At 64.9% G+C, this 54,842-nt stretch carries 56 protein-coding genes and 4 pseudogenes (1 of these 60 running past the window's edge); 32 read left to right on the top strand and 28 right to left on the bottom strand.

The window, feature by feature from the left end:
* The 9 genes from rplW to B7X30_RS07735 all read left to right on the top strand — a co-directional run.
* A protein-coding gene (gene rplW / locus B7X30_RS07775) for a 50S ribosomal protein L23 (protein WP_013124320.1) crosses the window boundary here: on the top strand, positions 1–114 show its end. The gene continues 201 nt to the left of window position 1, outside the view; only the last 114 of its 315 coding nucleotides appear in the window; its start codon lies off the left edge, out of view; the stop codon is at positions 112–114.
* Positions 115–939 carry a 50S ribosomal protein L2 gene (rplB, locus tag B7X30_RS07770; protein ID WP_013107276.1) on the top strand — a complete coding sequence of 275 codons (825 nt, stop codon included), beginning with the start codon at positions 115–117 and terminating at the stop codon, positions 937–939.
* A 10-nt stretch (positions 940–949) separates the two neighbouring features.
* The gene (gene rpsS / locus B7X30_RS07765) at positions 950–1,225 is read left to right on the top strand and encodes a 30S ribosomal protein S19 (protein ID WP_013107275.1); all 276 of its coding nucleotides are present in this window, start codon (positions 950–952) and stop codon (positions 1,223–1,225) included.
* Positions 1,226–1,234: 9 nt separating this feature from the next.
* The gene (gene rplV / locus B7X30_RS07760) at positions 1,235–1,564 is read left to right on the top strand and encodes a 50S ribosomal protein L22 (protein ID WP_013107274.1); all 330 of its coding nucleotides are present in this window, start codon (positions 1,235–1,237) and stop codon (positions 1,562–1,564) included.
* A 9-nt stretch (positions 1,565–1,573) separates the two neighbouring features.
* Positions 1,574–2,386, top strand: a complete 813-nt coding sequence (gene rpsC / locus B7X30_RS07755; protein WP_276729681.1) for a 30S ribosomal protein S3 — start codon at positions 1,574–1,576, stop codon at positions 2,384–2,386.
* Positions 2,387–2,410: 24 nt separating this feature from the next.
* The gene (gene rplP, locus B7X30_RS07750; RefSeq protein WP_013107272.1) at positions 2,411–2,827 is read left to right on the top strand and encodes a 50S ribosomal protein L16; all 417 of its coding nucleotides are present in this window, start codon (positions 2,411–2,413) and stop codon (positions 2,825–2,827) included.
* A 10-nt stretch (positions 2,828–2,837) separates the two neighbouring features.
* A complete protein-coding gene (gene rpmC / locus B7X30_RS07745) occupies positions 2,838–3,044 on the top strand; it encodes a 50S ribosomal protein L29 (RefSeq protein ID WP_013107271.1) in 207 nt (68 codons plus the stop codon).
* A 3-nt stretch (positions 3,045–3,047) separates the two neighbouring features.
* Complete coding sequence (gene rpsQ / locus B7X30_RS07740; RefSeq protein ID WP_013107270.1) at positions 3,048–3,314, top strand: 30S ribosomal protein S17; 267 nt, start codon at positions 3,048–3,050, stop codon at positions 3,312–3,314.
* Between the two features lie 333 nt (positions 3,315–3,647).
* Positions 3,648–4,961, top strand: coding sequence for a Glu/Leu/Phe/Val family dehydrogenase (locus tag B7X30_RS07735; protein WP_286730122.1), 1,314 nt, complete (start codon positions 3,648–3,650; stop codon positions 4,959–4,961).
* A gap of 30 nt (positions 4,962–4,991) precedes the next feature.
* On the opposite strand, the gene rarD is transcribed toward B7X30_RS07735, so the two are convergent.
* The 6 genes from rarD to B7X30_RS07705 form a co-directional block, all read right to left on the bottom strand.
* Positions 4,992–5,915, bottom strand: a complete 924-nt coding sequence (rarD, locus tag B7X30_RS07730) for an EamA family transporter RarD (protein WP_286730121.1) — start codon at positions 5,913–5,915, stop codon at positions 4,992–4,994.
* Between the two features lie 116 nt (positions 5,916–6,031).
* Positions 6,032–7,123 (bottom strand): redox-regulated ATPase YchF, encoded by a 1,092-nt coding sequence (gene ychF / locus B7X30_RS07725; protein WP_013107267.1) that lies wholly within the window; start codon positions 7,121–7,123, stop codon positions 6,032–6,034.
* 61 nt (positions 7,124–7,184) lie between these two features.
* Positions 7,185–8,324, bottom strand: a complete 1,140-nt coding sequence (locus B7X30_RS07720; protein ID WP_286730120.1) for a carbohydrate porin — start codon at positions 8,322–8,324, stop codon at positions 7,185–7,187.
* Between the two features lie 38 nt (positions 8,325–8,362).
* Entirely contained in the window at positions 8,363–9,091 is a 729-nt protein-coding gene (locus B7X30_RS07715; RefSeq protein ID WP_286730119.1) for an ABC transporter ATP-binding protein, read from the bottom strand.
* Positions 9,092–9,099: 8 nt separating this feature from the next.
* Positions 9,100–10,302: an ABC transporter permease gene (locus B7X30_RS07710; RefSeq protein ID WP_286730118.1), complete on the bottom strand. Its 1,203-nt coding sequence runs from the start codon at positions 10,300–10,302 to the stop codon at positions 9,100–9,102.
* Positions 10,303–10,322: 20 nt separating this feature from the next.
* Positions 10,323–11,561 (bottom strand): efflux RND transporter periplasmic adaptor subunit, encoded by a 1,239-nt coding sequence (locus B7X30_RS07705; RefSeq protein WP_286730117.1) that lies wholly within the window; start codon positions 11,559–11,561, stop codon positions 10,323–10,325.
* Positions 11,562–12,046: 485 nt separating this feature from the next.
* Here B7X30_RS07705 and B7X30_RS07700 point away from each other — a divergent pair, with 485 nt between their 5' ends.
* The 7 genes and pseudogenes from B7X30_RS07700 (at position 12,047) to B7X30_RS07670 (ending at position 18,506) form a co-directional block, all read left to right on the top strand.
* Positions 12,047–13,177, top strand: a complete 1,131-nt coding sequence (locus B7X30_RS07700; protein WP_276729671.1) for a 3-deoxy-7-phosphoheptulonate synthase — start codon at positions 12,047–12,049, stop codon at positions 13,175–13,177.
* A gap of 33 nt (positions 13,178–13,210) precedes the next feature.
* The gene (locus B7X30_RS07695) at positions 13,211–13,402 is read left to right on the top strand and encodes a 4-oxalocrotonate tautomerase (protein WP_276705827.1); all 192 of its coding nucleotides are present in this window, start codon (positions 13,211–13,213) and stop codon (positions 13,400–13,402) included.
* 27 nt (positions 13,403–13,429) lie between these two features.
* Entirely contained in the window at positions 13,430–13,879 is a 450-nt protein-coding gene (locus B7X30_RS07690) for a phosphate-starvation-inducible PsiE family protein (RefSeq protein WP_286730116.1), read from the top strand.
* Between the two features lie 127 nt (positions 13,880–14,006).
* Positions 14,007–15,761: a glyoxylate carboligase gene (gcl, locus tag B7X30_RS07685; RefSeq protein WP_156053629.1), complete on the top strand. Its 1,755-nt coding sequence runs from the start codon at positions 14,007–14,009 to the stop codon at positions 15,759–15,761.
* Between the two features lie 3 nt (positions 15,762–15,764).
* Positions 15,765–16,538, top strand: coding sequence for a hydroxypyruvate isomerase (gene hyi / locus B7X30_RS07680; RefSeq protein ID WP_286730115.1), 774 nt, complete (start codon positions 15,765–15,767; stop codon positions 16,536–16,538).
* 36 nt (positions 16,539–16,574) lie between these two features.
* A pseudogene (locus B7X30_RS07675) lies at positions 16,575–17,377 on the top strand (NAD(P)-binding domain-containing protein).
* A gap of 21 nt (positions 17,378–17,398) precedes the next feature.
* Positions 17,399–18,506, top strand: a pseudogene (locus tag B7X30_RS07670) (glycerate kinase type-2 family protein).
* A 346-nt stretch (positions 18,507–18,852) separates the two neighbouring features.
* On the opposite strand, the gene B7X30_RS07665 reads toward B7X30_RS07670, so the two are convergent.
* Complete coding sequence (locus tag B7X30_RS07665; RefSeq protein WP_286730114.1) at positions 18,853–19,020, bottom strand: hypothetical protein; 168 nt, start codon at positions 19,018–19,020, stop codon at positions 18,853–18,855.
* Here B7X30_RS07665 and B7X30_RS07660 point away from each other — a divergent pair.
* On the top strand, positions 18,998–19,444 hold the full coding sequence (locus B7X30_RS07660) for a DUF3014 domain-containing protein (protein ID WP_286730113.1): 447 nt from the start codon (positions 18,998–19,000) through the stop codon (positions 19,442–19,444). The two genes, B7X30_RS07665 and B7X30_RS07660, sit on opposite strands and share 23 nt — an antisense overlap.
* Here B7X30_RS07660 and B7X30_RS07655 read toward each other — a convergent pair.
* Positions 19,362–20,199: pseudogene (locus B7X30_RS07655) on the bottom strand (LysR family transcriptional regulator). The gene B7X30_RS07660 and the pseudogene B7X30_RS07655 overlap by 83 nt on opposite strands.
* Before the next feature lie 117 nt (positions 20,200–20,316).
* Between B7X30_RS07655 and B7X30_RS07650 the strand changes: the two are divergent.
* Positions 20,317–21,594, top strand: a complete 1,278-nt coding sequence (locus tag B7X30_RS07650; protein WP_286730112.1) for an MFS transporter — start codon at positions 20,317–20,319, stop codon at positions 21,592–21,594.
* On the opposite strand, the gene B7X30_RS07645 is transcribed toward B7X30_RS07650, so the two are convergent.
* Both B7X30_RS07645 and B7X30_RS07640 read right to left on the bottom strand, forming a co-directional pair.
* A complete protein-coding gene (locus B7X30_RS07645; protein WP_286730111.1) occupies positions 21,506–21,697 on the bottom strand; it encodes a DUF2905 domain-containing protein in 192 nt (63 codons plus the stop codon). The genes B7X30_RS07650 and B7X30_RS07645 overlap by 89 nt on opposite strands.
* Positions 21,698–21,705: 8 nt before the next feature.
* Positions 21,706–22,938 (bottom strand): class I SAM-dependent methyltransferase, encoded by a 1,233-nt coding sequence (locus tag B7X30_RS07640; RefSeq protein ID WP_286730110.1) that lies wholly within the window; start codon positions 22,936–22,938, stop codon positions 21,706–21,708.
* A gap of 18 nt (positions 22,939–22,956) precedes the next feature.
* Here B7X30_RS07640 and B7X30_RS07635 point away from each other — a divergent pair, with 18 nt between their 5' ends.
* The 5 genes from B7X30_RS07635 to B7X30_RS07615 all read left to right on the top strand — a co-directional run bounded on the left by B7X30_RS07635 (position 22,957) and on the right by B7X30_RS07615 (position 27,933).
* Positions 22,957–23,760 (top strand): SDR family oxidoreductase, encoded by an 804-nt coding sequence (locus tag B7X30_RS07635; protein ID WP_286730109.1) that lies wholly within the window; start codon positions 22,957–22,959, stop codon positions 23,758–23,760.
* A gap of 16 nt (positions 23,761–23,776) precedes the next feature.
* Entirely contained in the window at positions 23,777–24,178 is a 402-nt protein-coding gene (locus B7X30_RS07630; RefSeq protein ID WP_013107245.1) for a dihydroneopterin aldolase, read from the top strand.
* Positions 24,175–25,179 (top strand): tRNA 2-thiocytidine(32) synthetase TtcA, encoded by a 1,005-nt coding sequence (gene ttcA / locus B7X30_RS07625; RefSeq protein ID WP_286730108.1) that lies wholly within the window; start codon positions 24,175–24,177, stop codon positions 25,177–25,179. The genes B7X30_RS07630 and ttcA overlap by 4 nt, the downstream gene beginning before the upstream one ends.
* Positions 25,180–25,197: 18 nt before the next feature.
* Complete coding sequence (locus B7X30_RS07620) at positions 25,198–25,824, top strand: DUF4136 domain-containing protein (RefSeq protein WP_286730107.1); 627 nt, start codon at positions 25,198–25,200, stop codon at positions 25,822–25,824.
* An 81-nt stretch (positions 25,825–25,905) separates the two neighbouring features.
* Positions 25,906–27,933, top strand: coding sequence for an esterase-like activity of phytase family protein (locus tag B7X30_RS07615; RefSeq protein WP_286730106.1), 2,028 nt, complete (start codon positions 25,906–25,908; stop codon positions 27,931–27,933).
* A gap of 53 nt (positions 27,934–27,986) precedes the next feature.
* Here the strand turns inward: B7X30_RS07615 and ilvA are convergent, their stop codons facing one another.
* Positions 27,987–29,537 carry a threonine ammonia-lyase, biosynthetic gene (ilvA, locus tag B7X30_RS07610; RefSeq protein ID WP_286730105.1) on the bottom strand — a complete coding sequence of 517 codons (1,551 nt, stop codon included), beginning with the start codon at positions 29,535–29,537 and terminating at the stop codon, positions 27,987–27,989.
* A gap of 61 nt (positions 29,538–29,598) precedes the next feature.
* On the opposite strand from ilvA, the gene B7X30_RS07605 reads away from it, so the two are divergent.
* The gene (locus B7X30_RS07605; RefSeq protein WP_286730104.1) at positions 29,599–30,078 is read left to right on the top strand and encodes a YqaA family protein; all 480 of its coding nucleotides are present in this window, start codon (positions 29,599–29,601) and stop codon (positions 30,076–30,078) included.
* Positions 30,079–30,378: 300 nt separating this feature from the next.
* On the opposite strand, the gene B7X30_RS07600 is transcribed toward B7X30_RS07605, so the two are convergent.
* Positions 30,379–30,609: a CCDC90 family protein gene (locus tag B7X30_RS07600; RefSeq protein WP_013124295.1), complete on the bottom strand. Its 231-nt coding sequence runs from the start codon at positions 30,607–30,609 to the stop codon at positions 30,379–30,381.
* 41 nt (positions 30,610–30,650) lie between these two features.
* On the opposite strand from B7X30_RS07600, the gene B7X30_RS07595 reads away from it, so the two are divergent.
* The 4 genes from B7X30_RS07595 to B7X30_RS07580 all read left to right on the top strand — a co-directional run bounded on the left by B7X30_RS07595 (position 30,651) and on the right by B7X30_RS07580 (position 34,529).
* On the top strand, positions 30,651–31,103 hold the full coding sequence (locus tag B7X30_RS07595; RefSeq protein ID WP_286730103.1) for an OsmC family protein: 453 nt from the start codon (positions 30,651–30,653) through the stop codon (positions 31,101–31,103).
* Between the two features lie 212 nt (positions 31,104–31,315).
* A complete protein-coding gene (locus tag B7X30_RS07590; RefSeq protein ID WP_286730102.1) occupies positions 31,316–32,560 on the top strand; it encodes a porin in 1,245 nt (414 codons plus the stop codon).
* Positions 32,561–32,848: 288 nt separating this feature from the next.
* On the top strand, positions 32,849–33,970 hold the full coding sequence (locus tag B7X30_RS07585; RefSeq protein ID WP_286730101.1) for a porin: 1,122 nt from the start codon (positions 32,849–32,851) through the stop codon (positions 33,968–33,970).
* A gap of 133 nt (positions 33,971–34,103) precedes the next feature.
* Positions 34,104–34,529 (top strand): universal stress protein, encoded by a 426-nt coding sequence (locus B7X30_RS07580; RefSeq protein ID WP_013124291.1) that lies wholly within the window; start codon positions 34,104–34,106, stop codon positions 34,527–34,529.
* Positions 34,530–34,556: 27 nt separating this feature from the next.
* Here the strand turns inward: B7X30_RS07580 and hrcA are convergent, their stop codons facing one another.
* Positions 34,557–35,576, bottom strand: a complete 1,020-nt coding sequence (hrcA, locus tag B7X30_RS07575) for a heat-inducible transcriptional repressor HrcA (RefSeq protein WP_286730100.1) — start codon at positions 35,574–35,576, stop codon at positions 34,557–34,559.
* A 116-nt stretch (positions 35,577–35,692) separates the two neighbouring features.
* Between hrcA and B7X30_RS07570 the strand changes: the two genes are divergently transcribed.
* The 3 genes from B7X30_RS07570 to rapZ are packed head-to-tail and all read left to right on the top strand — an operon-like array spanning position 35,693 to position 39,253.
* Positions 35,693–36,586: an NAD kinase gene (locus B7X30_RS07570; RefSeq protein WP_286730099.1), complete on the top strand. Its 894-nt coding sequence runs from the start codon at positions 35,693–35,695 to the stop codon at positions 36,584–36,586.
* Positions 36,587–36,620: 34 nt separating this feature from the next.
* A complete protein-coding gene (gene recN / locus B7X30_RS07565) occupies positions 36,621–38,297 on the top strand; it encodes a DNA repair protein RecN (protein ID WP_286730098.1) in 1,677 nt (558 codons plus the stop codon).
* Positions 38,294–39,253 carry an RNase adapter RapZ gene (gene rapZ / locus B7X30_RS07560; protein WP_286730097.1) on the top strand — a complete coding sequence of 320 codons (960 nt, stop codon included), beginning with the start codon at positions 38,294–38,296 and terminating at the stop codon, positions 39,251–39,253. Before recN ends, rapZ begins: the two co-directional genes overlap by 4 nt.
* On the opposite strand, the gene B7X30_RS07555 is transcribed toward rapZ, so the two are convergent.
* From B7X30_RS07555 to B7X30_RS07545, 3 genes are all read right to left on the bottom strand, one after another.
* On the bottom strand, positions 39,214–39,402 hold the full coding sequence (locus B7X30_RS07555; RefSeq protein ID WP_286730096.1) for a hypothetical protein: 189 nt from the start codon (positions 39,400–39,402) through the stop codon (positions 39,214–39,216). The two genes, rapZ and B7X30_RS07555, sit on opposite strands and share 40 nt — an antisense overlap.
* 91 nt (positions 39,403–39,493) lie before the next feature.
* Positions 39,494–40,648 carry a YeeE/YedE family protein gene (locus B7X30_RS07550; protein WP_286730095.1) on the bottom strand — a complete coding sequence of 385 codons (1,155 nt, stop codon included), beginning with the start codon at positions 40,646–40,648 and terminating at the stop codon, positions 39,494–39,496.
* Positions 40,633–41,676, bottom strand: a complete 1,044-nt coding sequence (locus B7X30_RS07545; RefSeq protein ID WP_286730094.1) for a sulfurtransferase — start codon at positions 41,674–41,676, stop codon at positions 40,633–40,635. The genes B7X30_RS07550 and B7X30_RS07545 overlap by 16 nt, the downstream gene beginning before the upstream one ends.
* 206 nt (positions 41,677–41,882) lie before the next feature.
* Here B7X30_RS07545 and B7X30_RS07540 point away from each other — a divergent pair, with 206 nt between their 5' ends.
* Positions 41,883–43,145, top strand: a complete 1,263-nt coding sequence (locus B7X30_RS07540) for a sensor domain-containing diguanylate cyclase (RefSeq protein ID WP_286730093.1) — start codon at positions 41,883–41,885, stop codon at positions 43,143–43,145.
* Positions 43,146–43,223: 78 nt separating this feature from the next.
* Here B7X30_RS07540 and clsB read toward each other — a convergent pair whose 3' ends face one another.
* From clsB to B7X30_RS07480, 12 genes and pseudogenes are all read right to left on the bottom strand, one after another.
* Complete coding sequence (gene clsB / locus B7X30_RS07535) at positions 43,224–44,588, bottom strand: cardiolipin synthase ClsB (protein WP_286730092.1); 1,365 nt, start codon at positions 44,586–44,588, stop codon at positions 43,224–43,226.
* A gap of 23 nt (positions 44,589–44,611) precedes the next feature.
* A complete protein-coding gene (locus B7X30_RS07530) occupies positions 44,612–45,448 on the bottom strand; it encodes an endonuclease/exonuclease/phosphatase family protein (protein ID WP_286730091.1) in 837 nt (278 codons plus the stop codon).
* Between the two features lie 12 nt (positions 45,449–45,460).
* Positions 45,461–45,964, bottom strand: a complete 504-nt coding sequence (gene nudB / locus B7X30_RS07525; protein WP_286730090.1) for a dihydroneopterin triphosphate diphosphatase — start codon at positions 45,962–45,964, stop codon at positions 45,461–45,463.
* A gap of 141 nt (positions 45,965–46,105) precedes the next feature.
* Positions 46,106–46,765, bottom strand: coding sequence for a peroxiredoxin (locus B7X30_RS07520; protein WP_013124279.1), 660 nt, complete (start codon positions 46,763–46,765; stop codon positions 46,106–46,108).
* 196 nt (positions 46,766–46,961) lie between these two features.
* Positions 46,962–49,217 (bottom strand): sensor histidine kinase, encoded by a 2,256-nt coding sequence (locus B7X30_RS07515; RefSeq protein WP_286730089.1) that lies wholly within the window; start codon positions 49,215–49,217, stop codon positions 46,962–46,964.
* Between the two features lie 36 nt (positions 49,218–49,253).
* Positions 49,254–50,282, bottom strand: a complete 1,029-nt coding sequence (gshB, locus tag B7X30_RS07510) for a glutathione synthase (RefSeq protein WP_286730088.1) — start codon at positions 50,280–50,282, stop codon at positions 49,254–49,256.
* Between the two features lie 19 nt (positions 50,283–50,301).
* Entirely contained in the window at positions 50,302–51,594 is a 1,293-nt protein-coding gene (gshA, locus tag B7X30_RS07505) for a glutamate--cysteine ligase (RefSeq protein WP_286730087.1), read from the bottom strand.
* An 81-nt stretch (positions 51,595–51,675) separates the two neighbouring features.
* Positions 51,676–52,446, bottom strand: a complete 771-nt coding sequence (locus B7X30_RS07500) for an extracellular solute-binding protein (protein ID WP_286730126.1) — start codon at positions 52,444–52,446, stop codon at positions 51,676–51,678.
* A 157-nt stretch (positions 52,447–52,603) separates the two neighbouring features.
* Positions 52,604–53,476: an anti-sigma factor family protein gene (locus tag B7X30_RS07495; RefSeq protein ID WP_286730086.1), complete on the bottom strand. Its 873-nt coding sequence runs from the start codon at positions 53,474–53,476 to the stop codon at positions 52,604–52,606.
* Positions 53,473–54,012: an RNA polymerase sigma factor gene (locus B7X30_RS07490; protein ID WP_286730085.1), complete on the bottom strand. Its 540-nt coding sequence runs from the start codon at positions 54,010–54,012 to the stop codon at positions 53,473–53,475. The genes B7X30_RS07495 and B7X30_RS07490 overlap by 4 nt, the downstream gene beginning before the upstream one ends.
* 39 nt (positions 54,013–54,051) lie before the next feature.
* Positions 54,052–54,510, bottom strand: a complete 459-nt coding sequence (locus B7X30_RS07485; protein ID WP_286730084.1) for a nuclear transport factor 2 family protein — start codon at positions 54,508–54,510, stop codon at positions 54,052–54,054.
* Between the two features lie 167 nt (positions 54,511–54,677).
* A pseudogene (locus B7X30_RS07480) lies at positions 54,678–54,842 on the bottom strand (ammonia channel protein); the annotation flags it as partial.

Raw genomic sequence — 54,842 nt, 5'->3', positions numbered from 1 at the left:
AAGGGCAAGGTCAAGCGCACTGCGCGTGGCACGGGCCGTCGCAATCATGTTAAGAAAGCCTATGTCTGCCTGAAGGCGGGCCAAGAGCTGAATTTCGCGCAGGAGGGTATCTAAATGCCCGTCGTCAAAGTCAAACCGACCTCGGCTGGCCGCCGCGCCGTCGTCAAGGTCTCGCACCCGCATCTGTACAAGGGTGAGCCCGAGCGTTCGCTGCTCGAGCCCCAGTTCCAGAAGGCTGGCCGCAACAACAATGGTCATATCACCACGCGCCATCGCGGCGGTGGTCACAAGCACCATTACCGTGTGGTCGATTTCCGTCGCGACAAGGACGGCATTCCGGCTAAGGTCGAACGTATCGAATACGACCCGAACCGTACCGCGCACATTGCCCTGGTGTGCTACGCCGATGGCGAGCGCCGCTACATCATTGCGCCGCGCAACCTCGAAGTGGGCGCTACGTTGATGAGCGGCTCCGAGGCGCCGATTCGTGCGGGCAACACGCTGCCTATCCGCAATATTCCGGTGGGTTCAACCATTCATTGCATCGAAATGCAGCCTGGCAAGGGTGCCCAGATCGCGCGTTCCGCCGGCGCTTCTGCGGTGCTGCTGGCGCGCGAAGGCATTCACGCTCAAGTGCGTATGCGTTCTGGCGAGGTTCGCCGCATTCACATCGAGTGTCGCGCCACGCTGGGTGAGGTGAGCAACGAAGAGCACAACCTGCGCCAGTATGGCAAGGCAGGCGCCAAGCGTTGGCAAGGCATTCGTCCGACTGTGCGTGGGGTGGCCATGAACCCGGTCGATCACCCGCATGGCGGCGGTGAAGGCAAGACAGGCGAAGGCCGCGTGGCGGTCAGCCCGTGGGGTACGCCGACCAAGGGTTATCGCACCCGCAACAACAAGCGCACGCAGAGCATGATCGTGTCGCGTCGTAAGAAGTAAGGGATAGCACATGGCTCGCTCACTCAAAAAAGGTCCATTCTGCGACCAGCATCTGCTGAAGAAAGTTGAAGCTGCTGTCAGCACCAAAGACAAGCGCCCGGTGAAGACCTGGTCGCGTCGTTCCACCATCCTGCCCGAATTCATCGGCGTGACGATTGCCGTGCACAACGGCAAGCAGCATGTTCCGGTCTATGTGTCCGACCAGATGGTGGGCCACAAGCTTGGCGAATTCGCGCTGACGCGGACATTCAAAGGACATCCCGCCGATAAAAAGGCGAAGAAGTAAGGCAGACACATGGAAACTCGTGCAACCCTACGCGGCGTTCGCCTCTCGGCCCAAAAAGGCCGTCTGGTGGCGGATCTGATTCGCGGTAAAAAAGTGGACTCCGCTTTGAACATCCTGGAGTTCTCGCCCAAGAAGGCATCGGGCATCATCAAGAAAGTTCTGGAGTCGGCTATCGCCAACGCCGAGCACAACGATGGCGCCGATGTGGACGAACTGAAGGTGACTCAGATCATGGTGGAAGAGGGTGCAACCCTCAAGCGCTTCAGTGCGCGCGCCAAAGGTCGTGGCAATCGCATCAGCAAGCCCACCTGCCATATTTACATTCAAGTCGGGAACTGAGGACGTCATATGGGACAGAAAATTCATCCGACCGGTTTCCGTCTGGCCGTCACCCGCGGCTGGGCTTCGCGCTGGTATGCGCCGAGCACCCAGTACGCCAAGATGCTCAGCGAAGACATCATGGTGCGCGAATACCTGGCGAAGCGTTTGAAAAATGCCTCGGTGTCGCGCGTGCTCATCGAGCGCCCGGCCAAGAACGCCCGCATCACCATTTACAGCGCCCGCCCGGGTGTGGTGATCGGCAAAAAAGGCGAAGACATTGAAAATCTGAAGGCCGAACTGGCCAAGCGCTTGGGCGTGCCGGTCGCTGTGGATATCGAAGAAGTGCGCAAGCCCGAGATCGATGCCCAACTGATTGCCGACTCCATCACCCAGCAGCTCGAAAAGCGCATTCAGTTCCGCCGCGCCATGAAACGTGCCATGCAGAATGCCATGCGTATGGGCGCTCAGGGTATCAAGATCATGTCCTCTGGCCGACTGAATGGCATCGAAATTGCTCGGCGTGAGTGGTACCGTGAAGGCCGCGTGCCTCTGCAGACCCTGCGTGCGAATATCGACTACGCGACTTCTGAAGCCAAGACGACCTACGGTGTCATCGGCGTAAAGGTGTGGGTTTACAAGGGCGATACGCCGGCCAAGGGCGCTATCGTCCCGGCCAAGGCCGAGCCCGCGGCCCCCGAGGAAGATCGTCGCAATCGCCGTCCTGGCGCAGCCCGTCCTTCCGGTGCTCGTCGTGCCGCACCGGCTGCCGATGGCGAAAAATCCGTTGCTGTCAAGCGCGTGCGCAAACCGGCTCAGTCCGGTGGTGCAACTGGCGCCTAACGACAGCGCTTAAGGAGAAATTTCATGCTACAACCCGCTCGTCGCAAATACCGCAAAGAGCAAAAAGGCCGCAACACGGGCCTGGCTACACGCGGCGCCACGGTGGCCTTTGGTGAGTTCGGCCTGAAGGCGACCACCCGCGGCCGCATTACCGCTCGCCAGATCGAATCGGCTCGTCGCGCGATTTCCCGTCACGTCAAGCGTGGCGGCCGGATCTGGATCCGTGTGTTCCCGGACAAACCGATTTCCATCAAGCCCGCCGAGGTGCGGATGGGTAACGGCAAGGGCAACCCGGAGTACTACGTTTCGGAAGTCCAGCCCGGTCGCGTGCTGTACGAAATCGAAGGTGTGCCCGAGGCTATCGCGCGCGAAGCGTTTGAGCTGGCTGCCGCCAAGCTGCCGTTCCGCACCATTTTTGTCACGCGCCAGATCGGCGCCTAAGGAGAGCGATTTGAAAACTTCCGCTCAACTCACCGAACTGCGCGCCAAGGATATTCCGGCGCTGCAGACCGAACTCGACAGTCTGCTCAAGGCCCACTTCAATCTGCGTATGCAGAAGGGCACGCAGCAGCTTCAGAATACGTGCCAGCTGGGTAACACCAAGCGCGCCATTGCGCGGGTCCGTACCCTGATTCAAGAAAAGAAGGCCAAGGGTTAAGCCATGACTGAACAAAAGAAAGTGCAGCGCACGCTGGTCGGCCGTGTGGTCAGCGACAAGCGGCAGAAGACGGTCACCGTTCTGGTCGAGCGCCGTATTCAGCACCCGATCTATGGCAAGTTGATTGCGCGCTCCAAGAAGTACAGCGCGCACGACGAGTCGGGCCAGTACCACCTGAACGATGTGGTCGAGATCGCGGAATCGCGTCCGATCTCCAAGACCAAGGCGTGGGTGGTCAGTCGTCTGATCACCAAAGGTCAGGTGATCTGATCGCAGTTATCTTCTGCTGATTTGCGTTTTTCAGCCCCTTTTGCGTTTGTTGCGCAGAGGGTGGCTGTATAAATAGATCAGGGCCCGTCGCCCGTTTGTTCCGCCAGATGCGGAGCAGGCGGGCGACGGGCTTTTTGCACTGTTCTTTTTTCCGATCGTCTCACGCCGTCAGAATTGCTTGCACGTCTTGCCTCTGCATACCCGCACAGGATGTACGGTACGCGCGCAACGGACTACAGTGTGTTGAGGGCCCTGACGGCCCCGGCTGATGCCGCCAAGGCTCACAAGGACAAGGCGGTCTCGGCTGAACAACAACACAGCACAGGAGACACAATGAAAACGCCCAAGGCCAAAGAACAGGTAACCGCACCGCCGGTCTGCACGCTGTCGTATATCCATCCCGAGCCGGACAGCCCCTGGCTGACCTATCTGGCCCAGGTCGATCGGGTACTGCCTCATCTGGGGCATTTGGCCCGTTGGGGAGAAACCTTGAAGCGCCCGAAGCGCGCGCTCATCGTCGATGTGCCAATCGAGATGGACGATGGCTCGGTGCGGCACTTCGAGGGCTACCGCGTGCAGCACAACCTGTCGCGCGGACCGGGCAAAGGCGGCGTGCGCTATCACCCCAATGTCACGCTGGAGGAGGTGATGGCGTTGTCGGCCTGGATGACCATCAAGAACGCCGCCGTTGGCCTGCCTTACGGCGGAGCGAAAGGGGGCATTCGGGTGACCCCTTCAGAGCTGTCGCGCAAGGAGCTTGAGCGGCTGACCCGCCGCTATACCAGCGAAATCGGCATCATCATCGGGCCGCAGCAGGATATTCCCGCGCCCGACGTCAACACCAACGGTCAGATCATGGCCTGGATGATGGACACCTATTCCATGAACGTGGGCGCCACCGCCACCGGGGTGGTGACGGGCAAGCCGATTCAGCTCGGAGGTTCTCTCGGTCGGGTCAAGGCCACGGGGCGCGGCGTGTTCGTGACCGGCAGTGAGGCCATCAGGCGCCTGGGCCTTGACGTGAAAAGTTTGAGGATCGCTGTACAGGGCTTCGGCAACGTGGGCGGCACAGCGGCGGAGTTGTTCGCGCAAGCGGGTGCGAAGATCGTGGCAGTGCAGGATCACACCGGCACGATCATTCATGAACAAGGATTGGATGTGGCGGCATTGCTGCGTCATGTCAGCAGTCATGGCGGCGTCGCCGGATTCTCGGGCGCACAAAAAGCCGACGATGAAGCGTTCTGGGATGTGCGCTGTGATGTGTTGATTCCCGCCGCCCTCGAAGGGCAGGTGACGGCCGAGCGCGCCCGCAAAACCACCGCCAAGCTCATACTCGAAGGCGCGAACGGCCCGACCTTGCCCGGCGCAGACGATGTCTGTGCAAGCCGGGGCATTCTTGTCGTCCCCGACGTGATTTGCAATGCGGGTGGCGTGACGGTTTCGTACTTCGAATGGGTGCAAGACTTTTCGAGCTTCTTCTGGGATGAAGACGACATCAACGCCCGCCTCGACAAAATTCTGGGCAATGCCTTGGCCCGGATTTGGGATACCGCAGACCAACTAAAAATCAGCCTGAGAACGGCCGCATTCGTGGTGGCTTGCGAGCGAGTGCTGCAAGCGCGCGAAGAACGCGGCCTTTATCCCTGAAGTCGACTGTCAGCGCCCGGCCCTGGGCGCTCAGAGCTTGGGGCGCGCCACGACGCCGTCATCCAATGACGGCAGCGTCGTGGCCGGGCGGCCCCAGGCTGCGCGTAAACCGTCCAGCAGAAACACGGCAAGGCCCACCCAGACCAGGCCGAATCCGATCATCTTTGCGGCTGCAAAGGGTTCGTGATAAAGCCAGACGCCTAGTGCCAGCTGCAGAGTGGGGGTGATGTACTGCAAAACCCCCAGCAAGGTCATCGACATGCGGCGAGCGCCCGCAGCGAACAGCAGCAGGGGGATGGTGGTGACCGGGCCTGCGGCCACCAGCAGCCAGCGCGTAGAGAGGTCGGCGGAGGCGAACGCGTTCATGCCCTGGGTACTCAACCAGAACAGATAGGCCACAGCCAGCGGGAATAGCACCGCGGTCTCCACGGCGAGGCCTTCAAGCGCGCCCAGCGGCGCGGTCTTTCTGAGCAGCGCGTAGCTGCCGAAGGTGAGCGCCAGGCTGAGACTGATCCAAGGCACATGGCCGACCTCGATCGCCATGACCGTCACGCCCGCCGCAGCAATGGCCAGAGCGACCCACTGCAGACCGCGCAGACGCTCATGCAGAAGAACCGATCCGAGGGCCACGTTGACCAAGGGATTGATGTAGTAGCCCAGGCTTGCGTCCACCACATGGTTGCTGTTCACCGCCCAGATATAGATGCCCCAATTGCTCGAAAGGAGTACGGCACTGAGCGCAAAGCGGGCGAGCAGGGCGGGCTGTTCACGCAGCAGCCGCATCCACGACCAGCGCTTGAGAACCGCCAGCAGCAAAGCGACAAAAAGCAGCGACCACGCCATGCGGTGCGCGAGGATCTGCAGGGAGGGAACCTGTTCGAGCGCCTTGAAGTAAAGCGGAAACAGGCCCCAGATGACGTACGCCGTCAGGGCGTAAACAACGCCGGAATTCATGTGAACGGATGGTTTATTTTGGGCTTGCCGATCACAGATATCGGTAAGCCGGGCTGCACACTGTAGCTGCAGCCGTGAGGATTTGCAGCGCGCGCGGCGCGGCAGCAAAGGAAGGCTCAGACGTTGAACAGAAAATGCAGCACGTCGCCGTCCTTGACGATGTAGTCCTTGCCTTCGGCCCGCATCTTGCCCGCGTCTTTGGCGCCCTGCTCGCCGCCGTACCGGATGAAATCGTCAAACGCGATGGTCTGGGCGCGGATGAAGCCCCGCTCGAAATCGGTGTGAATCACTGCGGCGGCCTGCGGCGCGGTCGCGCCGACATGCACGGTCCAAGCCCGCACTTCCTTCACCCCGGCGGTGAAATAAGTCTGCAACCCAAGAAGTTTGTAGGCAGAGCGAATGAGGCGGTTCAGTCCGGGTTCTTCCTGTCCGAGGTCGGCGAGAAACGCTTGTTTTTCTTCGGCATCAAGCCCGGCGAGTTCGCTCTCCAGCTTGGCGCAGATGGCCACGACTGGGGCGTTTTCCTGGGCCGCATACTCGCGCAGCCGGTCCAGGTGGGGGTTGTTGTCGAAGCCATCCTCCATCACGTTGCCGACGAACATGGCCGGCTTGGCGGTGATGAGGCATAGCGGAGCGATCAGGGCCAGCTCTTCGGCGCTGAGCCCCAGGGCGCGCACCGGGCGGGCTTCGTTGAGCGCGGGGATGATGCGCTCGAGCAGATCGGCAACGCGCTTGGCATCTTTGTCGCCGGAGCGCCCCTGTTTGTTCATACGGTGCAGACTTTTCTCGGCCGTGCCCAGATCGGCCAGGCAGAGTTCGGTCTGGATCACGGCGATGTCCGAGATCGGGTCCACCCGGCCGGCGACGTGAATCACATTCGGGTCTTCAAAGCAGCGCACCACGTTGATGATGGCGTCGGTCTCGCGGATGTGCGCCAAAAACTGGTTGCCCAGCCCCTCGCCCTGGCTCGCGCCAGCCACGAGTCCGGCGATATCGACGAACTCGACCACTGCGGGCAGGACGCGCTGCGGCTTGACGATAGCGGCGAGCTGATCGAGCCGCGGATCGGGCAATTCGACAATGCCGGTGTTGGGCTCGATGGTGCAGAAGGGATAGTTTTCCGCCGGTATGGCGCTTTGGGTCAGCGCATTGAAGAGGGTGGACTTGCCCACGTTGGGCAAGCCCACGATGCCGCATTTCAGGCTCATGGTGTGGGGATGGATGAGCGCGCGCAGGTCGCGCGCGAAGCCAAGGATTGTAGGGGGCCGCCTAATGTTCGATGTGCACCCGCAGCCCCGCAACCCATTGATGACCGGATTTGCCACCGGGGTTCTGAATGTGCTGGATGTCGGGCTGCAGGTAGAGATGGCGGGCGAGTTGCAGCGAGTAAACCGCCTCGACCACGGTTTCGCTGGGCAGCGCCTGCAAACGCGCCTGTGCTACGCCCAAGGTGAGCACGTCGGCAGGGCGGGCGGCGTTCAGCCCCTGAATCCGCACGCCCGCACCGAGATAGCCTTGTACCGGGTTGGACGCAGCCGGGCTCCAGCCGCCTTGCAGGAAAGCGGCCCAATCGCGTCGGTCGGCGTCTTTCCAGCGCCATTCATTCACCGCATACAAGCCGCTGCTATCGGGGCCGTAGGCTGAAGTGCTTTGCTGCAGATGCCAAGCGCCCAGTTTCAGCGTGCCCTGCGTGTGTTCGGCCTCGCCCCAGGAGCGATCAGCCTCGGCGATCCACAGCGCGCCGCGATGGAGGGCGCCCGTCATGCCCGGAGGGTCGCCCTGCCACACGCCCGCTTGCGCCGACCAGCCGTTGCCCAAGGCGAGCCCGCCCATCAGCCCCAGGCCGGGATTGGGGTAGGTGGCGATATTGGCATTGGAGGTCAGCGTCGGGGCGATGCCGAATGAGGCATTGTGCAAATGGCCGGCCACGCCTGTGGTGTCGAACGTATTGTTCACGTCCATGATGCCGCCCTGCACAAAGCCCGGGCCGAACTGCTGGCGGTAGCTGAGCTGATAGACACGAAGGAAATTGGGCGCCCAGAGGTTGCTCGGCAACTGCACCGTGTTGGTCACCGTTTGCAGATTGCCATGGCTGCGCAGGCCCATGAGCATGAGGTCGAACTGGCCGCCCTGCCACCAGCCGGCCTGCGCTGTGTCCAGAGTGAGTGCAGCTTGAAAGGCGGCCACCGAGACGGCCTGGCGCGCGCCCTTGCCGCCGATGACCCCCAGCGTTTCTGCGTCGAGGTGCAAAGACGTGCTCAAACCCTGGTTCCAGGTTTGGCTCGGGGGCGTGATAGGGGCGGTATAGGGCGCAAGCTGCAGACCACTGTCGGTGGTCTGCGCCCAAACGGGAGCGAGTGCAGCGGCGGCGACGACCCCGGCAACTGGAAAAAAGCGCAAACAGTTCATCGGCAAGATTCGCAAATAATAACAACTCTTATTTGCGATTATGCCTGAGCCGTCTGGACACGATCCGCCACCAATCGGCCATCGAGCATTTCCAGCACCCGGTCGCAGCGTGCGGCGATGCGCGGGTCGTGCGTCACCAGCAGCACCGCGCAGCCGAAAGACTGGTTGAAGCGGCGGAACAGCGCGAACACCTCGTCGGCGGCGCGTGAGTCGAGGTTGCCGGTGGGCTCGTCGGCCAGCAGGATGGGCGGGCGGATCATCAGCGCCCGGGCGATGGCCACCCGCTGCTGCTGGCCGCCGGAGAGTTCGGTCGGGCGTTTGTGAGCGTGCATCGCCAGCCCGACGGCGTCGAGCAGTTCGAGGGCGCGCTCGCGCGTGGCGGCATCGGGCTTTGCACCGCCGAGCAGCGCGGGCATCATCACGTTGTCGATCACGCTGAAGGCGTTGATGAGGTGGTGGAACTGGAACACGAAGCCCAGCGAGCGGCCGCGCAGGGCGGTACGTTCGGTATCGTTCAAATCCACGGTGGGGCGGCCCTGCACATGAATTTCGCCGCGGGTGGGCGTATCGAGCAGGCCGATGAGGTTGAGCAGGGTGCTCTTGCCCGAACCGGACGGGCCGATGAGTGCGGCAAACTCTCCGCCCTGCAGCGTGAGGTCGATGCCGTGCAACACCTCCACTTCGAGCGGCGTGCCCACGCCATAGGCCTTGCGCAGGCCGTCAAGGCGCAGCACAGGGGGCGGGGATGGGGTGACGGCGCTGTTCATCGCAGGGGTCAGACGGTGCGAATGGCCTCGACCGGATCGAGGTGCGACGCCCTCCGCGCCGGTGCGAATGCGGCGACGATGCCCGCCAGCGTGGCGATCAGCATGGCCTGCGGCACCAGCCAGGGGCTGATGGTGACCGGAAACAATCGCGGCCCCGAGGTGTTGAACACATACACCAGACTCACCCCGAGCAGCGCGCCGATGGTGGAGCCGATCAGCCCGAGCACCCCGCCCTGGATGAGAAACACCGACATCATGCGCAGCCGGGTGGCGCCCATGGCGCGCAGGATGCCGATTTCGCGTGTGCGCTGCACCACGCTGACCGCCAGCACGCTGGCGATGCCCAGCGCCACCGACAGGGCGATGGAAAGGCGGATGATGTTGGTGGACAGCGACTGTGAGCGCAGCGCGTTGAGCAACTGGCTGTTGGTCGTCATCCAGCTTTCGGCCTTGACGTCGAAGGTACGGGCGATGCGTGCGGCAATCGCCTGCGCGCTGAACAGATCGTGCACGCTCAGGTCGATTTCAGTGGTCGAGCCTGGCAAGCCCAACAGCGTTTGCGCCTGCTGCAGGCCGAGATAAACCTGGCGCTCGTCCACGTCCCGCACGCCGATGGTGAAAATGCCCGCCACGCGGAACGCCTGCGCCTGGCCCGAGGGGCCGGTCAGGCGCAGCGTGTCGCCGATGCTCAGGCCGAGATCGGAGGCCAGCCGCGAGCCGATGAGGATTTTTTCCGCGCCCACGGCAAACTGTCCGGCAACGATGTCGGTATTGATGGGAATGATGTGCACATAGCTCGATGGCTCGATGCCAAGAATGGCCACTGCGCGCACCGCATTGCCGCGCTGGGCAAATGCCGGGCCCGATACCACGGGGGTGGCCGCCTTCACGTCGGGCATGCCGCGGATGGCATGCAGCACAGCGGCGGCATTGTCGATGCCGCGAAGGCGCTGCGGTCGCGGGTCGATGCGCGACAAATACGTGGTGTCGGGCGCGGACGGCGGGGTCAGCGGCACCAGATCGGGCGCCTTCACCACGATCTGCGGCTGGCTGCCCAGGGTGCGGTTGACGATATTGCCTTGCAGCCCGGTGACCAGCGCGGTGATGAACACGATCACCGCCGAGCCCACGGCAATGCCGATGAGAATGAGCAGCGACTGCGCGCGGCCATCGCGCAAAAACTGCAGGGCGATATTCCAGGACAGGCGCATGGGCGAAGCGGCTCGCGGTCTCAGCGGCTCGGCATGGGCAGATCGTTGCCCGAAGCCGCCGAACTGGCAGCGGCGCTGGGCAGCGGCAGCGTCTGCAACCGTACGCGCTCTCCCGGCGCCACACTATTGCCCGCCAGGACCGACTCGCCAGAGGACAGGCCGGAGACCACCTGCGTCAGCGTCAGCCCTTGCAGCCCCAGCTTGACCTGCTGCGCCTGCGCCCGGCCGCCCCGCAGCACCAGCACCGTGGCCTGATCGCCGTTCACGCTGCGCAGCGCGTCGTTGGGCACGACCAGGGTATTGCGCCGCTGCGCGGTGACGATGTCCGCCGACACCGTCATGTCCTGCTTGAGCCAGGCAGGCGGGGAGGGCACGCGCAGGCGCACTTCCAGAGTGCCCGTGGTGCGGTCGACCTGCGGCGCGAGAAAACTCACCTGCGCGGCGAAGCTGCGGTCGGGGTAAGCATCCGCCACACACTGCGCCTGCTGCCCGATCTGCAGATTGCCAATGCTTTGTTCGTTGACCGGCAGCAGGATTTCCGTCGCCCCGTCCATCGCCAGAGTAAAAAGCGTCTGCCCGGGCGTGACCGTATCGCCCACTTCCACATTGCGCGCCAGCACCACGCCCGACACCCCGGCGCGCACCTCATTGCGCGCATTCACCGCGCTGGCGGCATTGAGCGCGGCTTCAAGCACGCGCTGTTGTGCGCCGCCGGGCGCTACGGCGTTGTAAGCCGCCTGGGCGCTGTCGCGCTGCTGGCGGGCGTTTCGCAGGGCGGTCTGCGCCTGTTCGAGTTGCTGCGCCGAGCCGCCTCCCGCGTCGAACACCCCCTGAGCGCGTTTCAGGTCGCGCTCAGCCTGCTCGACCTGCACTTTGGCCTGCGCCAGCGCGGCGGCGGCCTGCGGACGTGATTGTTCAACCAGCTGGCGCAGCGCCGCCCGCGCCTGGTCGAGCTGGGCCGAGGTCTGGTCGGCTCGCAGTTCCAGCAACACTTGCCCGGCCTTGACATGCGCGCCGCGATCGACCAGCCGTTTCACCACGGTGCCGGTGATTTCGCTCGCCACCTGCACCCTGGACGGGGTGATCACATAGCCGGTGGCCACCACGTTTTGCACCAGATTGCGGGTTTCGATTTTGTAGCCGGGCACGACGGGCGGACGGCTGCGCCACCACAGCACGGCGGCCGCAATGGCCAGTGCGAGCAGCACCCAAAGCAGGCGCTGCCAGGGAAATCGGGAGGTTTTGGACGGGGCGGGCATGAGTTGAACGGCGGAGATTTTCGACGCCCGGAGTGGCGTCCGGGCGAAAATTGAACATCATAGAGAGGAGATAAGTGCTGCGCTGCGGGGTTTGCTCGCTGCCGCAGGCGCTGTTGCGCTGCGACAAAGTGCGCAACCATTTTGAGGTCAGAAAACGCCCGCGCTTGCCAGCAAGTGCCCGTTCTGCTTCAATCAAAGCCTCCAGAAGCAGAACGCTATCACCTCACCATGACCGCAAACCGCTTGTTTTTTGGTTTTTGGTATTTCTCGCACCGCACCGGCGGAGGGAGAGGCTGAAGCGCGACCCACAAACGCAGCTCACAAATCCTCAAAAACCGCCGGCCCAGCCCGGCGGTTTTTTTTCGGGCTGGTGTGGCGAAAAGCACGCGGTGCAAACCCCCATGTACGAAGCCCATACCCCAAGTGATCTTGCCGTTGCCTCGGCGGCGGCCTCCCTGTCCTCAATGCTTGCTGGAGAAATTCCGATGCCGTCCAAATCCGCCGCAGAAACCTTGCACAAACCGCAGGAGGACAAGACCTCCCGCACCGACAACGCCCGCATCAAGCACATCGTGCCCCTGCCGCCGCCTGAGCATCTGATCCGCTTCTTTCCCATCGCCGATACCCCGGTGGAAGCGCTGGTGGCAGATACCCGCCACGCTCTGCATCGCATCATCCACGGCGAGGACGACCGGCTGTTGCTCATCATCGGCCCGTGCTCGATCCACGACCCCAAGGCTGCGCTCGACTACGCCCAGCGGCTGGCCGTGTTGCGAAAACAACACGCGGGCGAGCTGGAAATCGTCATGCGGGTGTATTTCGAAAAACCGCGCACCACGGTGGGCTGGAAGGGGCTGATCAACGATCCGTATCTGGACGAGAGTTTCCGCATCGATGAAGGGCTGCGCATCGCCCGCGAGGTGCTGATCGACATCAACCGCTTGGGCGTGCCTGCGGGCAGCGAATTTCTCGACGTGATTTCGCCGCAGTACATCGCCGATCTCATCTCCTGGGGCGCCATTGGCGCGCGCACCACCGAAAGCCAGGTGCACCGCGAGCTGGCTTCGGGGCTGTCGGCGCCGATCGGTTTCAAGAACGGTACCGATGGCAGTCTGCGCATCGCCATCGACGCGATTCATGCTGCGCGTCGGCCGCACTCGTTTCTGTCGGTACACAAGAACGGCCAAGTAGCCATCGTGCAGACCCGCGGCAATAAGGACACCCACGTCATTCTGCGCGGCGGCAAGACGCCGAACTACGACGCCGCCAGCGTGCGCGAGGCCTGCGCCGCACTCGAGGAGGCCAAGCTCGACTGCCGCCTGATGATCGACTGTTCGCATGCCAACAGCGCCAAGCAGCACATGCGTCAGCTCGACGTGGCGCGCGACATCGCCGCGCAACTGGCTGCTGGTGAGCGCTGCATTTTCGGCGTCATGGCCGAGAGCCATCTGCACGGCGGGGCGCAAAAGTTCACCGCAGGCAAGGACGATCCGTCCAAGCTGCAGTACGGCCAAAGCATCACCGACGCCTGCCTGCCGTGGGACGATTCGGTCGAGCTGATGCAGGTGTTGGCCGACGGCGTGAAGGCGCGTCGCAAACACAAGTCAGCGAAGTAAGCTTTTGCTTTTCATGCAACCGTAGGAGACCCCATGCCCGCCATCCGTATCGACCTTTTTGAGGGCCGCAGCCCCGAGGTGAAAAAACAGCTGATTGAAGCCATCACGCAGGCCGTGGTGGACACGCTCAAGTGTTCGCCCGACGCGGTGGACATCATTCTCAACGAGGTGCCCAAGTCGCACTGGGCCACCGGCGGCAAGCTGTGGAGCGAGCCGCGCGAGTGAACGTCCAGTTTCAGACGGGAGCGCCACATGGTGGGCTATAAGTGGTTCGAATCGCTGATGGAGCAGGCCAACAAGCTGCTTCATGTGTTCATGGCCGTCGTGCTGCTCGTGGCCAGCCTGCTGCTGATCTGGCAGTTCGGGCAGGACGTGGTGCAGACCGTGCGCTCCGGCGCGGTGGCGCAGGGGTTTTTGCATGCGCTGGGCAATCTGTTCATCCTCTGGGTGCTGTCTTCGCTGATTTCCGCCGAAATCCGTTACATGCGCACCGGCAATTTTTCGGTGCTGGTGTTCATCGAGGCAGCGCTCATCACTTTGTTGCGACAGCTCATCATCATTCCGGTCGAGAGCCAGGGGCAGTTGCAGAACTGGGCCTGGACTTACGGCCTGATCACCGCGGCGGTCGTGGCGGTGGGCATCACTTACTTTCTGGTGCGCCGGGTGATGCCGGTTGAGCAGGAAGCAGACTCCGGAAGTTGATTGACTACCGAAAAGTACTGAATCTTTCGCTTTCTTATTCCATTCACTTCCTGCTATCTCATCAATAGACTCATGGCCTGAAATGCCCCGCATCGTTCGCCGGGCGCCCCAACGAGGAGAGGGAATCATGGCCAGAATGCGCGCGGTGGATGCCGCGGTTTTAGTGCTCGAAAAAGAAGGTGTGCATCAGGCCTTCGGCGTGCCGGGTGCTGCGATCAATCCGCTGTATTCCGCGCTGCGCAAGAACGGCCACATCGCGCATGTGCTGGCGCGCCACGTCGAGGCTGCGTCGCATATGGCCGAGGGCTACACCCGCACCGCGCCGGGCCATATCGGCGTATGCATCGGCACTTCCGGCCCGGCGGGTACCGACATGATCACCGGGTTGTATTCGGCCATTGCCGACTCCATTCCCATTCTGTGCATCACCGGCCAGGCCCCGCGCGCGCGGCTGTACAAGGAAGACTTTCAGGCGGTGGACATCGAGTCCATCGCCAAGCCGGTGTGCAAGTGGGCGGTCACCGTGCGCGAGCCCGCGCTGGTGCCGCAAGTGTTTCAGCAGGCGTTCCATGTGATGCGCTCGGGCCGTCCGGGGCCGGTGCTGATCGATCTGCCGCTGGACGTTCAGCTCGCCGAAATCGAATTCGATCCCGACACCTACGCGCCGCTGGCGGTGTACAAGCCCACGGCGACCAAGGCGCAGATTGAAAAGGCGCTGGACATGCTCGAAGCGTCCGAGCGCCCGCTGATCGTCGCGGGCGGCGGCGTGATCAATGCCGATGCCACCGATCTGCTGGTGCAGTTCGCCGAGTTGACCGGCGTGCCGGTGATTCCTACGCTGATGGGCTGGGGCGCGATTGGCGACAGCCACCCGCTCATGGCGGGCATGGTCGGTCTGCAAACCTCGCACCGTGGCGGCAACGCCAACTTGCTGGCTTCCGACCTGGTGCTGGGCATCGGCAACCGCTGGGCCAACCGCCACACCGGCTCGCCCGAGGTGTATGCCAAGGGCCGCAAGATTCTGCATGTGGACATCGAGCCCACGCAGATCGGCCGGGTGTTCATGCCCGATTACGGCATCACCTCCGATGCCAAGGCGGCGCTCGAACTGTTCATTGCCGTGGCGCGCGAGCGCAAGGCGGCGGGCAAGCTCAAAGACCGCAGCGCCTGGGCGAACGCCTGCCGCGAGCGCGTGCAGACCCTGTTGCGCAAGTGGGACTACGACCAGATTCCCATCAAGCCCCACCGCGTTTACAAGGAGATGGTCGAGTTTTTCGACGCCAACACGCGCTATGTCACCACCATCGGGCTGTCGCAAATCGCCGCGGCGCAGTTGCTCAAGGTGGAAAAACCGCGCCACTGGATCAACGCCGGCCAGGCGGGCCCGCTGGGCTGGACCATGCCCGCCGCGCTCGGCGTGCGTGTGGCCGATCCGACCGCGGACGTGGTGGCCATTTCCGGCGACTACGACTTCCAGTTTCTCATCGAGGAACTGGCGGTGGGCGCGCAGTTCAAGCTGCCCTACATCCACATCGTGGTCAATAACTCCTACCTCGGCCTCATTCGCCAGGGCCAGCGCCAGTTCGACATGGACTTTTGCGTGCAACTCTCGTTCGACAACGTCAACTCGCCCGAAGTCAGCGGTTACGGTATCGACTTCGTCAAGGTGACCGAAGGGCTGGGCTGCAAGGCCATACGCGTGTTCGACCCCAACCAGATTCAGCCCGCGCTGGCGCAGGCGCGGCAGTTGATGAAGGAGTTTGCCGTGCCCGTGGTGGTTGAAATCATTCTGGAGCGCGTGACCAATATCTCCATGGGTGGTGAAATCGACGCCATCACCGAATTCGATCCTGTGATTGATCTCGTTCCTGCAGAGGCCTGAACCATGCCCAAATTTGCTGCCAACCTCACCATGCTCTTCACTGAAGAGCCTTTCATCGACCGTTTTGAAGCTGCCGCCAAAGCCGGTTTCAAGGCGGTGGAATTTCTCTTTCCCTACGCCCACACCGCGCAGCAGGTGCGCAACGCCGCGCAGCAAGCCGGTGTGCAGATCGTGCTGCACAACCTGCCCGCGGGCGACTGGGATGCGGGCGAGCGCGGCATCGCCTGCCTGCCCGACCGGGTGGATGAATTCCGCGAGGGCGTGGCCCGCGCCATCGACTACGCCACTGCGCTGGGCGTCACCCAACTCAACTGTCTGGCGGGCAAGGCCCCGGCGGGCGCCGATCCTGCCGTGCTGCGCGCCACCTTGGTCGGCAACCTGCGTTACGCCGCAGCGCAACTCGGCGCCCACGGCATCCGTCTGCTGATCGAGCCGATCAACACCTTCGACATTCCCGGTTTTTACCTGCACGGCACGGCGCAGGCGCTGGCCCTCATGGACGAGGTGGGCAGCGACAATCTGTTCCTGCAGTACGACATCTATCACATGCAGCGCATGGAAGGCGAGCTGGCGGCGACGATGCAAAAGCACCTGCCGCGCATCGCCCACATTCAGCTGGCCGACAACCCCGGGCGCAACGAGCCGGGCACCGGCGAGATCAACTACGCCTTCCTGTTCCAGCACCTCGACCGTATCGGCTACACCGGCCACATCGGCTGCGAATACAAGCCCAAGACCACCACGACCGCTGGGCTGGGCTGGCTGGCCGGGCTGTAAACCCAACCCCACGTTCACAATAAAACGGAGATCGACATGGCAACACTGGGATTCATCGGACTGGGCATCATGGGCACGCCTATGGCGGGCCATTTGCTGGCGGGCGGGCATACGCTGTACGTCCACACCCGCAGCAAAGTGCCGCAAGCCCTGCTCGACGCAGGCGCCAAGCCTTGCGCCAGCAATGCCGAAGTGGCGCAGAAGGCCGACATCATTTTCACCATGGTGCCCGACACGCCCGATGTGCAGCAGGTGCTGTTCGCCGACGATGGCGTGGCCCAGGGACTGACGCCGGGCAAGATCGTGGTGGACATGAGCTCCATCGGCCCGGTGGAAACCAAGGACTTTGCCCGCAGAATCAACGCGCTAGGCTGCGAGTATCTCGATGCGCCGGTTTCCGGCGGCGAAGTGGGCGCCAAGGCCGCGAGCCTGACCATCATGGTCGGCGGCAAGCAAAGGTGGCCAACCAGATCATCGTCGCGCTCAACATCCAGGCCGTGGCCGAGGCGCTGCTGTTCGCCAGCAAGGCCGGGGCCGATCCGGCCAAGGTGCGTCAGGCGCTGATGGGCGGCTTTGCGGCGTCGCGCATTCTCGAAGTGCACGGCGAGCGCATGGTCAAGCGCACTTTCCAGCCGGGCTTTCGCATCAACCTGCACCAGAAAGATCTGAACCTGGCGCTGTCGGGTGCGAAGCAACTCGGCGTGGCGCTGCCCAGCACGGCCGTGGCGCAGCAACTCATGTCGGCCTGCGCCGCCAACGGCATGGACGGGCTCGATCACTCCGCGCTGTGCCGTGCGGTGGAGCTGATGAGCCACCACACCATTGCGCCGGACGCCTGAGACGACCGCTGCGACTGCCCCATGACCCTGCCCAGCGCCGCCGACCAGCCCGTCGCGTTGCCCAAGGGCCGCACCCTGGTGATCGGCGCGGGCAAGGCCAGCGGCGCCATGGTCGAGGCGCTGGATGCGCTGTGGCCGCAGGACGCGCCGATTTCCGGGCTCGTCGCGACGCGCTACGGGTATGTGCCGCCGGCGCTGCGCGGCAAGCCGGGCCGCATCGAACTGGTCGAAACGGCGCACCCCGTGCCCGACGCCGCAGGGGAAGCGGCCGCGCGGCGCATGCTGGCGCTCACCCAGGGTCTCACCGCCGATGATCTCGTCGTCTGCCTCATCTCCGGCGGCGGCTCGGCGCTGCTGCCTCTGCCCGCCGAGGGGCTGACCTTGGCCGACAAACAGCGCATCAACCGCGAACTGCTGATGAGCGGTGCCACCATTGGAGAAATGAACTGCGTGCGCAAGCACCTCTCGGCCATCAAGGGCGGACGGCTTGCCGCCGCCTGCGCCCCCGCACAGGTGCTCACGCTGTTGATTTCCGATGTGCCCGGCGACGATCCCGCCACCATCGCCAGCGGCCCTACCGTGCCCGATCCCACCACCTGCGCGCAGGCGCTGGAAATCATCGAGCGTTACGGCATCGGCATTCCCGCGAGCATCCGCGCCGGGCTGCAGAGCGGCGCGCTGGAGACGCCCAAGCCGGGCGACCCCGTGTTCAGCGGCAACCGCGTCGAACTCATCGCCACCCCCAGGCAGATGTTGCAAGCCGTGGCGGACGCCTGCGCCCAAGCGGGCATTGCCGCGCACATCCTGGCCGACGACATGGAAGGCGAATCGCGCGACATCGCGCTGGCGCATGCGGCGCTGGCCCGCAGCGTTGGCGCTGGCCCTCGACGGCGAGGCGGGCGTCTGGGCGCTGGCCGGAGACACCGACGGCATCGACGGCAGCGAAGACAACGCCGGCGCCTGGATCACGCCCGACACCCTCATCCGCGCCCGCGCCGCCGGGCTGAACCCCCGCACTGTGCTCGACGGCCACGACGCCTACTCCCTGTTCGCCGTCATCGGCGACCTGCTGGTGCCAGGGCCGACCTACACCAACGTCAACGATTTCCGCGCCGTGCTGGTGCTTTGATTCCTTCGTAGAAGCCCCGCGGTAAAACCTGTTTACAGCGCATGCTGGCATACTGAGGCGACATGTTCTCCGGAGGTCGCCATGCCGCATCGCCATGCCGCAGTCTGCCCCATCCAACGATCCCTTGCGTCCGCCGCCGCCACGCCGCGTGGGCTGGTTGGTGGCGGTGTTGTTGATTGTGGCGCTGGTCGTGCTGGGCTATGCCAACCGAGGGCGTCTGCAACAGTGGACGCAGGCCTGGATGGGCCATACGGCCGCTGTACCCACGGCAGCCTCCGCCCCCGCAAAGATAAGCAGCGCGCCCGCCGCGCCCAGCAGTGCGCCCCAGCCTGCGGCCTCGGTGGCATCAGCGCCGCTGCAACTGCCCGCCAGCACGGCCTCGCTGCCCGCCTTGCACCGCAGCGATGCGACGGTGCTGCAAGAGCTCGGCGCCTTGCTCGGCAAGCCTGGGCTGGCCTGGCTGGTGCCGCGCCAACTCATCCTGCACTTCGTTGCCCGGCGCGCTGCGCACCACGGGGCAGGGGGCCGATCTGGCCATCGCGCCGGACAATGCCCGCCGCTATGCGCCTTATGTGCAGATGCTCACCGCCATCTCACCGCAGCGCGCCGCGCAGCTTTATGTGCAGCTCTACCCGCTGTGCGAGCAGGCGTGGCGCGAGCTGGGGCATCCCAAAAGCGCTTTCAACGATCGCCTGCTGGCCGTGATCGCCAATCTGCTGCAGGCGCCCGAGCCGCAGGGGGCGGTGCTGTTGCGCCAGCCCAAGGTGCTCTACACCTATGCCGACCCGGCGCTCGAAGCCGCCCCGGCGGGGCAGAAAATCCTCATGCGCATGGGGCTGGAAAACGAGCGCGCGGTCAAGGACTGGCTGCGTCAGTTCCGTCAGGATTTGCAGGCGCAGATGCAGCCTGCGGCAACAGCGCCTTCGCCTGCGCAATGAAGTTGCGCAGCGGCGGCTGCGGGTCATCGCGCCGCCACACCAAGAGCACCTCGGTGCTGGCCTGCACATCGGCCAGCGGCCGGTAGGCGACCCAGGGCAACTGGGCGCGCTGCATCGACGCGGCGACGATGCCCACGCCCAATCCAGCCGAGATCAGCCCGATGAGGGTGGGCATTTCGTGCACTTCCTGCGCGATGTGCGGGTTGAATCCGGCCTGGGCGCACAGCGCCAGCGTCTGTTGCCGCAGACCGGCGCCCAGGCTGGCGCTGTAGATCACAAAGGGTTGATCGCGCAGATCGTTGTTGCGTGGTGCGGATGAAACCCAGATCGAGGCGGTGCGCGAGCAGGTCGTCGATCTGCGATTGCGAAGGCTGCTCGCGCAGATCGAGCGCGACCTGCGGCCAGGCGGCGCGAAAGTCGCGCAGCAGCCGGGGCATCACATCGGTGAAGGGCATCGAGCCGGCAAAGCCCACGGCCAGCCTGCCGGTCTCGCCGCGGCCGACCTGCCGGGTCTGCGCAACGGCGTGTTCCACCGCGTCGAGAATGCTGCGCGCCAGCGGCAGCAGGGCGTCGCCGGCGGCCGTGCGCTGCACTCCGCCGCGCCCACGGGTGAACAAGGGCACGCCGAGCTCGGCTTCCAGCGCCTGGATCTGCTGGCTCAGCGGCGGTTGCGAGACGTGCAGGCGCTGCGCGGCTCGGGTGAAGTGGCGCTCTTCGGCCACAGCGACGAAGTAGCGCAGATGGCGCAAGTCCATATCGAAAACAGATCAGAGTTTTAGAAAATGATATTTCACCTATCAAACAGGCGGACTTAAGCTGTGATGAGGCGGGGCGAGCTGGCCTAGCCGTATCGCCCCCGAATCATCCCGCCCATGTCCACCACCGCTGTGTCCCCATCGCTTCAGGATGCCGCAGGCCCGCCCGAGTGGCTGCGCCGCGCCGCGGTGACGGCGGCGGGCATGTGCGCGTTTTTCACCATGTACCTCACGCAGGGGCTGCTGCCCAGCCTGCAGTCGGTGTTCCACGCCAGCGTGGCCGAGCTCAGTCTGACCATCACCTTCACCACCCTGGCGGTTGCGGTGGCGGCGCCGTTTTCAGGCATCGCGGCAGACCGCTTCGGCCGCAAGCGGGTGCTGCTGGCCTCGCTCGCGGGGCTAGGGCTGTCCACCCTGCTGGCGGCCACGGCGACCTCGCTGCACGGCCTGCTGGTGTGGCGGGCCATCGAAGGTTTGTGCATTCCCGGCGTGTTCACCGCGACGGTGGCCTATATCAGCGAGGAATGGCCGCCCTCCGAAGTTCCGGCGGTGACCGCGCTCTACATCTCGGGCTCAGTGGCCGGAGGCTTCAGCGGGCGCTTCATCGCGGGCATGGTCACCGCGCACGCGGGCTGGCAGGCGGCCTTCGTGGTGCTGGGGGCGATCAATCTGCTGTTTCTGCTGCTCATCGCTCGCGGCTTGCCGGCCTCGCGCCGGTTTGCGGCAAGCCGCGGCGGGGTGCGCGCTGCGCTGTCCGGCTTCGCTTTGCATCTGCGCAACCCCAAACTGCTCGGCACCTACGCCATCGGCTTTGGCATTCTGTTCTCGCAGGTCTGCACTTTTACCTATGTGAGCTTTCATCTGGCGGCGCCGCCCTATGGCTTTGACCTCAAGGATCTGAGCCTGCTGTTCACCGTGTATCTGGTGGGCATGGTGGCCACGCCGCTGGCGGGCAAGCTAGCGTGGAAATTTGGCAAGCGGCGGGTGTTCGTTGCGGCGGTGGCGCTGGGCAGCGGGGGCATGTTGCTGACCCTGCTCAGTCCGGTGTGGGCCATCGTGCTGGGGCTGACGCTGAGTTCCGGCGGCGTGTTCATCGCGCAGTCGATGGCTACGGCGCAGGTGCCCGCGCTGGCGGGTCAGGCGCGGTCAGCCGCCGTTGGGCTGTATGTGCTGTGCTACTACGTGGGCGGCAGCGTGGGCGCTTTCGGCCCGGCCTGGGTGTGGGCGCACGCGGGTTGGGCCGGGTGTGTGGCGCTGGTGCTGATTGCTCAACTGGCCATCGGTGTGGCGGCTTGGCGGATTTGGGCTACACCAGCCGCGCGATCACGTAGGCGAGGAAAGACAGCAGGATGCTGGAGCCGAAGGGAAATAGCCATTCCCGGCCGAACAGTTTGATAGTGAAGTCCAGCGGCATGCGGCCGATGCCGAAACGGCGCAGATGGGGCAGCAGCGCCGAAAACACGATGGACGCGAGAATGAAAACGATCAGCCAACGCATGGTCGGCTCTACAGCGTATGGGTGCGGTCGCCGCGCGCGAAGCCGCGCAGGGCGTGCGCGTCCACCCCGCGGCCCAGGGCGATGACTTTGAACAGTTCGCCCATTTCGCTCTCGTTCAACAGTTTGTTGACGGCGGCGGTCTGCCGCAGGTAGTGCGAGCCGCCGGGCGCGGTTGTGGCCGCGCATAGGGCGGCGGCGCTGCTCGGAGCGACCGGCGGCGGCCCGGCGGCCAGTTCGGCGGCGACGAGATCGAGCAGGCCGCAGTTCATCAAAAAACTGGCCTGGCTGGTGTAGCCCAGCACATCGAGCCCGGCGTCTTGTGCGGCCAGGGCGATGGCGGTGAAGTCGATGTGCGAGGTGATGTCGGCCAGCCCCGGCCACAGCAGCACGTCGTCGAGCACGCGGTGGCGGTAGTGCGCCTGCAGCGTGCCCATGTGGCGCTGCGGGTGGTAGTACTCGCGTTGCGGAAAGCCGTAGTCGATGAACAGCGCCGCGCCGCGCGCAAGTCGGTCGGCCAGGGTGCGCACGAAGGCCAGCGCCTGCGGGTGGATTTCGGTCACGGTGCCGATGGGCAGGGCGTGCGCTTCGGGGGTGGGGGGCAGCAGGGCGGTGGCGCGGTCGGCAAAGACCAGATCGTCGCCCTCTTGCGCCACGCCGCGTTCCATCCAGCCGCCTTCGTGTCTGTGCAGTATTTTCACGGGCATGGCATCGAGCACTTCGTTGCCGATGACCACGGCCTCGAACGTCTCGGGCAAGGCCGTCCACCACTGCACGCGATCAAACAGATGGGGCACGGCGCTGCGCAGCGTTTGCATCTGCCGGTGCTTGAGCGCGCCGGAGACTTCGACAATGGCGTAGTGCCGCGGCGCGCAGCCCAGATGATCGAGTTCGCCCAGTATCTGCGTGGCGAGTCGGCCCGAGCCCGCGCCGAATTCCACCACGGTGTGCAGATCGCCCTGCTGCAGCACTTGTGCCACCTGAGCGGCCAGGGTGCGGCCGAACAGCGGGGACAGCTCGGGTGCGGTGACAAAGTCGCTGTCGCTGCCGAAGTCGCCAAACTGTCCGGCCTGCCCGGTGTAGTAGCCCAGGCCGGGTGCGTAGAGCGCCTGTTGCATATAGGCATCGAACGGCAACCAGCCGCCTCCCGCATGCAGAGCAGCCCTGATTTGCGCCAGGAGTTGCGCGCTGCGCTCCAGCGCCATCGGGGCGGGCGCCGGTAGACTTGCCGACTGTTCGTTCATCAAGACATTCTAGAAAGCATGCCGCCCGACGCCACAACCCTTCCCGTTACCCGACCCAAGGTGCTGGTGACCGGCGCCGCGCACCGGCTCGGGCGGGAAATCGCCTTGCATCTGGCCGCACAAGGCTGGGATGTAGCGGTGCACTATCACCGCTCGAAGTCGGCGGCCGACGCGGTTTGTGCCGAGGCGCGGGCGCTGGGGGCGCAAGCCGCAGCCGTCGGCGTCGACCTGTTCGACCCCGCCGCCGCGCGAGACCTGTTGCCGCAGGCTGTCGCAGCCTTGGGCCGGGTGGACGCGGTGGTGAACAATGCGGCGTTGTTCGAGTTCGACGACGCGCAGCACTTCAGCGTGGAAGCGGCGCAGCGTCACTACCAAGTCAACACCATCGCCCCGGTGCTGCTGGCGCAGGCGCTGCATGCGCAGTTGAGCGCGCGCGGCGCGCAGGGCTGCGTGGTCAATCTGCTCGATCAGAAGCTCGCCAATCCCGATCCGGACTATCTCTCCTACACCCTGTCGAAAGCGGCGCTGCAGGCAGCCACCGTGGCGCTGGCGCAGGCGCTGGCGCCCGTGCTGCGGGTGGTGGGCGTGGCGCCTGGCCTGATGCTGCCTTCCGGCCCGATGACCGACGATGAATTCACCCGCGTGCACAGCCGCACGCCCTTGCAGCGCGGCAGCACGCCGCAAGACGTGGCGCAGGCTGTGCATTTTGCGCTGCAGGCCCGCGCCATGACCGGCGCCACCCTGCTGGTCGATGGCGGCCAGCATCTCGCGGGCACCGGGCGCGACGTGCTGTTTGCCGCGCGCGATCAGGCGCTCCGTTAATTCAAGGAATCTCACCATGTTCAGTGCCCTGTCGCACCCCGCCCTGCGCGCTTGCCGCCGCCTGTTTCTGCAGAACTACGAAGTCAACATCAATATCGGTGTGCACGAGTTCGAGAAGCGGGGCGAGCAGCGTGTGCTCATCAATGTCGATCTGTTCATACCGCTGGCCATGTCCACCCCGCAGCAGGACAAGCTCGACGAAGTGGTCGATTACGACTTCATGCGCAGCGTGATCGCGGCGCGTATTGCGCGCGGCCACATCCATCTGCAGGAAACCCTGTGCGACGACGTGGCGCGCATCATGCTTGAACATCCGCGGGTGAAGGCCGTGCGGGTGTCGACCGAAAAGCCCGACGTCTATCCTGATTGCGAGAGCGTGGGCGTGGAAGTGTTCCATGTGAAGGATTTGCAGCCATGAGCGCTCCGCACGGCCGTTCCGAAGGGGCGCTCAACTCCCCCGGGGAGTCGAGCGAAGCGAGGAGGGTAGTCTCGTCTGACACCTCAGCCGAGTCGCCGCAGGCCGCCGCCACTTATCGCGCCGCCCATAAGGCCTTGTTCGAGAACAACAAGCTCTCCAAGCGGCTGCACCGCCTGATCGGGCAGGCCGTGGTGGACTTCAACATGATCGAGCAGGGCGACAAGGTGATGGTCTGCATGTCCGGCGGCAAAGACAGCTACGCCCTGCTCGACATTCTGCTGAGCCTGCGCGAACGCGCGCCGATCGACTTCGATCTGGTGGCCGTCAACCTCGACCAGAAGCAGCCCGGCTTTCCGCAAGAGGTGCTGCCCGACTATCTCAAGAGCCGAGGTGTGCCCTTTCACATCGAGGAGCAGGACACCTATTCCATCGTCAAGTCCATCATCCCCGAGGGCAAGACCACCTGCGGATTGTGCTCGCGGCTGCGGCGCGGCATTCTCTACCGCGTGGCGGGCGAACTGGGCGCGACCAAGATCGCGCTCGGCCACCACCGGGACGATATTCTCGAAACCTTTTTCCTCAATCTGTTCTTCGGCGGCAAGCTCAAGGGCATGCCGCCGAAGCTGGTGAGTGATGACGGCAAACACGTGGTCATCCGCCCGCTGGCCTATGTGGAAGAGGCCGATCTGGAGCGCTGGGCCGAGTTGCGCGCCTTTCCGCTCATTCCCTGCACTTTGTGCGGCAGCCAGGAGAATGCGCAGCGCAAACAGGTCAAGGCCATGCTGCGGCAATGGGAGCGCGAGACGCCGGGCCGCACGCAGACCATGTTCAACGCGCTCACGCAGGTAGTGCCTTCGCATCTGGCCGACCGTAGCTTGTTCGACTTCGCGAGCTTGCGCGCCACCGGGCTGCCCGACCCGATGGGCGACATCGCCTTTGATGCGGAACCTTGCAGCGGCGCAGGCGAACTCCCGCGCGCACAATCCGTCCAATGGTTTTGAAGTAGAGGAGAACAGGCCATGCGCTCACCTAACAGCCTAACCCGCCTTTGGCATTCCGCCCGCATCGGCCTGTTGCTGGTGCCCGCGCTGCTGCTCGGCGGCTGCGCTAGCCTGACAGATTTGCGCGCCACCGTCGTCACCCCCAACCCCGCGCCGCAAGCGCTGGTGGGCGCCCAGGTGCAGGTGCAGGCCGCGCCCGGCAATGCCGACAGCGCCGACGCCTACACTCTGCAGTCCGCCGTGCTCGACGCCATGACCCAGGCCGGCATGGTGCCCTTGCTGGGCACACCGGCGCCCTATACCGCGCGCTACGCCTACACCGTGCGTCTCGATCTCGAAGCCACCTACGGCCCTTCGGTCTGGCCTCCGCCCGTGCTGCTGCCCAACGGCGCGGTTTATTTTCCCGGAGGCTGGGGCGGCTGGGGAGGCGGGATGTTCGGCTGGATGCCGCCGCCCAACTATTACGAGCGCAGTCTCTCGCTCGAAATCCGCGACACCGCCACCGGCGCTCTCATCTGGCAGTCGCACGCCAGCACCGGCGGTTACGAACGCGGTCTGGCCTCGGTGGCCCTGCCGCTGGCGCAAGCCGTGCTGCGTGGATTCCCTTCGGAGTACGGCGAGCACAAGGTGCTGTTCCCGCGCTGAGGGCGGAACGGATCGCACATTAAACAAAATGTCACATTTGCAACTTATGGTCTCGACTTTCTCTTTTGAGCGAGTCGAGCCATGCAATTTCCCAAATCTGCTTTAGCCCTGGCGGTTGCCGCGGCACTCTCTTTGTCAGCCTGCGGTGGCGGGGGTACCACCACCGCGTCCAACCCGCCTGACCAGCAGGCCGCAGCGCAAACCGGGGTCTTTCTCGACTCCGCCGTGGCCGGGGTGGACTACACCACCGATAGCGATGCCACCCCGCGCCAGACCAACGCGGCGGGGCAGTTCTTCTACAAATCCGGCGAGACCGTCACCTTCAAGCTCGGCGGTGTCTTGCTGGGTCGCGCCATGGGCGCCGATGTGGTGGCGCTGGCCGACCTCGATGGACAGGGCGAAGACGCCCCCCGCACCCAGAACACCGCGCAACTGCTGCAGGCGCTCGATGACGACGGCGACCCGAACAACGGCATCGTCATTAGCGATGTGGTGCGCCAGCGTTTTGCCAACATCAAGTGCGATCTGTCCGACCGCACCCAACTGACCGCCCTGTTCCAGCAGCAACTCGCCGATCTCAAGCTCAGCCTCACCGATCCGCGTTACGCCAAGGCGCACCTCGAAGACTCGCTCTCGCTGATTGGCCGCACCGTCACCAGCACCTTCACTTACCAGGGCGCGGGCGCGGCGCAGGGCGCGCAGCTCAGCGTGAGCAAGTACGCCATCGGCAGCCAGAGCCGGTTCAACGTGCCCTATCCCGGCAATCAGAACTACATCAAGGCCGAGTTCCCCAAAGGCTTCCCCATCAGCCTGGGCTCGGGTTTGGCTCTTAAGGGCATGGACAAGCAGGGCAATGTGCAGTTCTGGGTGATAACGGATCGCGGCCCTAACGGAGATTCACCCGACCTGCAGAACGCCGACGGCAGCACCACCGCGACCAAGTCGTTTCCCGCGCCCGCATTCAATCCCGAGTTTGGCGTGGTGACTGTGGGCACCGGCAAGGGCAACCGTCGCGCCACGCTGGAAAGCACCACCCCGCTCAAGGACCTCGACGGCGCTGCGATGAGCGGCCGCCCCATTCCTCCGGGCACGGTCGGATCGACGGGTGAAACGCCGGTCAGCGACACCCTGCAGATTCTCAAAAACGCGCAGGACGGCATCGCATTTGACGTGCACGGCATCGATCCCGAAGCCGTGGTGGCCACGCCCGATGGCAAGTCGCTGTGGATGACCGACGAGTACGGCCCCTTCGTGTTCAAGGTGAACGCCGCCAGCGGCCGGATCGAGACCAAGCTGGCGCCCGGCAGCGGCCTGCCCGACATCGTCAAGTATCGCCAGCCCAACCGCGGCATCGAAGCCATTGCCCTTGCACCCAACGGCAATCTGCTGGCCGGCGTGCAGAGCATTCTCAAAATGGATGACGCCAAAGACAGCAACGGCAAAACGCAGAAAACCACCAAAGCGGTGTTCACTCGCCTGGTGCAAATTCAGCCGGGCGGCGGCACCCGCATGTTTGCGTATCCCCTCACCGATGCCAGCGGGGCCGTTCCCTACAGCAAAAACAAGGATGCCAAGATCGGCGACCTCGTGGCGCTCGACGACAACCGCTACCTCATCATCGAGCGCGGCACGCAAGCCGATGGCAAAGATCACAACATGATCTTTATCATCGATCTCAGCGGCGCGACCGACCTCACCGGCAAGACCATCAACGGCCTGGAGCCCGAGTATCAGACTTCGCTCAAGGCGCTGACCGACGGCGGCATCATCCCGGTGAAAAAGACCTTGCTGTTCGATATGGTCGAAGGCAGCGGCTTTGGCTGGGTGTCCGGCAAGACCGAGGGCATGGCCCTGGTGGACGCACAGACGATTGCTGTGGCCAACGACAACGACTTCGGCCTTGCGGCGGAAATCGTCGGCCCGAATGGCGAAATCCTCAAAGGTGACGATTGCGAAATGGACGCCAGCGGCCAGATCCTGGCGGGTACGGGCAAGTGCACCGCTCCGGGCGCTTACACTTATCGCATCATCCGCGGCAAACCGTGGGAGACGCCTTCGCGCCTGTTCCTCATCAAACTGCCCAAGCCGGTGCTCGACTACGCCTCTTGAGCGCGGCTAAACCATGAAACTCCCGCCTGAGCGATTTGCACAGGCGGGAGCTTTCAATTCAAAAACAACCGCGTCACCGGGTTGTCGGTTTCCTCGGTGTAGTGGTAGCCGAGTTGCTGCAAAAACTGGCTGAACGCCTTTTTATCTGCGGGCGGCACCTGAATGCCCACCAGCACATGGCCGCTGTCGCCGCCCTGGTTGCGGTAGTGGAACAGGCTGATGTTCCAGTCCGGGCTGAGCGCGTCGAGAAAGCGCAGCAGCGCGCCGGGGCGTTCGGGAAAGTCGAAGCGCAGCAGGCGCTCGTTTTCCGCCATGCTCTGCCCCTGCGCGCCACGCGGCGCGGGGCCGCCGACGAGGTGGCGCACATGCACTTTGGCCAGTTCGTTGTCGGTCAGGTCGAGCACGCCGTAGCCTGCGCGCTCGAAAGTCTGCGCCATTTTCTGCGCATCCTCGCGGCCGTTGACCGTCAGGCCGACGAATACATGCGCCTCTTCCGGCCGCTTGATGCGATAGGTGAATTCGGTCACATTGCGCGCGCCCACCAGCCGGCACAGGCGGCGAAAGCTGCCCGGCTTTTCAGGAATGGTCACGGCAAACAGCGCCTCGCGCGCCTCGCCCACCTCGGCGCGCTCGGCGACGAAGCGCAGGCGGTCGAAATTCATATTCGCCCCGCAGGTCACGGCCACGAGGGTTTCGCCCTTGAGCTGATGCTGCGCGCAATAGGCCTTGACGGCCGCGACCGACATCGCGCCAGAGGGTTCCAGCACGCTGCGAGTGTCTTCGAACACGTCCTTGATTGCGGCGCTCACCGCGTCGGTATCGACCACCACGAAATCGTCCACCAGATCGCGCACCAGGCGGAAGGTCTCGCGCCCGACCTGCTTCACCGCCGTGCCGTCGCAAAACAGCCCCACTTCAGACAGCGTGACCCGGCGACCCGTCTGCACGCTGCGCAGCATGGCGTCGGAATCGACCGTCTGCACCCCGATTACCTTGATCTCCGGTCGCACCGCCTTGATGTAAGCGGCCACCCCCGAGATCAGCCCGCCGCCGCCGATGGCGCAAAACACCGCATGAATCGGCGCCTGGTGCTGGCGCAGCATTTCCATGCCGATGGTGCCCTGGCCCGCAATCACGTCCGGGTCGTCGAAGGGGTGGACGAAAGTCAGCCCTTGTTTGTCTTGCAGCGTGAGGGCGTGGGCGTAAGCGTCGCTATAGCTGTCGCCCTGCAGCACCACGTCCACGCTGGCGCCGCCAAAGGCGCGCACCGCGTCGATTTTCACCTTCGGCGTGGTGGCGGGCATCACGATCACCGCACGGCACCCCAGCCGGTGCGCCGACAGCGCCACGCCCTGCGCGTGATTGCCTGCCGACGCGCAAATCACCCCTCGCTTGCGTTCGGCCTCGGTCAGCCGCGACATCTTGTTGTACGCCCCGCGCAGCTTGAAGCTGAACACCGGCTGCGTGTCTTCGCGCTTGAACAGCACCTTGTTGTGCAGGCGGCGCGACAGATTGCGCGCAGGCTCCAGCGCCGATTCAATCGCCACGTCATACACCCGTGCGTTCAAAATACGCTGCAGATAGTCGGTATGCTTCGCGGCCATTTGGATCTTCCCAGAGCAAAAAAGCCGATTCTATGAACCCCGCTGATCGCACCTTGCAGGCATGGCCGTGCTGATGCCGCCCGATTGGGCCGGCGCCTCCCTCGGTTTGTGGCATGAATTGCTGCAGTCCGCCTCCGGGCCAGGAGGGCTTTACGTGTTGGCGGCGCTCAGCTTTGCGGCGGCCACCCTCATCCCCTTCAGCTCCGAAGCCGTGCTGCTGGTGGTGATTGCCGCCCAGCCGCAGCACACCCTGCTGGCCGTGCTCGTCGCCACAGCCTCCAACACCCTCGGCGGCATGACCACCTACGCGCTCGGCCGCTGGGTGCGCCATTGGCAGACCCCCGACGCTTGGCGCTGGGCGCCGCAAGTGCGCCACTGGGGCGCGCCCATCACCGTGCTCGCCTGGGTGCCTGGCATTGGAGACGCCCTGGTCGTCGTGGCCGGCTGGCTGCGCATCAACGCCTGGGCCTGCGCCGCGTGGATGCTGCTCGGCCGCAGCCTGCGCTACATCGCCGTCGCAGGTCTGGCTTGGGCGCTATGAAAAACCGGCCAAAAAAATACCCGGGCGGATGATGAACATCGGCCCGGGTAAGAATCCACCAAAGGAGGAGGTGGAGGAGACAATTGGTGCGTCAAACTCGACGCGTGATGCAATATTAGAGGATGCTTATGTATCTTGCATAGCCCATCCGTGCATCATGGTATTGTTAAATAAGCATTCACTTATTCGATACGTAAGTCATTGAAAAATAATTGAAGTTTTCTGAATTTTGGCGGGAATCTGCCTTAGCGCGTCTATGTCACCCACATCGAAATTGACGCGAGTCAAAGAAATTCGGGTTTAAGGCAATTTCAGCACTGCAGCCAGCACGCCGACTGCAATCACCAGCATGCCGCCGATTTTGATCGTCAGCCGCAGTTCGAGCTCGCGTAAATCCGGTTTGGTGGCCAGATCCGCCTCACCTTGCGCTTCGCGAAAAGCATCAGCCACCGCTTCGGCCTGAGCGTCGGGCATGCCCGATTCGCGCAATTTGCGAATGAATTTGTGCGTGTCTAAGGTCACGGTAGCCATGCAAACAATTGTAGGTCCCCTGGGAAACAGGAGAAACATCGATGCAATGCACCGTGCAATGGGAAGGAAAAGACGCGCAAGGCAACGACGGCATGGCCTTCACCGCCCACACCGAAACCGGCCACACGCTACGCATGGACGGCGCCCCGGCCAGCGCGCCGGGCGAGCCCGGCGGCCACAACCTCGCGCCGCGGCCGATGGAAGTCGTGCTCGCCGGCACCGGCGGCTGTACCGCTTACGACGTGGTTTACATCCTCAAGAAGGGGCGGCAGGATGTGCGCGGCTGCACCGTGCGGCTTGAGGCCGAGCGCGCCGCGACCGACCCCAAGGTGTTCACCCGCATTCATCTGCACTTTGTCGTGACAGGGGTGAATCTGCGCGAAGACATGGTGCGCCGCGCTGTCGAGCTCTCGCATACCAAGTATTGCTCGGCCAGCGCCATGCTGGAAAAAACGGCGACGATGACTTTCAGCGTCGAGTTGGCCCAGGAATGACCGCCGCATCAGCGCCTGTCTGCAATGTTGCATTTTGATGACACTTTGGGCCAGAGCCGCAAAAAAGCTTGAGGACAATCATCAAGCGCGATCAAATCTCTAACACGCATGCTATGACATCAATGTTTGCATGTTCATTCCCCCGCCCGCTCAGACATCGCCCTGGAGAGTGTGTCGAGAAGCGGAACACTTCAAACCTAACGGAGCACAGAATGAAAACGCAAAGTTTCACTAAAACCCAAGGTTTCGCAAAAAAATCCCTTATCGCCCTGGCCGTGGTCGGTGCCTTCTCGGGCTCGGCATTCGCGGCTGACAGCGTGCAGCTATACGGCATTATCGATATGGGTGTGACGCATTACTCTGGTCTGGCGCCGACCGTGAACGGCCAACCTGACACCTCAGGCAAAAGTGGTACGGCGTCTTATACCGGCTTGAGCTCTGGCGTGGTCGCTAGCTCGCGCATCGGTCTCAAGGGCACAGAAGACCTGGGCGGCGGCCTGAAGGCTATTTTCCAAGCGGAAACCGGCTTTTGTGCGGCGGGCACCAACCAGACTGGCACAGGCGGCTCTGCTTACTGTACGGGTAGCGGCTTCATGGGCCGTACCACGCTTTTGGGTTTGCAAGGCAACTTCGGTACCGTGCAGATGGGCCGCTACTTCACCAGCATGTTCAACAACGAGGTCAACTACGATCCGTTCCAGGCGGGCTTTACCGGTGCGTACTCGAACTTGAGCCTAGGCATTAATGGCCTTAGCCCGAGCGGCGAAGGTGGAAATGCCTCAGGTGCAGCAGTCAACTATCTACTGCGCAGCAATCAAACCATCACCTACATCTCTCCCAATCTGTCTGGCCTGACTGTGCAGGCGGATTACTCGTTCAACGACGGCTCAGCAACGGCTCCTTTAGTCCAGGGCGGCAACACCACCAAGCTGTGGTCTTTGAACGGCAACTATGCCTTCGGGTCGGCGACCGTGGGCGCTAACTACAGCAAAGTCACCAACGTCACCGTTGCGCCTAGCAGCACAGTGGCCGATGGCGCTTACAAGGTCTGGCAGTTGTTCGGCTCTTACGACCTGAACGTGGTCAAGCTCTCGGGCATTTATGAGCGCGGCACCGCCGACTACTACTCGGGTAACGATTCGTCCTGGTTGCTTGGCGCCACCGTGCCGGTTGGCGCCGGTGCGGTGATGGTGTCGTACAGCCAATACGGCACGTCGCTGGCACCTACGGGCACATCACTCAGCACCTCCAAGGCGAAACAATACGCCATTGGTTACAGCTACAACCTCTCCAAGCGCACCATGCTCTACACCTCCTATGCGCATATGAGCAACGATTCTGCTGGCGCAAATCGCACCGGCACCGCACTGGCCGTCAACGACGCGACCAACTTCAGCGCGGGTGTCACTGGCCAAGGCTCCAACGGCTTCGCTGTGGGCATTCTGCATTCGTTCTGAGACTGACAGCCCGCCAGCTCTGGCGGGCATCACCTAATCTGGCGTGACGGCCAGACTGCACTCAACAGCCCGCCCGCGGGCTGTTTTTTGTTGTTGTGGGGCAACAAAAACCTGAGGTAATTGCTCTTGCCATATGCATCGCCGCTGATGCACTGTTAAATTGTTGAGGTCTCGGAAGCGGAATGCTTTAGGTCTGCGACGAGCTGGGCACAGCAGAGCAAAACTCTGCAGCCCGTCTCTTTACCGGCCATCACGGTCGGCCCTTTACAACCTGGAGATGCAACCATCATGAAAAAATCACTCATCGCGCTGGCTGTGGTTGGCGCTTTTACCAGCAGCGCCTTTGCAGAAGGCAGCAATGTTCAGCTCTATGGCATCATCGACCTGGGCGTCACCCATTTCACCGGGTTGCGGCCTTCGTCGGGCACGGGCACCGTGTCTTCAACGGGCCTGGATTCCGGCGGCCAGTCCTCCTCTCGGATCGGCTTGAAGGGGTCGGAAGACCTGGGCGGCGGTCTGAAGGCGATTTTCCAAGCTGAAACCGGTTTCTGCGCAGCAGGCACCAATCAAAACATCAACGGCACTGGCGGCAATTCGAATGGCTACTGCAGCGGCGGCGGCTTCATGCAGCGCACGTCGATTGTCGGCCTGACCGGCGGTTTCGGTACGGTTGTTGCAGGCCGTATGAACACTCCTTTGTGGAACGATGAAATCGCAGCTGACCCGTTTGGCGCTGGTTTGACGGGCAACATCGACAACATCTCTTATGTGCGCAGTGTGCAACGCGCGAACCAAACAGTCGCTTACGTGTCGCCTGATCTCATGGGCTTTACTGGCACTGCGGTGTACTCTTTCGCTCCTACCTCGGCAACGGTTAATCTGGCACAAGGTGGCAGCACCACCCGGGCCTGGGAACTCAACGGCGCGTACAAAAACGGCCCGATGTTCGCGACGCTCGATTATTTGCGCATCACCAATATCAATGGCTTGACTGCGAATTCGTCTAGCGGCAACGCAGACAAGCATTGGCAAGTAACTGGCGGCTATGATTTCGGTATCGCCAAGGTTACAGGTCTATATCAGGATCTGAAGGTTGATGCTTCCAGCGGCAAGCGGACTGTATGGATGCTAGGCGCTTCCGTCCCGGTGGGCGCAGGTGCGGTGCTGGCTTCTTATGGGCAAGTCAAGGACACGATTTCCAACCCTGACACTGGAAACAATACGGCCAAGCAATACGCTATCGGTTACACCTACTCCCTATCCAAGCGTACCAACCTGTACACCTCATACTCGCACATCAGCAACGACACCAATACGGCACTGGCTGTAGGCGATTCCTCCACTGCGAACCTGGGTGTTGCTGGTCAATCGTCCAGCGGCTTCGCCCTGGGCATCCGTCACAAGTTCTGATCAGCGCAAGCTGCTCTAGCAACTGCCTTGAAAGCCGCCTTCGGGCGGCTTTTTTTCGACTGTATAAATCGCAAAAAGGCCGGGGAGCGGTCGTGTTGCGGCAGGCATAATGCCCGCACAGGAGGGTTGCCCAATGCACATTGTTCTACCGGTTGACGGATCGACTTACACCGCGCGGGCTGCGCAGGTTTTGGTGCAGCAGGTGCGGCAATACAAGGAGCCGCCGCGCATCACCCTGCTCACGGTGGCGCTGCCCATCGGCACGCCGCTGGCGCGCGCGCAGCTCAGCAAGGCCACGCTGGACGAGTATTACTGCGACGTCAGCGCGCAGGCGCTGGCGCCCGCTGAAGGCGTGCTGAAACAGGCCGGGCTGGTGTTCGAGTCTCGTTTTGTGGTGGGCGACCCGGCCGAGCAGATCGCCGCCGAGGTGACGCGTCTGCAGCCCGACCTGCTCATCATGGGCACGCACGGCCACTCGGCGCTCAAGGGCTTCGTTATGGGGTCTGTGGCGAGCAAGGTGGTGGCGTCCACCACGGTGCCGGTGCTGCTGGTGCGGTGAGCCGCCGCGGCGGCGCGTTAACAGGCCCTACCGCTGGCTCAGCGCATTGCCCACCAGCTTGGAGGTGATGTCCACGATCTGAATCATGCGGTCGTAGGCCATGCGGGTGGGGCCGATGACGCCGAGGGTGCCGACCACTTTGCCGTCGGCCGCATAGGGTGCGGTGATGACGGAGAGTTCTTCGAACGGCACAGCCTCGCTTTCGCCGCCGATGTAAATGCGCACGCCATCGGCGCGGGCGGAGGCGTCCATCAGTTTGAGCAACTGGGCTTTTTGTTCGAACAGATCGAAGAGCTGGCGCAGCTTGCCCAGATTGCCCGCAAAGTCGCCGATGCCGAGCAATTGCTGTTGCCCGGAGATGACCACTTGATCTTGTGGCTGCTGCAGCGCCTGGCTGCCGGCCTGCACGCCGGCCTGCATGAGGGCGACGAGTTCACTGCGCAGGTGTTCGACTTCGCTGCCGAGTTTCTGCGCGACCTGCTCGAAACTCAGGCCGGAAAAATGGGCGTTGAGGTAGTTGGTTGCGGTGTTGAGCTCGTTCTGGCTGAGGGCGTGTGGCCAGTGCAGCATGCGGTTTTGCACATCGCCCTCGGGGCTGACGATGATGAGCAGAATGCGATGTTCGCTCAACTGCAGAAATTCGATGTGGCGAAACGCGGCGCTGCGCTGCGGCGCCAGCACCACGCCGACGAATTGCGACAGGCTGGACATGAGCTGTGCCGCCCGCATCATCACTTGTTGCGGCGGGGCGGTGTCGATGTGCTGTTGCAGCGTCTGCGGCAGCAGATCGGTTGGCATCTGCGGCTGGGCGGTGAGCATGGCGCCGACGAACACCCGGTAGCCGCGCGGGGTGGGAATGCGCCCGGCCGAGGTGTGCGGGCTGGCGATCAGGCCCATATCTTCGAGATCGGCCATGACGTTGCGGATGGTGGCCGCAGACAGCTCCAGCCCCGAAGCGCGCGACAGCGTGCGCGAACCCACCGGCTGACCGTCGGCGATGTAGTGTTCGATCAGGGTTTTGAGCAGCAGTCGGGCGCGTTCGTCCATGCGCAAATTTTAGGCCGCAGACGGCGCGCGGGCGCAACGCGCTACGCTGGACTTGCGCCTGTGCTGTAATTTGCCGTCAGGGCGGTGTTCTCCGCCGTGCCTCACCTAAGAACTCCATGCCCCGTACCGTGTTCCAGCAGGTCTTGCTGATCGGCAAATATCAGGCGCCGCAGGCGCAGCGCAAACTTGGCGAGATCGCCGCGCGGCTGAGCCGGGCCGGGGTGGATGTGTGGGTGGGCGAGCTCACCGCGCAGCACACCGAGCTGCCTTATCCGGTGCTGCGCAGCAGCGAGCTGGCCGAGCGCACCGCGCAGGGCGGCTGGGTGGCGGTGGTGCTGGGCGGTGACGGCACCATGCTGGGCGCGGCGCGCAGACTGGCGCCTTTGAGCGTGCCGCTGGTGGGCATCAACGCCGGACGGCTGGGCTTCATGACCGATATCGCCGACAGCGACTGGGAGCCCGCAATCGACGGTCTGATGGCCGGCGACTTCGAGCGCGAGGAGCGCGCCATGCTCAGCGGCGCGGTGGAGCGCGCGGGGCAGACCATTTTCAACGCCATCGCGGTGAATGATGTGGTGGTCAACCGCAACGGCGCGTCGGGGCTGGTGGAGCTGAAGGTGGAGGTGGACGGCCGCTTCATGTATGTGCAGCGGGCGGACGGCCTGATCGTCGCCACGCCCACCGGCTCCACGGCCTATGCGCTATCGGCCTACGGGCCCATTTTGTACCCCAGTGTGGACGGCGTGGTGCTGGTGCCGATTGCGCCGCATACCCTGTCGAACCGACCCATCGTGCTGCCGGGCGGCGCCGATATCGTGATCGAGGTGGTCACGCCGCGCGACGTGAGCGTGAACTTCGACATGCAGAGCTATGCCGAACTGATCGGCGGCGACCGCATCCGCATCGGGCAGGCGCCGCATCGCTGCGTGTTTCTCCACCCGCCGGGCTGGAGCTATTTCTCCACCCTGCGCCGAAAACTTCATTGGCATGAAGTGCCCGATGAATCCTGAACTGAGTCTTGAATCGGCCCCCTCCCACTGAGCCATGCTGCTGCATCTGCATTTGCGCGACTTTGTTATCGTTCCCGAGCTCGATATCGATCTGGCGGGGGGCTTCACCGTGCTCACCGGAGAAACCGGCGCGGGCAAATCCATCCTGATCGACGCGCTCAAGCTGGCGCTGGGCGAGCGCGCCGACAGCAGTGTGGTGCGCGCGGGGGCGCAGCGCGCAGAGATCAGCGCCGAGTTCAGCCTGAGCCCGCCGCTGGCCGCGTGGCTGGACGAGCAGGGATTCGCCGCCGAGGCCGACACGCTGCTGCTGCGCCGCGTGATCGACGCGCAGGGCAAGTCGCGCGGTTTTCTCAACGGCAGTCCGGCCACCGCCGCGCAACTCAAGGCCGCGGGGGAATGGCTGGTGGACATTCATGGGCAACACGCCTATCAGGGGCTGGTGCGGCGCGAAGTCGTCACCCACCTGCTCGACGGCTACGCCGGGGCGCTAGACGAAGCCCGGGCCGTCGCGCTCGCCTGGAGCCAGTGGCGCGATGCGGATGCGGCCTTGCAGCAGGCTAGAGGCGACGTCGGCGCGTTGGCCGAAGAGCGCGAGCGCCTGCAGTGGCAGTGCGAGGAACTCGACCGCCTGCGTCCCGCCGAGGGCGAGTGGGCCACGCTGGAGGGCGAACACAAACGACTGGCGCATGTCAGCAGTCTGCTCGAAGACTTCGCTCTGGCGCAAGGTGCGCTTGACGGCGAGGACGTGAGTGCGCTGTCTTTGCTGGCGCAGGCGCAGCAGGCGCTGGAGCGGGCGGCGCAGGTCGATGCCGGGCTGCAGCCGCTGGTGCAGCAGATCGACGCAGCGCAAACCAGCCTGAGCGATCTCAGCCACGAGCTGCGCCGTCTGGCCGAGCGCACCGAGGCCGACCCGCAGCGCCTGGCCGAACTCGACGCCCGGCTCTCGGGCTGGATGAACCTCGCGCGCAAGCATCGCGTGGCGGCGGCCGACCTGCCGCAAACCCATCACGCCCTGCGCGACAAACTCCAGCAGCTCGACCGCAGTATCGACCTGCCCGCGCTGGAAAGCGCCGAACAGGCCGCGCAGGCCGCGCTGCAGAAGGCGGCGGCCAAGCTGAGCACGAAACGCCGCAAGGCCGCGCAGCAACTGGCCAAGGCGGTGCAGGCGGCCATGCAGGAACTGGGCATGCCCGGCGGGCGCTTCGATGTGGCGCTCACCCCGCTCGACGCCGTGGGCGCGCGCGGAGCGGAGGCGGTGGAACTGCAGGTGGCGGCGCATCCCGGCGCGGAGCTGCGGGCGCTGGGCAAGGTGGCCAGCGGCGGCGAGCTGTCGCGCATCGCCCTGGCCGTCGCCGTGACCACCAGCGCCCTGCAAGACACCGAAACCCTGATCTTCGACGAGGTGGACGCAGGCATCGGCGGCGCCGTGGCGCAAACTGTGGGACGGCTGCTGCGCCGCCTGGGGCTTGACCGGCAGGTGCTGGCCGTCACCCATCTGGCGCAGGTGGCCGCTTGCGCGCAGCAGCATTTCGCGGTGCGCAAGCACAGCACGGACGGGCAGACCGCCAGCCTGCTCGACGCGCTCGATCTGTCACAACGGCGCAGCGAAATCGCCCGTATGCTGGGCGGCAACGCGCAATCGAGCGCCGCGCTGGAACATGCCAGCGAGCTGCTCTCGGCTTGCGAAACCCCGTCCCTGGAAACCCGATGAGCCCGTCTGAAACCGCTGCTGTCCCAACGCCTGCCGATGCGCGAGCGACCCACCAGCTGGTGCTGATTTCCGGGCTGTCCGGCTCGGGCAAGTCGGTGGCGCTGACCGCGCTGGAAGACTCTGGCTATTACTGTGTGGACAACCTGCCGCCGCAGCTCATCACCCCGCTGGTCGAGCAGACCCGCGCCTCGGGGCAAAAGCGCGTGGCCGTCGCGGTGGACGCGCGCAGCGCCGAGTCGCTGGCCGACGTGCCGCGCCTGCTCGAAAACCTGCGGGCCAGCTGCGAGGTGCACGCGATCTACCTCGACTGCGCCACCGACACGCTGGTGCAGCGATTTTCGGAAACCCGCCGCCGCCACCCGCTCACCAGCCGCGTGACCGCGCAGCAGATCGGCAACCCTGCTGCCGCCCGCGGCGAGGGCTACGCCAACGCGCTGATCGAATCCATCGAGATGGAGCGCGAACTGCTGAGCCCGGTGGCCGAGATCGGCCTGCACATCGACACCAGCCAGATGAAGTCGGCTCAGTTGCGCGACTGGATCAAGCAGACCGTGCGGGTGCAGGCCAGCCAGATGGTGGTGCTGTTCGAGTCGTTCGCGTTCAAGCGCGGCGTGCCGCTCGACGCCGACTATGTGTTCGACGTGCGCATGCTGCCCAACCCGCACTACGACCCGGTGCTGCGGCCCCTCACCGGGCGCGACGCCCCCGTGGCCGAGTTTCTGCTGCGCCAGCCCGAGGTGCTGCAGATGCAGGCCGACATCAGCGGGTTTTTGCAGCGCTGGCTACCCAAACTGGCCGCCGATCACCGCAGCTATGTCGGCGTGGCCATCGGCTGTACCGGTGGGCAGCATCGTTCGGTGTACTTGAGCGAACAACTCAGCCGCGCTTTCGCCAGCCAGTACACCGTACTGCTGCGTCACCGCGAGTTGGGCGCGACGGGGTCGAGCGAGCAGTGACCCGCGTCCGCCGCCGGGCCGTTGCCCAGCGCGAGGGGAGGCGGTTCGGTAAACCGGTCGTGCGGCGTGCTCACGCGCCAGTCCAGCACCAGCAGCAAGACCACGGCGGCCCAGAACAGGGCGATCAGCCAGGGTAATTTGCGTTTCATCGAGAGTTCCTCAAGACATTCGCCGGGCCGCCCCAAGAATGTCCGCCCCTTGAGGGGAGAACCGAGCGCAGCGATGGTTTTCGGGGTGGGCTCAATCCGCCATGCCCAGGCGATGGCGCACGCGCACGCCCACCAGGCTGCCCGCGAACGCGCAGGCGAACCATACCCAGCCGTGCAGGCTGCCGGTGGCGATGCCCGAGAAATACGCTCCTACATTGCAGCCGAAGGCCAGCCGCGAGCTATAGCCCAGCAGCAAGCCGGCAACAACGCAAGCCAGCCATTGCCGAGCGGGCAGGCTCACCGCTGGGCTGGCTTTCCCGCGCCAGCTGGCAGCGATGAGCGCGCCCAGCAGCAAACCCAGATCGGTGACGCTGGTGTTGTCGGCCAATACCGTGGCGTGCAACTGCGCCTGCTGGGCCGGCAGGCCCCAGAAGGCGTTGCCGCCCAGATCGAAGCCCAGCGCCTGCACGATCTTGGCGCCCCAAAGACCCAGGCCGTAAACAATGCCCCAGGGTTGCCCGGCAACCACCAGATTGGCGGCCGCCAGCAGCCCCAGGCCGATGGCGGCCCACCACACCGCGGGCCCGCGCCAGCGCGAAGGTTGCGTGCCGCGAAACCTCCACAACAGCGCGGCGAGCAGGGCGAGGGCCGCAAGCTGGACGATCAGCGTTTCGGCGGCCCCGAGGCGGTGCACCAGATTGACCGGCGGCAGTGCGCCCAGCGATAGCCAGGCTGGAAGTTGCGCCGCGCCGAGAAAGCTGCCGAACACGAAGGCGGGCAGCACGGCAAGACTCACCGGATGACCGAGCCCGGCCTTATACAAAGTGCCCGAGCCGCAGCCATCGGCGACCTGCATGGCGGCGCCGAACACGAAGGCGCCTATCAACAGACTGATGGAAAGCGGCCCGTCGGCGCCCTGTAGCGCGGGCTGCGCGGCTAGCAGAGGCACGCTGATGAGCATGGCCACCGCGATGCCGACGAATTGCGCCCAAAGCCCTACGGGGTCGCGCCGAGTGATCCATACCCTCCAGCCGGTGGTGAAGCCGAAGGCGGCCGCCGAAAGCAGCACGCCATAGCCCAGACCGATCAGCCAGAGCAAACCCTGCCGCCAGCCGACCAGCCAGGTAATGGCGGCAAACCCGGCCAGACCGCCGAGCATCAACAGGCTGCGGCCAAGGCGGCGTTGTGCTGGGCGTGTCGTTTGCGCCGCTGTGGTGTGAAGCGTTGAGCTCAGAGTGCTTGCCATGTCTGTTCCAGTTGCTGCCAGAGTTGTTGCCAGCGGGTGGGGACATGGGCCATGGGGGCGTCGGCGCGCGACCAGTCCACCATCGAGCCGGGGTAGAGCGCCACATGCGGGCGGTGCAGCACTTCGGACAGCACGAACCAGTTGGTTGCGGCCCAGTGGCCGGTATTGCAGAACGAGACGGTCTGCACGGCGCCGGGCTGCTGCGGCAACTGAGCAGCGATTCGCTGCAGCGTGGCCACCGCGGGCAGGGCGCCGCTGCCCGGTTCAAACCAGCGCAGATTGTCGAAGTCCAGCGCGCCGGGCAGGGTGCCGGGGCGACTTGCTGCGGGGGCTTTTTCGCGGCCCAGATAAAAGGCACGGGGGCGGGCGTCCAGCAGCAGCGTGCCGGGTTGGCCGAGATCGCGCGCCACTTCGGACCGGGTGGCGAGCAGGGTGTCGTCGAGTTGCGGGGTGAACGCGCTGGGCGTCGGTGCGGGCGTGGGCTGGCGGGTGAGCGGCAGCGCGGCGGCCTGCCAGGCGGTCATGCCGCCGTTGAGAATGGCGAGATGCTTCAGTCCCAGCCATTTGAGCGTCCAGTACACGCGGGCGGGCGCGCCGAAATCGCTGGGGTCATCCCCGTTGGCGACGAGCACCACGGGGGTTTCCGCGTTCAGGCCCAGTCGCCGCACGAGAGCGGTGAACCGAGGCAGCGGCAGGAGCTGGCCCGGATTGCTGGAGGGGCCGCGCCAGTCGGCATAGGGCGCGGCAAGTGCTCCGGGAATATGCGCCACGTTGGCCGCTGCCGCATCGTCGCGAAGGTCGATGATGCGCACCTGCGTAGGTTGAGTGGCCAGGGCTTGCGCCGAGATCAGCGGGCCGAAAGTCTGCGCCGTGCCCGGCGCGGATGGCGCGGATGGCGCTGCGCTGACGCCTTGTTGCAAGGCCCAGGCGGCGAGCAGCCAGCCCAGGGCGCAGATGCGGCACAGACGTGACCAGGCGGAACGGCGAGGGGGGTGGAGAGAAGAAGGGGCGGGGGGCGGTGTGTTCATGCACCGCATTCTGGAAGTCTGGCGGCGAAAACGGAAATACAGAGTTGTCATGCGCATCCAACCGCAGGGCATATGAGATCAGCCCGCCGGACCATGCGCTCTGCGCAGTGCTAACCTGTTTTCTCATACCCATCGCAGAGTGGAACCCATCATGCACGCCCCAAGCCATCCAGACCGGGTTACGCATCCGGCGCCTGAAGTTCGTCATGACTGACCCCGACCAGGCGGGTCGCCCCAGCGCAGAATGGATCGACCAGTTGCCGGCCTGTGTAGCGATGCTGGTGGGCGATACCGTGCGTTACGCCAACCCCGCAGCGCTGCGGCTGTTGCGGGCGCGCCAGCCGTCCGACGTCATCGGGCGTGAGGTCGATGTTTTTATTCACCCGCTCGATCTGCACCGCGCACTGGCGCGGCTGCGTCACGCCGAGGGCGGCGGCATCAACCCGGTCACTGAAATTCGCGCCTACACCTGCGACGGCCAGCCGCTGATGCTGGCCATGAGCAGCGCCATCGTGGTGGTGGACGATGAACGCGCGGTGCTGGCGAGCTTTCTCGACATGACCGAGCGCGCTGCGATGGAGCAGCGCCTGCGTCAGACCGACGAAGACTTCCAGCGCATGATGAACACCATGCAGGATGTGTTCTACCGCACCGACGCGCAGGGCATCACCCGCTACGTCTGCCCGGCGGTGAAAAACGTGCTGGGCTACACCGCCGAGGAAATCATCGGCCTGCCCGCTGCGGCGTTCTATCCCGATCTGTCGGAGCGCGACGCCCTGGTGGCCGAGATCCGCAAGCACGGCGCGGTGCACGATTTTCCGGGCCGCATGCGGCGCAAGGACGGGGTGATCATCGACATCTCCATCAGCACCCAGGCCTTGCGCGACGAGCAGGGCGAATACGCCGGGGTCGAAGGCATCTGGCGCGACATCAGCGAGCGCAAGGCGCTGGAGCGTCGGCTAGAACATCTGGCGACTTTCGACAGCCTGACCGGCATCCACAACCGCTCCAGCATTCTGGGCATTCTCGAGCGGTTGTTGCGGCGCAGGGCGCCGCTGTCGGTGCTGTTGCTCGATCTCGACTATTTCAAGCGCATCAACGATGGCTTCGGCCACGCCGCGGGTGACCGCGTGCTGTGTCGCTTCGTCCAGATCATCGAGGGCGAAAAGCGCAGCCGCGATTTTTTCGGACGGCTGGGCGGCGAGGAGTTTCTGTTGATTCTCGACGGCGCGGATGAGGCCGAGGCGGGGCAGATCGCCGAGCGGCTGCGCGCTGCGGTCAGCGCCGAGGCCATCGCCTTGGCCGAGGGCGAGGCGGTGGCGCTCACCGTGAGCATCGGCATGACGCAGTCGCGCCCGGGCGATCAGCGCACCGCCGATGTGCTGGTGCGCGCCGACCGGGCGCTCTACCGCGCCAAGCAGATGGGGCGCAACTGCGTGTGCGGCGAATCGTCCCAAGGGGGAGCCTAAGAAACACGCCGGGCCGCCCCAAGTGTTTCGTTGCCCCCTGGGGGGAGAGCCGCGTGCAGCGCGGCTTTCGGGGGGGGGCTAATATTCGTTTTTCACCCCGCCGGCCAGGGCGACAAAGGCCCGCGCGGCGACGGCCACGAACGGCCGCAGCCACCACGGCGCCCGCGTGCGCAGACGGTCGGGCGTGTTGATCGGCAGCGACTGCGCGATCTGGCTTTCGATATGCGCGCCCAGTTCCAGCGCGAAGGCGCGGTCGAGCACGGCGAGATTGGCTTCGAGATTGACCAGCAGCGACAGCGGGTCGATGTTGGAACTGCCGACCGTGGCCCAGTCCGCATCGACCACGGCGACCTTGGCGTGCAGATAGGCGGGGGTGTATTCATAGATATGCACCCCGGCGCGCAGCATTTCGCCGTAGAGCGCGCGCGCCGCCCACGCCGCCATGCGGTAATCGATACGGCCTTGCAGCAGCAGCTCGACGCGCACGCCGCGTGCCGCCGCATTTTTCAGCGCCTGGCGAAACTCCAGCCCCGGATAGAAGTAGGGGCTGACGATGAGCACGCGGTTGCACGCGCGGTTGATGGCGCGGATGTAGCTGTGCTCGATGGCGCGGCGTTGCGAGAAGTTGTCGCGCACCACCAGCGCGGCCAGGCTTTGCGCGAGGGTCTGCGGGGTGGGGCGGGGTGCGGGTGTGCGGGGCGCGGTCGCTGTGGCGCTGCTGGGCGGCAGTGGCGCGCCGTCTTCGTCGGCCACGGGCATGTCGCTGCCCCAGTCCAGCAGTTCCTGCCAGTAGGCGCGGCGGTTGGGCGAGGTGTCGAACACGCCAGGGCCGGGCAGTTTGCGCAGACGGCGCTGCAGGCTGCCGGTGAGCACGGTGCGCAGCCATAGTCGCTGCATCACCCACTGCGTCTGGCGCGCGAGATGGCCGTGGTATTGCACCGCATAGTCGAGCCGGGGCTGCGCGCTCCATCCGTGGTGAATATCGAGTCGGTCGTCGATGAGGTTGATGCCGCCGATGAAGGCGGTGTGCGCGTCCACCACGCACAGCTTGCGGTGCAGCCGCCGCCAGCGACCCCGCTGCACGACATCGAGCCATTTGCGCCAGGGACGAAACACCATGAACTCCACCCCGGCTTCGGTGAAGCGGCCGGAGAGCGCCTCGACACTGCGGCTCGAACCCAGCCCGTCCACCAGCACCCGCACCTGCACCCCGCGCCGCGCGGCGTCGCACAGCGCGCTGGCCAGAGTCATCGCGGCCTCGTCGGTATGAAAAATGTAGGTCTGCAGCCAGATGCTTTCGCGGGCTTGCTCGATTGCCTGTTGCATGGCCGGGAATAGCGCGCTGCCGTAGGGCAGCAGCCGCGGGGCGCCGCCGCCGGTCCAGCGCAGCGGTTCATCGAGAGGGTGGGGCAGCGTGTCGGCTTGCAAGGACGGGGCAGGCAAGGGGCGGCGCTCGGGCTACGCGCTCACGCGGCGATGGGCGCAGACGCAGCGGCGGCCGGGTCGGGCAGGGGCGACTCGGGGCAGTCTGGCTGGTCGCAGCGCAGCGAGGCCAGCAGCGGCGCGTGGTCGGACAGCCGGGCCCAGGCGCGACCCCAGCCCAGACCGATTTCGCTGGCACTCAGACCGCGGGCGTAGATGCGGTCGAGCGGCATCAGCGGCAGCCGCGCGGGATAGGTGCGCACGCGCTTGCGCCAAGAGGTCTTGCCATTGGTCTTGAGTGGCGGCTCGCTCACATCGACCAGGCCTTGCTGCAGCAGTTGCGGGCCGATGCGGCCGTGCCAGTCGTTGAAATCGCCCGCGACGATGAGCGCCGCCTGCGCGGGCACCTGCGCCGCGATGTAGTCGAGCAGGCGATCGGTCTGGCGCTGTCGACTGGCGGCAAACAGCCCGAAATGCACCACGATGCAGTGCAGCGGCCCGCCCTTGGGCAGCGCCACCTGCACATGCAGCAGGCCGCGTTGCTCGAAGCGGTGGTCCGATACATCGCAGTGGGCGATGTCGATGATGGGATAGCGCGACAGCAGCGCATTGCCATGTTCGCCATGCCGGGTGCAGGCATTGGTGCGGTAGGCCGCGTGCATGTTCAGCGCCTGCGCCAGAAAGTCGTGCTGCGGCAGCGCGGGCCAACCGCTCAGTCGGCGCGCGTTGCGCTGATGCAAAAACTGCACCTCCTGCAGAAAAACCAGATCGGGCTCAAGCCCCTGCAGCGCCGTCTGCAACTCCAGAATGCTGGCGCGCTTGGCCGGGCCGTGGCCGAGCACGCCTTTGTGGATGTTGTAGGAGGCGACGCGCAGTTCCATGACCGGGCCTGTTCAGCGCGAAGGAAAGCGCCGCGGCAACTGGCGGATCGCATCGGCGTTCGAGGCCGAAAAGCAGCGCTTGGTCGCCTCCTGCCACGGCAGCCAGGCCCATGCGCGGTGTTCGCGTGCGGCCAGGGTGACGGGAGTGCCTGCGGGCACTTCGAGGCTGAACACATGCTCGGTGTTTTTCCAGATGCCCGCCGGGTAGCGATGCCGCCATAGCGGATAGATTTCGTACACATTGGCCAGCCGCCAATCGCGCAGCGCGGATAGGGGCACGGCGATGCCGCCCACCTGGATGCCGGTTTCTTCGGCCACTTCGCGCAGGGCGGTGTCCATCAGGGGTTCGCCAGGGGCGTCGATGCTGCCCGTCACGCTTTGCCAGAAGCCGGGCTGCAGCGCGCGCTCGATCAGCAGCACATCGAGTGCGGGAGTGTGAATCACCACCAGCACCGAGACCGGAATCTTGCGTCCGGTCTCGGACGGGGAGAAGGGGGACTGAGTCGTTGCATCCATGACCCGCATCTTAAGGAAGTCAGGCTGCAAACGCTTGCTTGCCGCGCCCTCGTTTCTTGCGGCCTTTGCGCAAAACAAAAACCCAAGCCCCGGCGGGCCGGGGCTTGGGTATTCAGGCAACGGGGAGTTCCCGTTGATGAATTACAGCGTCTTCTTGGAGAAGTACCAGTCGGTCACTTCCATGCCTTGCGCCGCGCCCTTGCTCACGCGCTCTTCAGCGGCGGCGGAGGTCTTCGGCGGGGGCACGATGACCTTGTCGCCCGGGCACCAGGCTTCCGGCGTGGCCACGCCGTGCTTGTCGCTGGTCTGCAGGGCTTGCAGCAGACGCACGAACTCGTTGATCGAGCGGCCGTTGCTCATCGGGTAGTACACCATGGCGCGCAGGATGCCGTTGGGGTCGATGAAGAAGGTGGCGCGCACGGCCTGAGTGTCGGCGGCGCCGGGGTGGATCATGCCGTAGGCGCGGGCCACTTCCATCTTCAGGTCTTCGATGATGGGGAAGGGAATGTCCACGCCGAAGTGTTGCTTGATCGAACGCACCCAGGCCAGGTGGGCGAAGATGGAGTCGATCGACAGGCCGAGCAGCTCGCAGTTCATCGACTTGAAGGTCTCGGCCTCACGCGCGAAGCCCATGAACTCGGTGGTGCACACCGGGGTGAAGTCGGCCGGGTGCGAGAACAGGATCAGCCACTTGCCCTTATAGTCGGCCAGGGTACGGGGGCCGTGGGTGGTGACGGCGTTGAAGTTGGGCGCGGGCTCGTTGAGGCGGGGCAGGCCGAAATTTTCAGTGGTTTGTTCCATGGTTGAGCTCCTTGTGGTGGGAAGAAAACATGCGGCGGGTGTGCCGTTGAGAAAGAAGTCTAGGGAAAACCCGAAAATTGATCCAATCGATTGTCACAATCGGACGGTTAGGAAAAACATATAACGAAACCGGCGCTTTGAAAAACTGAATGAGGCGCACTGTGCGCGGTCGGATCGACTTGGTTGTGACAGGCGACTAAATAGGGTGAACAGGCCCAAGGGGAAACACCAATTCCACCCAGGTGCCGTGGCCCGAAGGCGGCGCGGCGCTTTCCGCTGGTTTGTCGGCGGGCGCGCTGGACGGTACGCGGTCGATGTTGCGGCGCCAGGCGATCTGGCCGCCCAGGGCGCGGGCGCGGATCTGCATGCTGGTCAGGCCATGTCCGGAGGTGGCATGTTGCGGATCGATGCCGATGCCGTCGTCGAAAACGTCCAGCCGCATACGGGTCGCATCGACGATGCTCAGTCGCACGGAAACGCGGCTGGCGCGGGCGTGGCGTATGGCGTTGCTCACCGCCTCTTGCAGCAGGGCGCGCAGGTGGTATTGCTGCGCGGCGTCTTGAGGGGGCAGGCGAGCGGCGCTCAGCCCACCGATGAGTGGCGGCGGCCAGTCGAGCGCCATACCGGCTGCGGCCAGGCGTTGCGCGGTTTCCGAGCGGATGTCGGCGGCGAACTCTTCCCACGGCTGCACCGCCTGCCGCAGCCCGCGCACGATGGCGCGTAACTGATCGATGGTGGTCATCAGCATGGCCTGCTCGCGCTCGCCGTGCACCAGATGGCGCAGGGTGAGCAGCTTGGCGCCGATGTCGTCGTGAAGATCGCTGGCGATGCGGTCGCGCTCTTGCTGCACGCCGGTCTCCAGCGCGTCGCGGCCCGCCGCGGCCTGGTTGAACAGGGTCACGAGCGAGGCGGCCAGGTCGGCGTCGGTCACGGTGAACAGGCGCTGGCCGGCGCTGCGCCCTTGCAGACGGCGCGCGGCCAGACCGCCTGCCGGGGCGATGCGCAGTTCCATGCCGTCCTGCGCCAGACCGGGGGCGGTGTCGGCCTCGCTTGGCGGCATCGGCAGGTTGTGCAGCGGCTGGTACAGCCGGTCGAGCAGGCCGAGCCAGCGGCGCTCGCGTTCCAGCGTCTGCGCGGTGAAGGCCACCGAAATGATCTCGGGCAGCAGCCTATCGATGGGCGGCAACTCGCCCTGCATCATGCGGCCCCACAGCCACTGCCGCATCGGCAAATACAGCAGCCCGGCCAGCAGCAGGGTGAGGATGAGTGACAGGTCGTGGCGCCAGTTCAGCAGCAGCACCAGCAGCATGTCGAGCACGATGATCAGCCCCAGCCCTAGCACCCAGAGCAGCAGCCGGTAGGCCCAGCGGTCGAGGTCGAACAGGTGATAGCGTCCGACCCCCAGGGCCAGACCGAGGTACATGGCGAGAAAAAAACCGAAGGCATAGCCCTGCTGCATCGGCGTGAACACCCCGATCATTCTCGAACCGAAGGTGAAGACGACAAAGGTGAACGCGCCCAGCATGGCCGAGAGCATGAACCAGCGCAGCGCGGCGCGGTCGGCTGCGCGCATGGCGCTGCGCCGCCACTGCACCACGGCCAACGCCACGGCAAGCAGGATTTCGAGCAGCAGCGGAATGCGCACCCCCCAGCTCACGTTGGGCGCCAGCCGCGCGGCATCCATCGCCCACCAGCCCACCACGATGATGGGCACGGGCCAGAGCCACTTCGCCGCCGCCAGTCGCGCTGGGTACACCAGAAACAGCGCGGCCAACGCGCCGCCGAACCCCAGCGCGCCCAGATGATTGATGGCCGATAGCAACTCGAACAGACCGCCGGGCAGCGCCAGTTCGCGGGTGCTGTAGATCGCGGCCGAGTATGTGTTGGGCAGAAACAGCAGCCCCGAGAGCGCCAGCAGCCGCCCCGGCCAGCCCTTGGGTTTGAGCGCATAGACCCAGGCGCCGACGAGCAGGGCCACGCCGCCGCAGAGCAACTGGAACCAGAACACCAAAGGCAGACTGGCGAGCGGACGGTTGGGTAGGGGCGCGACGGTCTGCTCGAAGACCTGTCCGGCAGGGTCTTGCCAGCTCAGCAGCAGGGGACGTGCCTGCAGCGTGGCGATCTGCGTTTGGCGCTGAAAAAAGCGCTCGACTTCGGCGTAAGTGTCGAAATAGTCAGGCTCTTCGATCAGGTCGCTGGGCTGCAAGGCCACGCGCTGCCCGCCCGAGCTGATCGACAGCAAGCGCGAGCCTTGAGCGATGGCGGCGGCGGGGCCGTTGCGAGCGACATGCAGCACCTCGATGCCCGGGCTGTACGCATCGGCGCGGGACGACAGCGTGAGCCCCAGCCAGGGTTGATTGAGGGCGATGTACAGCGCCGTGGTGATCCCCGCGAGGGTCAGCAGCAAGGCCGCCATCAAAATGCGGGCAGAACGGGTTTGCGGCATCTGCATGATGGGCGGATTGTCGCCCACCGCGCGCCCGCGGCGTCAATCGGGGCGGGATCGGGTGACGGCAGCTTCGAGCGCGGAGATGAAGCGCGCGGCCACATTGCAGCCGGATTGCTGGGTGATTTCCTGAAAGCAGGTCGGGCTGGTGACGTTGATCTCGGTGAGCTTGTCGCCAATGATGTCGATGCCCACCAGCAGCAGGCCGCGCGCGGCCAGCACCGGCCCCAGCGCGCGGGCGATGGCCCAGTCGGTCTCTGAGAGCGGCTGCGCCACGCCCAATCCGCCAGCGGCCAGATTGCCGCGTGTCTCGCCGCCTTGCGGAATGCGCGCCAGGCAATAGGGCACGGGTTCGCCGTCGATGATCAGCACCCGCTTGTCGCCCTGCGCAATGGCGGGCACGAAGCGCTGCGCCATCACGGTGGTGGCGCCAAAGGCGGTGAGGGTTTCGATCACCACGTTGAGGTTGGGATCGGGGCTGCCATCGGCCTGCTGCCGCAGGCGAAAGATGCCCGTGCCGCCCATGCCGTCGAGCGGCTTGAGGATGATGTCGCCATGCTCACCGTAGAACGCCTTGATTTCGGCCGCGCGGCGGCTGACCAGAGTGGGGGTGATGAACTGCGGAAACTCCAGAATGGCGAGCTTTTCCGGGTGGTCGCGCAGCGCCCGGGGGCTGTTGAACACGGCCGCACCTTCGCGCTCGGCTTGCTGCAGCAGATGGGTGGCGTAGAAGTATTCGCTGTCGAAGGGCGGGTCTTTGCGCATGAGTACCGCATCCACCTCGCGCAAGGCCAGTGGGCGCTGGTCGATCACGCGGTACCAGTCGTGCCCCGACGTGGCCCCGGTGAGTTCGATGCGGCGGCAGACGGCGGTGACTGGCGCTGCAATCGCCTCCTCCCCACCCGTCGGGACGGTGGTTGTGGAGGAGTTCCCTCCCCTCCAGTGCAAATCGGCGGCTTCGCAAACCCAGAGCACATGGCCGCGCGCCTGCGCCTCGCGCATCATGGCGAAGGTGGTGTCCTTGTAAATTTTGAAGGACGCGATCGGGTCGGCGATGAACAGCAGTTGCATGATGGGCGTTCCCGCGGGCTCAGCCCAGTCCCACATCAGGGTCGGTGCGCTCCAGCTCGTAGCTGGCGGCCACCATGGCCAGCCGGGCGATCACGCCGTACATGTAGAAGCGGTTCGGCCCGTTGGTGCCGGGGGCCGCTTCCGGGTGGGTGACGTTGAACTGTTCCTCGAATGCCAGCGGCACGAAGTGCATGCCGGGGGCGTTGAGGTTCTCATCCGGCCCGCGGTCGGCGTGCACGCGGTAGAACCCGCCCACGACATAGCGGTCCATCATATAGACCACCGGCTCGCACACGGCCTCTTGCAGCCGCTCGACGCTGGGCACGCCTTCCTGAATCAGCACTTCGCTGACTTCCATCCCTTCCTTGACCACGCTCATTTTGTTGCGGGTCTTGCGGTTGAGGTCTTTCACCTCGCTGGGGTCGCGCACGGTCATCACGCCCATGCCGTAGGTGCCCGCGTCGGCCTTGACGATGACAAAGGGCTTTTCCTGAATGCCGTATTCCTTGTACTTCTTGCGCACCTTGGCCAGCACGCTGTCGACCGCTTCGGCCAGACAGTCTTCGCCGTGGCGCTCGTGGAAATTGACCTTGCCGCACTGGGCGAAGTAGGGGTTGAGCATCCACGGATCGACGCCGATGAGCTTGGCGAATTTTTTCGCCACATCGTCATACGCGTGGAAGTGCTTGGACTTGCGCCGCACGGCCCAGCCGGCATGCAGCGGCGGCAGCAGGTATTGCTCATGCAGACCCTGCAGGATGGGCGGGATGCCGCCCGACAGATCGTTGTTGAGCAGGATGGTGCAGGGGTCGAAGTCTTTCAGCCCGAGGCGCAGTTTGTTGCGGATCAGCGGCTCCACCACCAGCTCGCCGCCCGACGGCAGCTTGAGGTGCATGGGCTCGGTGACCGTCTCGTCGAGCGACCCGAGACGCACATTCAGCCCAGCCTGACGGAAGATGCGCATCAGGGTGTGGACGTTTTCGAGGTAGAAGGTGTTGCGGGTGTGGTTCTCGGGAATCACCAGCAGGTTCTTGGCCTCCGGGCAGATTTTCTCGATGGCGGCCATGGCGGCCTGCACCGCCAGCGGCATCATCTCCGGGGAGAGATTGTTGAAGCCGCCGGGATAGAGGTTGGTGTCGACCGGCGCGAGCTTGAAGCCGGCGTTGCGCAGATCGACCGAGCTGTAGAACGGCGGGGTGTGCTCCATCCATTCGAGGCGGAACCAGCGCTCGATGGAGGGCTGCGCCTCCAGGATGCGCTGTTCGAGTTCGAGGACGGGATCGCCCGAGGAGGTGATGAGATGCGGGATCATTGTTCTGTTTGCAAAAGCGGGGACAGCCCCGATTCTTGCAGACGCAGCGCAAACGCGCTGAGTTGCCGCATCTGCCCCGGTTCAGGCGCCGTTCGTCATCCAGCCCCAGCGCTGAAAAATCGCCGCGCCTTGCGGGCTCTGCAAAAAGGCGATGAACTGCTGCGAGGCGGGCAGCTGTTTGCCGCGCGTGGTCGGGGCGATGCCGGTGTCGCGGTAGATGCGGTAAGGCTCTTCCACCGCCACCTGTTCGGCCAGCTTGGGGTTGGAGACCTGCCAGATATTCCAGATCAGCCAGGCGTCGATGTCGGGCTGGTCGATCCAGGCCTGGCGGGCCAGCGCGCTGTTGGCTGGATAGGCGACGATGTTCTTGCGCAGCGCGCGCACGGTGCGGATGTCGCCCAGGCGACCGGCGGCGTCTTCCCAGACCCCGTTCTGTCCGGCGCCGTTGACCACGAGCACCTTGAGGCCGGGCTTGAGCAGATCGGTGAAGCCGGTGATGTGCTTGGGGTTGCCCGGGCGCACCAGGATGGAGAGCGGCCGCAGGTAGAGCGCAGTGACGTCGGCACTGTCGAGCTGGCCGTTCATGGCGGTGACGAAGTCGCTCATCATGGTTTCCGATCCGGAATAGATCAGGTCGGCGTTGGCCCGGGCGGCGTCGATCCACTTCGGGGTGGGGCCGGCGGTGACTTCGACCTTGATGCCCGTGGCTTTCTCGAAGGCCGTGGCCGCTTCCTTCATGGCGGGCGCCGGGCCGCCCGGGCCGTACACCTTGAGCGACGGGGTGTTGTCCGCCAGGGCCAGCGGCGTGGCCGAGGCCAGCAGCAAGCCGGCGCCGAGCAGGCTGGTGCGCAGCAGGGCGCGGCGTCCGGCGTCGGGGGTTTGGCCAGCGGACGGGTTGGGTGAGGTGGGTTGGGTCATGAGCACTCCTGAACGTCGAAAAAAAACCCGGTCGATCGACGCCAAAGCGTCGGTCTGCAGGGCGAGGGGAATCGAAAGCGGCGTCGCGAAGTCAGGCTTGCGGCGCGGCAGTGGAACCTGGCAGGGCGGATGGATCGTCGGCGGTGTAGCGCTGATAGAGCACGCGCGCCGCGTCGAGCAATTGGGCGCGGGGCAGATCTCCGGTCAGCGCGTAGCCCCATTGGCGATCCACCCAATAGAAGGTGGACGCCGGTTTTCCGGGCACGATGCGAAATGAAATCTCGGCGGTGGGCTTGGCCATGCCGCGCAGATAGACCGTGACGCGGTGGCCTTGCGCGTCCTGGTACATGAGCTGTGCGGCGGGTTTGCCCGGCATGCCGGGCAGCAGGCGGCCGCCCATGAGCACCAGGCCGCCGGGCAGGGTGTCGGGCGCCACGATGGGACGCTGCAGGCGGCGCGACAGCCAGGTGGTCAGATCGCTGCCTTCGCGCACTTCCACCGGGCGGCGCGCGTCCGGGGTGTAGACGGCGTAGGCGAGTTCGGCCTGATGCACGAAGTGCTGCATGCCTTCGCTTTCGTTCTGCGCGGTGACCACGGGGCCGTTTTGCTGCAGCGCCTCCCGGGTGGCCAGGCTGCCGGCCGCCGCGCCCACGCCGATCCACAACGCCACGGCTGCCGCGCGTACCCAGGGGCGCGCAGGCGGCGCGAGAGGCTGCAGCAGGCGCGCGGGCACTGGCTCGTCGAGCATGGGAGCGAGTGCCTCGCGCAGCGCCAGGTTCTGCGCCTGCAGGGCGGCGATTTCCGCGCTCACGGAGCTTCGCGCGCCGTGTGGTGGCACATCGCCATTCAGGGCCAGCCGGGCTTCGTATTCCAGGTAGCGATCGACCTCGGCGCTGCGGGCCGCGTCGAGCTGGCCGTCGGCGTAGGCCATGAGGGTGTCGCGGTCGGGGCGTTGCGGATTCATCCCACACTCCTTTGCCCATCGATGATGCGCAAGGCAGGGCGCTGCGCTCCTTCACCGTTGGTGAGTTGCCAGAGCTGGCTGCGGGCGCGCGACAGGCGCGACATCACCGTGCCGGTGGGTACGCCGAGCGCCTTGGCCGCCTCCGTATAGCTGAGCCCTTCCACGGCCACCAGCAGCAACACCTCGCGCAAGGGCACGCTCAGGCGCTGGAGGGCGGCCAGCAGTTCGAGGGCTTCGAAGTGAAGCTCCTGTGTTGCGGCTTGCACTGGATGGGCGGCGTCTGGCAGATCGTCCAGAGACTCCGTGGCCTGCGCATTGCGCACGGCGCAGTGATCGACGAACAGGTTGTGCATGATGGAAAACAGCCAGGGCCGCACACTGCCCACCCCGCGCCACAGCCCCCATTTGTTGACGGCGCGCTCCAGGGTGTCCTGCACCAGATCGTCGGCGTCGGCCATGCGCCCGGCGTGGAGCACGCGGGCATAGCGCCGCAGGTGCGGGATCTGCTCGGTCAGCAGTTGGTGGCGGTCGGCCATGACGGGGCGGGTTTGAGGGCGGGCGGGCCGTGGGTGGAATCAGTATCCGCCTTTGCTGGCGAGCTTGGGGTCGATCTGCCAGATTTCATCGACCAGCTTGCCGCTGCGATAGGTGAGCACGTAGCGCACGGGAATGGCGGTCTTGCCCTGGAATACGACATCGGCCGTGACGGTGGCGCCCTTCGGGTTGGCCGCTTCCTGCAGATGCGTGATCTCGGCCTTGAGCGGGCCGTTGGCCTTGGTGAACTTGGTCCAGGTGGTCTTGATGGTGTCGGCGGCGTCGTAGCGGCCATCCAGCGGGCCGCCGACCCATTCGAGCACGGCGTCCGGGCCGTAGCTGGCGGTGATGGCGTCCACGTTGCCTGCGGCAATCGCCTCGATGTGCGTGCGGGCGGCCTCGACGGGGGTGTCGGCGTAGGCCGACGGCGCGATCCAGAGCGCCGAGAGGGCCAGCGCCGCGGCGGCGAGGGTGGGGGTCAGTCGAGTGGCGGTTTTCATCTTCAGCTCCGTTAAGGGTTGGGATGCTGCATAGACGGCCCGGCGCGGCGATTATTCCGTTGTCGAAAAAAAACCGCCCCATCGGGGCGGTTGGAACATCCTGGGGACAGGATGAGGAGACGCCTTCGGGTGCGGCGGCTGGCCGCCGCAGCGTTCAGAACTTTGACTCAGAGCACTTGCTCGCCGTGCAGGCTGATGTCCAGACCTTCGCGTTCCTGCTCTTCGGTGACGCGCAGGCCGATGACCCTGTCGATGACCTTGAGGATGACGAAGGTGACGATGGCGTCGTAGACGATGGTGAAGCCCACGCCCTTGGCCTGGATCAGGATCTG

The sequence above is a fragment of the Thiomonas sp. 13-64-67 genome, assembly GCF_002282795.1.
Taxonomy (GTDB): Bacteria; Pseudomonadota; Gammaproteobacteria; order Burkholderiales; family Burkholderiaceae_C; genus Thiomonas; species Thiomonas arsenitoxydans.
This window is presented reverse-complemented; position numbering and strand designations above follow the sequence as displayed.

Excerpts from the sequence above, each read along its gene's own strand:
- B7X30_RS07640 (WP_286730110.1), bottom strand. The coding sequence starts at position 22,938 with ATGAACGAACAGTCGGCAAGTCTACCGGCGCCCGCCCCGATGGCGCTG.
- B7X30_RS07485 (WP_286730084.1), bottom strand. The coding sequence starts at position 54,510 with ATGAAAACCGCCACTCGACTGACCCCCACCCTCGCCGCCGCGGCGCTG.
- B7X30_RS07545 (WP_286730094.1), bottom strand. The coding sequence starts at position 41,676 with ATGAACACACCGCCCCCCGCCCCTTCTTCTCTCCACCCCCCTCGCCGT.
- gshA (WP_286730087.1), bottom strand. The coding sequence starts at position 51,594 with ATGATCCCGCATCTCATCACCTCCTCGGGCGATCCCGTCCTCGAACTC.
- B7X30_RS07600 (WP_013124295.1), bottom strand. The coding sequence starts at position 30,609 with ATGGCTACCGTGACCTTAGACACGCACAAATTCATTCGCAAATTGCGC.
- B7X30_RS07605 (WP_286730104.1), top strand. The coding sequence starts at position 29,599 with ATGGCCGTGCTGATGCCGCCCGATTGGGCCGGCGCCTCCCTCGGTTTG.
- B7X30_RS07595 (WP_286730103.1), top strand. The coding sequence starts at position 30,651 with ATGCAATGCACCGTGCAATGGGAAGGAAAAGACGCGCAAGGCAACGAC.
- rpsS (WP_013107275.1), top strand. The coding sequence starts at position 950 with ATGGCTCGCTCACTCAAAAAAGGTCCATTCTGCGACCAGCATCTGCTG.
- rplP (WP_013107272.1), top strand. The coding sequence starts at position 2,411 with ATGCTACAACCCGCTCGTCGCAAATACCGCAAAGAGCAAAAAGGCCGC.
- B7X30_RS07715 (WP_286730119.1), bottom strand. The coding sequence starts at position 9,091 with ATGAACAGCGCCGTCACCCCATCCCCGCCCCCTGTGCTGCGCCTTGAC.
- ilvA (WP_286730105.1), bottom strand. The coding sequence starts at position 29,537 with ATGGCCGCGAAGCATACCGACTATCTGCAGCGTATTTTGAACGCACGG.
- B7X30_RS07540 (WP_286730093.1), top strand. The coding sequence starts at position 41,883 with ATGACTGACCCCGACCAGGCGGGTCGCCCCAGCGCAGAATGGATCGAC.
- ychF (WP_013107267.1), bottom strand. The coding sequence starts at position 7,123 with ATGAGCCTGAAATGCGGCATCGTGGGCTTGCCCAACGTGGGCAAGTCC.
- gshB (WP_286730088.1), bottom strand. The coding sequence starts at position 50,282 with ATGCAACTGCTGTTCATCGCCGACCCGATCGCGTCCTTCAAAATTTAC.
- B7X30_RS07590 (WP_286730102.1), top strand. The coding sequence starts at position 31,316 with ATGAAAACGCAAAGTTTCACTAAAACCCAAGGTTTCGCAAAAAAATCC.
- nudB (WP_286730090.1), bottom strand. The coding sequence starts at position 45,964 with ATGGATGCAACGACTCAGTCCCCCTTCTCCCCGTCCGAGACCGGACGC.
- B7X30_RS07555 (WP_286730096.1), bottom strand. The coding sequence starts at position 39,402 with ATGAAACGCAAATTACCCTGGCTGATCGCCCTGTTCTGGGCCGCCGTG.
- rarD (WP_286730121.1), bottom strand. The coding sequence starts at position 5,915 with ATGAATTCCGGCGTTGTTTACGCCCTGACGGCGTACGTCATCTGGGGC.
- B7X30_RS07570 (WP_286730099.1), top strand. The coding sequence starts at position 35,693 with ATGCCCCGTACCGTGTTCCAGCAGGTCTTGCTGATCGGCAAATATCAG.
- ttcA (WP_286730108.1), top strand. The coding sequence starts at position 24,175 with ATGAGCGCTCCGCACGGCCGTTCCGAAGGGGCGCTCAACTCCCCCGGG.
- hyi (WP_286730115.1), top strand. The coding sequence starts at position 15,765 with ATGCCCAAATTTGCTGCCAACCTCACCATGCTCTTCACTGAAGAGCCT.
- B7X30_RS07515 (WP_286730089.1), bottom strand. The coding sequence starts at position 49,217 with ATGCAGATGCCGCAAACCCGTTCTGCCCGCATTTTGATGGCGGCCTTG.
- B7X30_RS07690 (WP_286730116.1), top strand. The coding sequence starts at position 13,430 with ATGGTGGGCTATAAGTGGTTCGAATCGCTGATGGAGCAGGCCAACAAG.
- rpsC (WP_276729681.1), top strand. The coding sequence starts at position 1,574 with ATGGGACAGAAAATTCATCCGACCGGTTTCCGTCTGGCCGTCACCCGC.
- B7X30_RS07550 (WP_286730095.1), bottom strand. The coding sequence starts at position 40,648 with ATGGCAAGCACTCTGAGCTCAACGCTTCACACCACAGCGGCGCAAACG.
- B7X30_RS07720 (WP_286730120.1), bottom strand. The coding sequence starts at position 8,324 with ATGAACTGTTTGCGCTTTTTTCCAGTTGCCGGGGTCGTCGCCGCCGCT.
- B7X30_RS07710 (WP_286730118.1), bottom strand. The coding sequence starts at position 10,302 with ATGCGCCTGTCCTGGAATATCGCCCTGCAGTTTTTGCGCGATGGCCGC.
- B7X30_RS07585 (WP_286730101.1), top strand. The coding sequence starts at position 32,849 with ATGAAAAAATCACTCATCGCGCTGGCTGTGGTTGGCGCTTTTACCAGC.
- rpsQ (WP_013107270.1), top strand. The coding sequence starts at position 3,048 with ATGACTGAACAAAAGAAAGTGCAGCGCACGCTGGTCGGCCGTGTGGTC.
- B7X30_RS07645 (WP_286730111.1), bottom strand. The coding sequence starts at position 21,697 with ATGCGTTGGCTGATCGTTTTCATTCTCGCGTCCATCGTGTTTTCGGCG.
- B7X30_RS07490 (WP_286730085.1), bottom strand. The coding sequence starts at position 54,012 with ATGGCCGACCGCCACCAACTGCTGACCGAGCAGATCCCGCACCTGCGG.
- rplB (WP_013107276.1), top strand. The coding sequence starts at position 115 with ATGCCCGTCGTCAAAGTCAAACCGACCTCGGCTGGCCGCCGCGCCGTC.
- B7X30_RS07700 (WP_276729671.1), top strand. The coding sequence starts at position 12,047 with ATGCCGTCCAAATCCGCCGCAGAAACCTTGCACAAACCGCAGGAGGAC.
- B7X30_RS07495 (WP_286730086.1), bottom strand. The coding sequence starts at position 53,476 with ATGAATCCGCAACGCCCCGACCGCGACACCCTCATGGCCTACGCCGAC.
- hrcA (WP_286730100.1), bottom strand. The coding sequence starts at position 35,576 with ATGGACGAACGCGCCCGACTGCTGCTCAAAACCCTGATCGAACACTAC.
- B7X30_RS07650 (WP_286730112.1), top strand. The coding sequence starts at position 20,317 with ATGTCCACCACCGCTGTGTCCCCATCGCTTCAGGATGCCGCAGGCCCG.
- recN (WP_286730098.1), top strand. The coding sequence starts at position 36,621 with ATGCTGCTGCATCTGCATTTGCGCGACTTTGTTATCGTTCCCGAGCTC.
- B7X30_RS07735 (WP_286730122.1), top strand. The coding sequence starts at position 3,648 with ATGAAAACGCCCAAGGCCAAAGAACAGGTAACCGCACCGCCGGTCTGC.
- B7X30_RS07635 (WP_286730109.1), top strand. The coding sequence starts at position 22,957 with ATGCCGCCCGACGCCACAACCCTTCCCGTTACCCGACCCAAGGTGCTG.
- B7X30_RS07520 (WP_013124279.1), bottom strand. The coding sequence starts at position 46,765 with ATGGAACAAACCACTGAAAATTTCGGCCTGCCCCGCCTCAACGAGCCC.
- rapZ (WP_286730097.1), top strand. The coding sequence starts at position 38,294 with ATGAGCCCGTCTGAAACCGCTGCTGTCCCAACGCCTGCCGATGCGCGA.
- B7X30_RS07620 (WP_286730107.1), top strand. The coding sequence starts at position 25,198 with ATGCGCTCACCTAACAGCCTAACCCGCCTTTGGCATTCCGCCCGCATC.
- B7X30_RS07630 (WP_013107245.1), top strand. The coding sequence starts at position 23,777 with ATGTTCAGTGCCCTGTCGCACCCCGCCCTGCGCGCTTGCCGCCGCCTG.
- gcl (WP_156053629.1), top strand. The coding sequence starts at position 14,007 with ATGGCCAGAATGCGCGCGGTGGATGCCGCGGTTTTAGTGCTCGAAAAA.
- B7X30_RS07615 (WP_286730106.1), top strand. The coding sequence starts at position 25,906 with ATGCAATTTCCCAAATCTGCTTTAGCCCTGGCGGTTGCCGCGGCACTC.
- B7X30_RS07705 (WP_286730117.1), bottom strand. The coding sequence starts at position 11,561 with ATGCCCGCCCCGTCCAAAACCTCCCGATTTCCCTGGCAGCGCCTGCTT.
- B7X30_RS07695 (WP_276705827.1), top strand. The coding sequence starts at position 13,211 with ATGCCCGCCATCCGTATCGACCTTTTTGAGGGCCGCAGCCCCGAGGTG.
- rplV (WP_013107274.1), top strand. The coding sequence starts at position 1,235 with ATGGAAACTCGTGCAACCCTACGCGGCGTTCGCCTCTCGGCCCAAAAA.
- B7X30_RS07580 (WP_013124291.1), top strand. The coding sequence starts at position 34,104 with ATGCACATTGTTCTACCGGTTGACGGATCGACTTACACCGCGCGGGCT.
- B7X30_RS07530 (WP_286730091.1), bottom strand. The coding sequence starts at position 45,448 with ATGGAACTGCGCGTCGCCTCCTACAACATCCACAAAGGCGTGCTCGGC.